Raw genomic sequence first — 57,671 nt, 5'->3', positions numbered from 1 at the left:
CTCATCTGACCACTTAAATATAAAATAAATTAACTTTTTGGCTTAGTTTCGTTGCTTTATTACGAAATGTAGCCAGATATCGTATAAAACAAACAAATAAATCACATTCCATTAACAAACTATACTTAGATAATTCCTCAATCATCACGAGGCGATTTTAATTGGGCATTTTTATACTATTTTTACACCCCACCTTGTTTTTTTATCAGCTTCTTTACAAGCAAATGCCTAACCTAGCGCAATGGAAATAATAAGGAGATAACAATGTCACTACTTTCCATTTCTGGGGCAGTTCTTGTTGTTGTACTGCTGGTTTATCTGATTTATGCCCTGCTCAACGCGGAGAATTTCTGATATGGCCACCAATGCGTTTTTATTGATCGCCAGTTTTTTACTGGTTCTGATGCTGTTAGCAAAACCACTCGGCAACTTCATTGCGTATCTTATCGATGGAGATATGCCACGTACGATTGCCAAAAGTGAATCCGTATTTTGGCGATTAAGCGGCATCAAACAAGTGGGGCGCGATCTCCCTGAGATGAATTACTGGCAATATGCCATCGCCATTTTGCTGTTTAACCTGCTAGGTTTTGGCTTACTTTTCGTCATTTTAATGTGCCAAGGCTCGTTACCGCTCAACCCTCAACATTATCCGGGAATGAGCTGGGACTTAGCCTTCAACACAGCAATTAGTTTTGTGGCCAATACCAACTGGCAATCTTATAGCGGGGAAAATACCCTGAGCTATCTGAGCCAAATGGTCGGGTTAACCGTACAAAACTTCCTTTCGGCAGCGACAGGGATAGCCGTCGTGTTTGCACTTATTCGTGCATTCTCACGCCACGGCAGCAAAACGATTGGTAATGCTTGGGTTGATTTAGCGCGTATCACGCTGTATCTCCTGCTGCCATTAGCCATTATCTTTGCGTTATTCTTTGTCAGCCAAGGGGTTATTCAAAACTTCTCCCCTTATGTTTTGAGTAACAACCTTGATAGTGCGCCGCAACTTTTACCAATGGGCCCTGTTGCATCCCAAGAAGCCATCAAATTATTGGGCACTAATGGCGGCGGATTCTTTGGGGCTAACTCATCCCATCCATTTGAAAACCCAACGGCATTGAGTAACTTTGTACAAATGCTGGCTATCTTCCTTATTCCAACGGCACTTTGCTTTGCTTTTGGTCGTACCGTTTGTGATAACAAGCAAGGTCACGCCCTGTTATGGGCAATGGCGATTATTTTCGTGATTGCCGCCGCCGTTGTGATCCATGAAGAGTATGTTGGAAACCCATTCTTAGGTGAGTTGCACGCAAGCAGTACCGCTAACCTTGAAGGGAAAGAGAACCGCTTTGGCACATTAGGATCTGCGTTATACGCCGTTGTCACCACCGCTGCATCTTGTGGCGCTGTGAACTCAATGCACGATTCTTACACCGCATTAGGTGGCATGGTTCCTATGTGGCTGATGCAAATCGGTGAAGTGGTCTTTGGGGGCGTTGGTTCAGGTTTATACGGTATGTTGCTGTTTGTACTACTTGCCGTGTTCTTAGCGGGGCTGATGATTGGTCGTACTCCTGAATACCTCGGTAAAAAAATCGAAGTGCGTGAAATGAAAATGGTGGCACTGGCAATCCTTGTCACGCCAACTTTAGTGCTACTCGGCACCACAATTTCACTGATGACCGAAGCAGGACGTGCCGGCATTCTTAACCCGGGCGCTCACGGGTTTAGCGAAGTGCTATACGCCTTCTCATCCGCCGCCAACAACAACGGTAGCGCCTTTGCGGGATTAAGCGCTAACACGCCGTATTACAACGTCATGTTGGCACTCGCCATGTTCCTCGGGCGTTTCGGTGTGATTTTCCCTGTATTAGCGATTGCAGGCTCTATGGCAGTGAAAAAACCACAAGCCGCCAGCCTTGCGACATTGCCGACACACGGTCCACTGTTTATCGGTTTATTAATCATGACAGTTCTTCTCATTGGTGCGCTGACTTTTGTCCCTGCGCTTGCGTTAGGGCCAATCGCGGAACATCTGCAAATTTGGTTAGCGGCATAATGAGGGTGAAAAAATGAAAAATCAAAAAACACAATTATTTGATAGCAAACTGGTTCGCCAATCGACAATTGATGCCATTAAAAAGCTGACACCACAAGCACAATGGCGCAACCCAGTCATGTTCGTGGTTTACATCGGCAGTATTATTACGACTTTATTATGGATAGCGATGGTCGCTGGCTATAGTGAAGGCAATGCTTGGTTTAGTGGCATGGTCACTTTATGGCTATGGTTTACGGTGCTGTTTGCCAACTTTGCAGAAGCTTTAGCGGAAGGTCGTAGTAAGGCTCAAGCTCAGAGTTTAAAAGGCGTCAAACAGCAAAGCCGTGCAACTAAACTGGCGACTGCCTCTCTTGATGCGCCGCAAGAAATGGTCAGTTCAGACCAACTGCGCAAAGGCGATATCGTCTTGATCCGCGCAGGGGAAACCATCCCTTGTGATGGTGAAGTGATTGAAGGCGGCGCATCAGTGGATGAAAGTGCCATTACAGGCGAATCCGCGCCGGTGATCCGTGAGTCCGGTGGCGATTTTTCATCAGTCACAGGGGGAACTCGCGTACTTTCTGACTGGCTGATCGTCGAATGTACAGTTAACCCGGGTGAAACATTCTTAGACCGCATGATTTCTATGGTTGAAGGTGCACAGCGCCGCAAAACGCCAAATGAAATCGCGCTCACTATCTTATTAACCGCACTGACCATTATCTTTGTTTTAGTCTGTGCAACATTGTATCCATTCACCTTGTTTGCTACTGAATATGCGGGTGCAGGTGGCGCAGTGTCTATCATTGTACTAATTGCCCTGCTTATCTGTTTGATCCCTACCACCATTGGCGGGCTACTCTCTTCCATTGGGGTAGCTGGCATGAGCCGCATGCTGGGTGCTAACGTGATTGCCACCAGCGGACGTGCTGTGGAAGCCGCGGGAGATGTTGACGTCCTGTTACTGGACAAAACGGGCACCATCACCCTCGGAAACCGTCAAGCTTCTGAGTTTTTACCGTTAAGTGGAGTTTCGGAGCAACAATTAGCGGATGCCGCTCAACTCTCCTCACTGGCGGATGAAACCCCTGAAGGGCGCAGTATTGTGGTACTCGCAAAACAGAAATTCAATTTACGTGAGCGCGATATTCACGCTATGAACGCCACCTTTGTACCCTTCTCTGCGATGACGCGCATGAGCGGTGTAAACGTCGGCGAACGCATGATCCGCAAAGGTTCTGCTGACGCTATTCGCCGTTATGTTGAAGCAAATCACGGAAAATTCCCTGTCGAAGCCGACAAACTTGTTGAACAAGTGGCGCAGACAGGAGGAACACCGTTAGTCGTGGTGGATAGCCAAACGGTGCTCGGCGTAGTGGCGCTCAAAGATATCGTCAAAGGCGGCATGAAAGAGCGGTTTGCACAAATGCGTGCGATGGGGATCAAAACTGTGATGATCACGGGGGATAACCACCTCACCGCGGCGGCAATCGCAGCAGAAGCAGGGGTGGATGATTTCTTAGCTGAAGCCACTCCAGAAGCAAAACTGGCATTAATCCGCCAATATCAATCGGAAGGTCGCTTAGTGGCCATGACTGGAGACGGCACCAATGATGCCCCGGCATTAGCACAAGCGGATGTGGCGGTTGCCATGAACTCAGGCACACAAGCGGCGAAAGAAGCCGGTAACATGGTGGATTTAGATTCCAACCCAACCAAGCTGATTGAAGTGGTGCACATTGGTAAACAGATGCTGATGACTCGCGGCTCATTAACCACATTCAGTATTGCCAACGATATCGCCAAATACTTCGCGATTATTCCAGCTTGTTTTGCGGTCACATGGCCACAGCTCAATGCCTTGAATATTATGCATTTGCACTCACCAGCTTCGGCATTGCTGTCGGCGGTTATTTTTAATGCCTTGATTATCGTGTTCTTAATTCCACTGGCATTAAAAGGGGTAAATTATCGCCCAATGAGTTCTCAATCACTTTTACAGCGTAACTTGAGCCTGTACGGGTTAGGTGGATTGATTGTCCCATTTGTGGGGATCAAACTTATCGATATGTTCATCAGCTTGTTTGGTATTTAAGGAGCCTATTATGAGCATGTTTCGTTCTTCATTGATGATTTTAGTTCTGTTAACGCTGGTGACTGGGATTGCTTATCCGCTACTCGTGACGGGGCTTGCTAATGTCATTTTTCCAACTCAATCGATGGGTTCACTGATCCTACAAGATAATCGCATTATCGGTTCATCGTTGATTGGGCAGTCTTACCAAAATGACAATTACTTTTATGGTCGCCCGTCCGTGACCGTAGAAATGCCCTATAACGCACTGGCTTCCGGTGGCAGTAACCTTGCTATCAGTAATCCACTGTTAACCAAAGAATTGACTGAGCGTTCGGTCGCATTGAAACAGCATGAACCCGATGGTGGTGATATTCTGCCTGTGGATTTACTGACCGCCTCTTCCAGCGGGCTAGATCCCCATATTTCGGTTGCCGCTGCGTTATATCAAGCACCGCGTATTGCTAAAAACAGACAGTTATCGATAGACAAGGTAAAATCGCTTATCTCTGACAATACTCAATCTCCCCTGTTTCGATTCTTAGGTGAGCCCGTTGTCAACGTATTAGAGTTAAACCTTGCCCTTGATACCTATCAACGGGAAGCTAACAGTCAAAATCACTGAGGTCAGTTATGAATAATCAGGAGCCTATCCGCCCAAACCCAGATGACCTGTTGGTAAAGGCAAACGAAAGTGGACGTGGCAAGCTTAAGATTTTCTTCGGTGCTTGTGCTGGTGTCGGGAAAACTTACGCCATGTTGCAAGAAGCGCAACGCCTTCGAGCACAAGGGTTAGATGTGCTGATTGGCGTGGTCGAAACTCATGAACGAGAAGAAACCGCCGCGCTGCTGGATGGGCTCCCGCAACTTCCTCCATTAAAAATCAGTCATCGAGGGCGTCGCCTGCACGCCTTCGATATTGATGCAGCATTGGCAAGGCATCCTGCCATTATCTTGATGGATGAACTTGCCTTCAGTAATCCAAATGGCAGCCGCCACCCTAAACGCTGGCAGGATGTTGAAGAATTACTGGATGCGGGTATTGATGTTCTCACCACCGTTAACGTTCAACATATTGAAAGCTTAAATGACATTGTCGGCAGCATCACCGGTATCCGCGTGCGTGAAACGGTGCCTGACCATATTTTTGATGCCGCCAATGAAGTGGTTTTAGTGGATTTGCCTCCAGATGACCTTCGCCAACGTTTAAAAGAAGGCAAAGTGTATATTCCGGGGCAGGCTGAACGCGCTATCGAGCATTTCTTCCGCAAAGGAAACTTAATTGCTTTACGGGAATTAGCCCTGCGCCGCACGGCTGATCGCGTTGATGATCAAATGCGTGAATTTCGCGATGGTAAAGGTGAAGCCCCCGTTTGGCATACCCGCGATGGGTTACTCCTGTGTATCGGGCATAATACGGGCAATGAAAAACTGGTTCGCGCTGCTGCTCGCCTTGCCGCTAAGTTCGGCAGTGTTTGGCATGCGGTGTATGTAGAGACGCCAACATTACACCAACTTCCTGAAAATCAGCGCCGTGCCATTTTAAAAGCCTTGAGGTTAGCGCAAGATTTAGGTGCGGAAACCACCACGCTTTCTGATCCTAATGAAGAAAAAGCCATTTTGCGCTACGCACGGGAACATAACCTCGGTAAAATTTTGATCGGCCGACGCGATAAACACCGCAAATGGTATAAATTCAATTTACACCAAGGTTTTGCCGATAGACTCGGTAAACTCGGACCTGATTTAGATTTGATCATTGTCGCCCTTGAAGAAAAAAGCGACTGGGATAAAGAGCCTGAAAGAAAGCCGTTTACCGAAAAATGGCGCTCTGATGTCAATGGCTATTTAATGGCGATCGCCATGTGTGCAGCCATTACCCTATTCTCTCGAACCTTTTTATTGGCGCTGGATAAAGCCAACTTAGTCACCCTCTATTTATTGGGCGTAGTATTAGTCGCGCTATTTTACGGTCGTCGCCCTTCTGTTTTCGCCGCGTTAATCAACGTGATCAGTTTCGATTTATTTTTCGTCCAGCCCCATTTTTCGTTAGCCATTATGGATATGCAGTATCTGGTCACGTTCACTGTGATGCTGATTGTGGGGGTGGTTGTCGGGAATCTCACCGCGGGTATGCGCTATCAGGCAAGAATTGCCCGTTATCGAGAACAACGCACGCGCCATTTATATGAAATGACCAAAGAGTTAGGTCAAGCCCTCAGTACGGAAGATATCGGCAAAACAGGCTACCACTTTTTAAACAACGCCTTTCAGGCAAAAACCTGTTTGTTACTCCCTGATGAAAACAACCAACTCACGCCATTACAGTGCGAAGGTTATAGCCAGTTGCAAATCGACAAAGCTATCGCAAAATGGAGCTTCGATAAACGTCAGCCCGCCGGTGCAGGCACGGACACACTTCCCAGCGTGCCGTACCAATTACAGCCCATCACGACGGCGGATGAAACCCTTGCTGTGCTTGCCATTGAGCCGCGTAATATTCGCCAATTATTGATCCCCGAGCAGCAACGTATGTTGCAAACCTTTACCGGATTAATCGCCAGTAGCCTTTCCCGCCTGCAACTGACCAAACAAGCAGAGAGAGCCAAATTGGATGTTGAACGGGAGCAATTACGAAATTCACTGCTGGCAGCCCTATCCCATGATCTCAAAACGCCACTGACTGTTTTATTTGGTCAAAGCGAAATTTTGATGTTGGAGTTATCAGCCGAAAATTCACCGCTCACCGCACAAGTCAGCCAGATGCGCCAACAGGTGTTAAGCACTTCGCGCTTAGTGAACAATTTATTGGATATGGCTCGCTTACAATCTGGGGGGATCCACCCCAATTTGGAATGGGAATCTCTGCAAGAAATTACGAGCAGCGCAGTTCGCATCTTGGACTACACTTTAGATAGTCACCCACTTGATATTGATATTCCAGCCGATTTACTCTTGTATTGTGACGGTAACTTGATTGAGCGCGTTATCATTAACTTGCTCGAAAATGCCATAAAATACAGTGATAGCGATACGCCGATTGGTATTCGTGCGTCTATCGAATCACAAAAAGCCCATATCGAAGTGTGGGATGCCAGCAATGCGATTCCCGACGGGCAAGAAAAAACCATTTTCGATAAATTTTCCCGCGCACAAAAAGAATCGGCAATTCCGGGAGTTGGCTTAGGTTTAGCTATCTGTCGTGCTATTATCCATCTCCATGAAGGGGAAATTTGGGCTGAAAATAATGAAAAAGGTGGCGCCAGCTTCCATTTTATTTTGCCGTTAAAGCCGTTACCCGAGATTGAAAACGAAAGCGAAAACGAAAACAAAATTTAGGAGCACTTAGCAAACTGTGAGTTCCCATCAAATCCTGATCATTGAAGATGAAAAAGAGATCCGCCGCTTTGTTCGATTAGCGCTGGAGGGTGAAGGCTGGAAAATTTTTGAAGCTGAAAATTACCAGCGAGGGCTCATAGAAGCAGGCACTCGTCAGCCTGATTTAGTGATTTTAGATCTCGGATTACCTGATGGTGATGGATTGGATTTGATCCGTGATTTACGCCAATGGAGCAGTATTCCGTTGATTGTACTTTCTGCTCGTGAAGAAGAGTCCCAGAAAGTGGCCGCTCTCGATGCAGGTGCCGATGATTATTTAACAAAACCTTTTGGCATTAGCGAGTTGCTTGCCCGTGTCCGAGTCGCTTTACGTCGCTTTGGTAAAGCGGGTCAAGAAAGCCCGACTTTTCAATTTGGCGATGTCACCGTGGATTTTATTAACCGTATCGTGACTAAAGGCAGTGAAGAGCTGCACCTCACCCCCATTGAGTTTCGGTTACTCAGCGAACTCGTCGCCAATAGCGGAAAAGTGCTCACTCAGCGCCATTTGTTGCTGCAAGTCTGGGGACCGAGTTACGTCGAACATAATCATTATCTACGCATTTATATGGGGCATTTACGCCAGAAGTTGGAAAATGACCCAGCTCGCCCCGCACATCTTTTAACTGAAACGGGAATTGGCTACCGCTTTATGCCTTAACTTATACCTTTAAAACCTAAGTTTGTCTTAAAGCGTGATTCTCAGACTATTACTGATAGTTTATTCATCGCGGCTGCCTATAATCTCTCCAATCTTAACTTATCGGAGCGTTTCCTGTGCAATCGTTACTGACTCAAGCCTCTCGCCGTTTTGCTTCCATCTTATTGATTTTTTTAACTATTTTCGTCACCACCAAAGCCCTTGCGCTAAGCCCTGAAGAGAAAATGCGTACTGAAGCGTTGTTAACAGAGCTGGGTAAGCAGCAGAATTTAACCTTCACGCGTAATGGTTCCGGTCATTCCGCACCAGAAGCTGAATCCCATTTGCGTTTAAAGCTGGGTAAAACCGAAAAGCGTTTGCAGACAACAGAGCAGTTTATTGACAATGTGGCATCAAAATCTTCTATCACCGGAGAAGAGTACCAAGTCACCGATGCCCAAGGTAAAGTCACCAGCGCCAATCAGTATCTGCATGATTTACTGAAAAATAACGTCGATAAACCAACCAAATAACCCGCTCTATCCCCCCTATTAATAAAGCGCCCCCAATAGCTAGCGGGCGCTTTATTTGTCAGTTTTTTTCTGACCCAATATATCCGCCAATCAGAATCCGAATCTTATAACCCTATGTAGACCAAAGCATTAGATGTGCTGATGAAATGAGTTGATAGTTGCCTCATTGTTCAAAAAGCAATTTGATTGAAATACTGACTTTCTAAAACATAAAAAACTGATTAATTACCATATGTTATCCTTAATGATTATTATTATCATATATTATTTAAATGATTATTATTATCATATAGAATATGAAGTTAAAGTTTAAAAAACCATAGGGCATCAATGCATAAAATCGCATATCTCTATGTTTTTAAACTAAAAGCTTTACATTTTCACATTGAGAGTACATTGGTTTAATTCAGATATATTTACGCCAGAGATATCGAAGAATACATCGGTGTAAGTATGAACGGTAAAAGGAAAACTCACTTTTATCCCCTCCTGACCAAATCAAAAAAATATCCATCGTGTGAAAACTTGCACTGCTAGGTTTCCATACCGTCTTAAATTTCACGTTGAAAATAGGGATGAACAGGTATTGCTATGTTAAATAAAAATAAGCTATCAGCGCTATCACTGTTAATAGTTTCGCCATTCGCGGCTTCAGCAACTGATGTTCTGGTTGTGACTACACCAAGCTCAAGTGATTCATATACTGCAACAACGACGTCTTCTGCAACGAAGAATGAAACTCAGATAATGAAAATACCACAGACGGTGAATGTGGTGACCAAAACCCAAATAGAAAACAGAGCGGCAGAAACCGTTGTGGATGCACTGAGATATACACCCGGTGTGGTTACCGAATACCGTGGTGATTCAAATCGTAATGATGAAGTATTCAGTCGCGGTTTTGATTATGCGAACAAAATTCTAGATGGCATTCCTTTTGGCGGAAATGCGTCCTCGTCAATGGGCACAACCGAGCCTTGGTTTCTGGATAGAATTGAGATGATTAAAGGACCGGCATCTGTGCAGTATGGGCAAATAAGCCCAGGTGGGGTTATTGCCATGACAAGCAAAAAACCAACCGCGCAGAGCATCAATAAAATTCAGTTACGTGTCGGTAATCGAAATAAAACAGAAGGATTTTTTGATCTCGGTGGCAAGCTAACGGATGATGGAAATATCCTCTACCGTTTAAATGGCTTAGCAAAAAAGAAAGATACTCAGGTTCGAGACTATGAAGAAGAAAAATATGCCATCGCTCCCGCCATATCATTCCTAAATGAAGACACAACTTTCACTCTTCTGGCTTACTTACAAAACTCACCAAAAAATGGTTATCGAAACTTTCTTCCTAAAGTTGGCACGCTTGAATCAACCCCAGAAGGAAAAATTCCGCAAGACTTCAATATAAGCAATCCTGACTATAATATTTCCAAACAAAAACAACATAGTATCGGGTATGAATTTGAACACAATTTTAGTGATAAAATTTCATTGGTACAAAAAGCACGCTACGCAGAAATTGATGAAAAATATAATTACTTAGTATTTAACACCTTAGCAAGTGAAGCTAAAAACTATCCTTATGTACTAAAACGAATGGCTCAGCACGAAAAAACGAAACTCAATACATTTGGCGTTGATACCCATTTAAATTTCGACATTGATAATGGGAGGCTTTATCAAACACTATTAGTCGGCGTCGATTACAAATGGACTAAAGAGGACAAACAGTTTTGGCGTGACAGAAACGGCAATTATGATATTGATTGGCGTAACCCCCAATACCAGAAAATTGATGAATCCAAGCAGACACTATTCACCGACCAGCTGCAAAAAAGCGATCAAATCGGTATTTATATTCAAGACCAAATCGAATGGAATAACTGGAACTTATTAGCTAGCACTCGGTATGACTGGATTGAAGTCAAAACGATAGACAGAACGATCAGTGACAGGTCACAACAAAATGATGGCAAATTAACAGGCTTAGTCGGATTGTTATACTCATTTGATAACGGTATTTCCCCTTATATTAGCTACAGCACTTCTTTTGAGCCAAATCTTGCAACCAACAGAAAGCCAGAAAGTAAGCCGTTTGATCCTAAAACAGCAAAACAAACAGAAATCGGTATCAAGTACCTCACTCCTGACCAAAAAACGCTGGCGACCTTATCTCTCTATCATATCGAGCAAAAAAATATTCCTAAATACGATTCTGAATTAGGTTATATGACGCTAATCGGCAAGGGTGAAAGTAAAGGTGTGGAAGCCCAGATAAACAGTAAGCTTACCGACAAATTTGCCGTTACAGCAGCATATTCATATACCAAAACCAAAGTGCTTGAAACGTCAAACAGTGCTGAAAAAGGAAAAGAATTTCCTCGAATCCCTAAAAATATGGCCTCCGTCTGGGGACAATATGAAGAAAACTCAGGAATGCTGAATGGACTGAAAGCGGGAGCGGGAGTGCGCTATATCGGTTCCAGCAAAGCAGGAGCGGATAATAGCTTTTCTGTGCCTGGGGTAACGCTTTACGATGCGATGATTGGCTATGAACTTTCCAATATTTCGCCCTCTTTGAAAGGCGCAACGATACAGTTAAACGTGAATAACTTAATGGATAAACATTATGTTTCATCCTGTGGTATGAGTGATGCCTGCTTTTATGGCATAGGCCGAACTGGTACTATCACGTTTGATTACGCTTGGTAAAACAAAGAGTAAGAACAAAGACTATATCAAATTGAGATGTAGTCTTTGTTATCTCATTAATAATAACGATTAACTTGAAAGTGAGGGCTCATGAAGTCTGTTTTACTTTACGTAATGGTCGCTTTGAGTGCAGCACCCGCAATAGCTGCTCCTTGCAACGAACTGCCTCTCCAGGGGGTTCAGGAAGGTGTATTCGACACCGAGGGTAAGGTTTGCTTTGTGCTTCCAGCGCTTAATGAAAACTATGTCGTTGCCACACTAAAGGGGGCAACAGGAGCACAATTGCTCGACCAGCAAAACCATCATTTACGCACATTATTGGAAGCAGGACCTGCTGATGGAGAAAAATCGCTACTTTTTTCATCCCCGGCAGGGCAAGTTTCATCATTAATGTTATATGGAAGTAACGGTAGTAAATGGCAGTTTAACTGGCAAATGACAGAAACTCAGCCACTCAATCGCATGCGAAAACTTAATCCAGTCAGTCCTACTTTACAGCAACTCGCAAAGGAGCTGGCAGCAGGAGGAACAACAGATGCATTTTGGAAAAAACAGCAACTCATCGGTACGCCTTTAATTGAACCCGTAGATACATCTCATAAACGAGTCACTTTTTTGTGGCGTGCAGCACGCGGTAATGTGTTTATTTTAGGGTCTCCGGCAGGCGATCATGATCCCATGTTTAAACTGGGTGACTCCGATGTTTGGTTTCGCAGCTATGTGGTACCCGCTGATACGCGTATGCAATATCAATTGGCACCTGACGTTCCTAAAGTAGATGGCAATGCGCGTGAACAACGCCGTGCGATTTTGGTCACTGCACAAGCCGATCCTTTAAATCCCACGACTATGAGTATAGAAAATGATGATAAGTGGAACACTTCATCTTTACTTGATTTAAAACCCTCACGGTATTTTACCCGCGATACAATGAAACAGCCTATACGCCATGGCTCTTTGACTCGACATACATTAAAAAGTAATTTCCTTGGAAATAGTCGGGAAATCATTCTTTATCGCCCAAAAGCGACAACGCCTGTTAGTTGGACATTATTTTTGTTTGATGGTCAAATTTGGCAGGATAAATATCACACCGCCAATGTAATTGATGGTTTGATTGCTAATCATCAATTACCCCCGATTAATATTGTCTTTATAGATAGTTTGGATAGTAAACGTCGCTCCAAGGAACTCCCTCCAAATCAAGCTTTTGCTGATTTTATGGCACTAGAACTACTACCTTGGGTGAGCAAAAATGGTATTGAAATAAATAATGAAAAGACGATTGTGGCTGGCGCAAGTTATGGAGGATTGGCATCATCCTGGGTCGCATTGCGATATCCAAACCAATTTCGTCATGTGCTGAGCCTATCAGGCTCATACTGGTGGGCGCCTGAAGGTGAAAAGCCAGGATGGTTAACTCGTCAATATCAGCAATCGCCGCATTATCCGATCAGTTTCTGGATACAAGCAGGGTTATTTGAAAACCAAGGTGCTGATGGCGGCATTTGGCTTAATAGCCAAGAGCTTGAATATGTTTTGCGAGATAAACACTACAAAACCAGCTTCCATTCATGGTCAAGTGGTCATGATTATGCAGCTTGGGTAGAAGCATTGGTCTACGGATTGAAAGACTTCACAAACCAACGTTGAATCTTCTGTGGGTGTTCTACTACGCCCACAACGGTATTTTGATATAAAAAGACCCCCAGTAATTGGAGGTCTGTTTTTAGGCTGTTTTTAAACCTATCTCAGCAATCCTCTAAATAATTCGCGTTGTAGCAAGGCGGCAAATGAGCTAATCCCTAGGAGCATACATAAGTATGTGACTAGGGTTAGTGAGTGCAGCCAACGCCGCTACAGCGCGAAGTATGACGAGGATTCAGCTAATCCCTAGGAACATACATAAGTTATGTGACTAGGATTAGTGAGTGCAGCCAACGCCACTACAGCGCGAAGTATGACGAGGATTTTAAGCGTTTTCTTGCTTAGCCCACGTATCACGCAACCCAACCGTACGGTTAAACACCAGCTTATCCGCACTGCTCAGTTTGTTATCTGCGCAGAAGTAACCTTCACGCTCAAACTGGTACGCTTTTTCTGCTGGCGCATCACGCAGGCTTGGTTCAACAAAACCTTGGCGAATGACCAGAGATTCTGGGTTCAGCACGGATAAGAAATCATCTTCAGCTGCTGGGTTTGGCACCGTAAACAGGCGGTCATACAGACGAATCTCCGCTGGCAGTGCATGTGCTGCACTTACCCAGTGGATAACACCTTTGACTTTACGACCGTCAGCTGGATCTTTGTTTAATGTGCCTGCATCGTAAGTACAGAAGATAGTGGTAATATTGCCTTCTGCATCTTTTTCTACGCGCTCTGCTTTGATGATGTAAGCATTACGCAGACGCACTTCTTTGCCTAATACCAGGCGCTTATATTGGCGGTTAGCTTCTTCGCGGAAGTCTGCACGGTCAATATACAGCTCATTGCTAAATGGCACTTCACGCGTTCCCATTTCTGGGTTGTTCGGGTGATTTGGTGCCTTCAGAATTTCTTCACCTGCGGGCATGTTTTCAATCACTAAGCGAACTGGATCGATAACCGCCATTGCGCGTGGTGCTGAGTCATTCAGGTCATCACGGATGCAAGATTCTAATGCCGCCATTTCGACGTTGTTATCTTGCTTAGTGACACCGATACGACGGCAGAATTCACGAATTGATGCCGCAGTATAACCACGACGACGTAAACCAGAGATAGTCAGCATGCGTGGGTCATCCCAACCAGCAACGTGTTTTTCCGTCACTAATTGGTTCAGTTTACGTTTTGACATTACCGTGTATTCGAGGTTCAGACGAGAGAACTCGTACTGACGCGGGTGGCAGTCAATCGTGATGTTGTCCAGTACCCAGTCATACAGGCGGCGGTTGTCTTGGAATTCTAATGTACACAGTGAGTGTGTAATGCCTTCCAGCGCATCAGAAATACAGTGAGTGAAGTCGTACATCGGGTAGATGCACCACTTGTTACCGGATTGGTGATGTTCCGCAAACTTAATGCGGTATAGCACAGGGTCACGCATAACCATAAATGGCGATGCCATGTCGATTTTCGCACGCAGACACGCTTTACCTTCTTCGAAGCCACCCTCGCGCATTTTTTCAAATAACGCTAAGTTGTCTTCAATCAGGCGCTCACGATAAGGGCTGTTTTTACCCGGCTCTTTTAATGTGCCACGGTATTCACGAATTTCATCCGCACTTAATTCATCAACGTAGGCAAGGCCTTTTTTGATAAGCTCAATCGCGTATTGATATAAAATATCAAAATAATCAGATGAGTAGCGAATGTTGCCGCTCCACTGGAAACCTAACCATTGGACGTCATTTTGAATGGAGTTCACATACTCAACATCTTCTTTGACCGGGTTAGTATCATCAAAGCGTAAGTTACACTGGCCTTGATAATCCTTCGCGATACCAAAGTTCAAGCAAATTGATTTCGCATGGCCAATGTGTAAGTAGCCATTCGGTTCAGGTGGAAAACGGGTATGTACTGATGTGTGTTTCCCAGTCGCCAGATCTTCATCTATGATCTGACGGATAAAGTTAGTTGGGCGAGCATCTGCCTCATTCATTGTCATCGTTCCTCAGTGCCAAAAGCGCGCTAAATTCGTATAGTAACCGAGTATATTCTACCATAATACGTCCAGAAACAACCGTTTGATTAAGGTTAGTCGGCAAAAGCAATGGCAAAGGGGGATTTTTATCAAAAAATAGGCTATTTATACGAATAGCATGACCCCAAGAACTACCATCAGTAAAATGGGATAGCTTTGAGCATGGCGTTTATCACTCAAGTAGGGCATCAAAAACGAAGCAAAGCGAATACCTAGCCACGAGGTAGCAATCAAAATTAAGGCACCTTTAATATAAATCATACCTAAGAAGCCGGAGCCTAATTCAAGGTGCTTTTCCATCGCAAAATAGAAGTAAATCAAAGAGCCCGTGATTGCCATCGGTAACGTCAGCGGGTTAGCAAATGCCGCCGCTTGCAACATGCTCGCTCCACGGCGACGCATCAAAGGTACCGTCATCACACTGCCCCCTACGCCTAAAAATGCCGCGACGGTACCGATCACTGTACCGATGAGCGTGTCCTCAATGCATTTGCCTCTTATTAACGTATTACCTTCTGATTGGGTTTGCATAAATCCGGGGCGAATAAAGCAATCGAGAATAGTGATAATGAGATAACCGATAAATATCCAGCGGATCCATTCACTGTCTACCGATAGCGCGATGAGCGCACCTAAAATGCCGCCAATTGAAATAGGTAGCATAAAAGGTTTGATAATTTGCCAGTTGAAATTCCCTTTCAGGTAGTGTGCTCGGCTCGACAAGCTTGATGAGAAAATCATCACAAATGTGGACGTAGCGACAGCGATTTGCATCGCGACTTCACTGGCATCATGGCGAGGTCCCCAAACAAGGGTAATTAAGGCATATAACAGGGGTACTGTAATAAAGCCGCCCCCGAAACCGAACAGCGCTGTTGTGATCCCTGAAATGAAACCAAATAAACAAAGTAGTAAATCCACAGGATGATCCTCAAAGATGGTTGAGTTTTTATCTTATCCTTGAGAACCGTCCCGTGCTTATGCAGATTTGACAACTCGCTTTGAGATTTCGCCAAATTAATTAACAAACATAACCTTTGAGTTACAAGCCTCAATATATTCAATCAATTAACTTTTTCGCCATACATCAAAATCCTCTGCAAATTTCCCAACAGATTCCCCTTTCGGCGCTTTGGGCATCTGCTTAATCGCTTGAGCGACACTGATAATCAAACGCATAAATTCATCAGCAAATCGCTCTTCGTTCTCATTAGGTATGTCTGTTATGTTTCGGCCTGCTTTGGGTTTCCACTGCTCCCTTAACGCATCAAAGAGATTAAACAGTTGCTGCTTGGTGCTATACAGTAGGCAGCCATCTTTAAAGACGTCCTGAAAACCCAATTCATCAATATAATAGTCAAGAAGATCTTCGTTAGCCGGGTTGTTAATATAGACCCCCTCTCCCCCTACCTTGATGAGAAAAAATAAAATACTCAGCAATGAGTAAACCATCATTTTTCCATCTAATGCTTTATTGTTTTTCTCAAAATTTTGCAGTATTTCGATTGTCGCTCGACGGCTATGAGGGTCATAGCTACAAACACAACCTCCCGCTGCTTTATCGGGTATTCGGACTAAAATTCGGTTACGGCTAATAAGTTTAAAACAGAAACTAAAGCTCTCTTTGGTCATAACAATTTCTTGATACTCAAGCCAATCTAAAGTCTCTTCCATTGCTAACGAGCTGATATTGCAATACTTTAAATTCTCTTTGTTCATTCTACGAATGCGAATCGGATTCCCTGAACATTGAAAAAAATGGTTCATTTTTTGAAACACATATTCGCTAGCTTCACTCACGAGCGTTATTTTTGACATCATCTTATTTATTCCTTTAAAAACAGCTTCCTTTAACCAACCGATTTCCTTAAATGATTTTTCGCCTCGCCAACAAGGGTAATTTACTTCAAAGAAAATAAGCCATAAGAGAAATAAAATAGTAATAAGTACCAAAAAATTAAATTCGGTTATACCGAATACATGCTTGATTAATATAGGAATTAATACCTTAGAAGTTAATATTTGTTGAATTAATGCTATGGATATTAATTACGGATAATTTAGATAAAAAAATGCCAGCTGATTAAGCTGGCATTTCCTAGGTACTGCTCGGTATTTTTTATCTATACGTAGATTATTTTAATACTTGATAAATAACGGTTTCACCGGCAGTAACCTGACCTTTCGCTAAAATCTCAACACCCGCGAAGTCATCAATATTACTGATGATAACAGGGCTGATCATTGATTTTGCATTCGCTTCAAGGAATGGCAGGTCGAGTTTCAGAATCGGTGTACCCGCTTCAACTTCAGCACCCTCTTCAACTAAACGCTCACAGCCTTCACCATTTAATGCAACGGTATCAATCCCCATATGCACAATCAGTTCAACGCCATTCGCGGTTTCGAGGCAGAATGCATGGTTAGTAGGGAAAATTTTCACAATTGTCCCTGCGGCAGGCGCCACGACTTCGCTGCTTGTTGGTTTGATAGCAATACCATCACCAACGATGCGGCTAGAGAACGCTTCATCCGGAACCTGATCCAGTGAGTAAACTTCACCACTAACTGGTGCGATTAATGACAGTACCGCGTTACCTTTTGCTTTTTCTGGTGCCGCTTGCTGGCTTTTTTCTGGAGCAGCAACTGGCGCAGATGCCGCAATAGGGCCTTTTGCCATCACTTCCGTCATCGCTTTAGCGATTAGTTCAGCACGAGTTCCCACAATGACTTGCACGTTTTGCTTGTTCAGGCGGATTACACCGGATGCACCAATACGTTTAGCTAGTGGGTCGTTGACTACCGCTGAATCTTTTACGCCTAAACGTAAACGCGTGATACAAGCGTCGATGTTAACGATGTTGTCGCTACCACCTACTGCTGCAATATACTGGCGAGCTTCTTTTTGAATTTCGCTTTCATCACTGTGTGCATCGCTGACGTTTTCGTCATAGCCATCAACCGTTTCATCACCCGCGCTGACTTCACGGCCTGGCGTTAACAGGTTGAATTTGCGGATCATGAATCGGAAAATCACGTAGTAGATGCAGAAGAAGACTAAGCCTTGAACAATCAGCATATACCAGTGAGTTGCGAGTGGGTTACGTGTCTGTAAGAACATATCCACCAGCCCTGCACTGAAGCCGAAGCCTGAAATCCATTCCATTGTTGCCGCGATATAGACAGAAATACCGGTCAATAATGCGTGGATCACATACAGTACTGGCGCAACGAACATAAATGAGAATTCAAGTGGTTCAGTAATACCAGTAAAGAATGCAGCAAACGCACCTGCAATCATGATACCAGCCACTTTGGCTTTATTTTCTGGACGTGCACAGTGATAGATAGCCAGAGCCGCACCTGGCAGACCGAACATCATGATAGGGAAGAAGCCCGCTTGGTAGCGACCCGTAATCCCAACTGTTGCCAGACCTGCTTCGATGGACTTCGCGCCACCTAAGAAGTTAGGAATATCGTTAATACCCGCCACATCGAACCAGAATACAGAGTTCAGTGCGTGGTGTAAGCCAACAGGAATTAATAGACGGTTAAAGAAAGCGTAGATACCCGCGCCAACAGAACCTAAGTCTTTGATGCTTTCACCGAACGCAACTAATCCGTTATACACCACCGGCCAAACATACATCAGAATGAATGCCAGGATGATCATCAGGAATGAGGTTAAAATCGGGACGAGGCGACGACCACTGAAGAATGACAACGCTTTTGGCAGCTCAACGCCACTGTAGCGGTTGTAAAGTTCAGCAGAGAGAACCCCAACAAGGATACCCACGAACTGGTTATTGATTTTATTGAATGCAGCAGGGACGGATTCCACTGGCACACTCATAATCATTGAGTAGGACGCAGGCGAACACAGTGTTGTCACCACTAAGAAGCCGACAAAACCAGTTAATGCAGCTGCACCATCTTTATCTTTAGACATTCCGTACGCAACACCAATCGCAAACAACACGGACATGTTGTCGATGATGGCTGCACCGGATTTGATCAGTAACGCAGCGATTGCGCTATTGGCGCCCCAACCATCTGGGTCAATCCAATAACCAATCCCCATAAGGATTGCGGCGGCTGGTAATACGGCGACAGGCACCATAAGCGCCCTACCAATCCGCTGTAAGTAGCTAAGAATATTCACAAACTCCCCCTTTGTATCGCTCTATTTTTGTCCCATTTCAGGATCTTATTTTCACGCATCGGAAATATATCCGAAGTCGCTTAATTATAGCAATTCATAGAATAGATGAATTTTTTCGCGATACAAAATAAATAGCTGGAAACTGTGATAAATGTCAACGAAAGAAACCTAATATTGACTAAATTAGTAGCTATTCTCGAAAACTTATTTTATTATTAAAAATAAGTTTTTTATATGATTTGCTGTATATACTCCAAGTACCTCAGTCATAAGAAAATGTTGAAAATGTTCAACACAATTGAGATTTGGGGTCCTACAAGTATAAATTTAAAGAAACACTAGAGGTAAAAGTACATGAGGCTTATCCCATTAAATAATGCTCATGATGTTGGCGTATGGTCCGCACAGTACATCGCTGATAAAATCAACGCATTTAATCCGACAGCTGAACGCCCTTTCGTTCTAGGCTTACCAACTGGCGGAACACCGCTTGCCACCTACAAAGAATTAATTGCCTTATATAAAGCAGGTAAAGTCAGCTTTAAGCATGTCGTGACATTTAATATGGATGAATACATTGGTATTCCAAAAGATCATCCACAAAGTTACCACACGTTCATGCACCAAAACTTTTTCAATCACATTGATATCCAAGCTGAAAACATCAATTTACTCAATGGTAATGCACCTGATGTCGACGCTGAATGTCAACGCTATGAAGACAAAATCAAATCCTACGGTCAAATCAACCTGTTTATGGGTGGTGTAGGTAATGATGGTCATATCGCGTTTAATGAGCCAGGTTCTTCTTTAAGTTCGAGAACGCGTATCAAAACGCTGACGCCAGAAACTCGCCAGGCTAACTCCCGTTTCTTTGATAACGATATCAATCAAGTTCCTAAATATGCATTAACTGTGGGTGTTGCGACTTTATTAGATGCGAAAGAACTGATGGTATTAGCGACAGGTGCAAACAAAGCGGATGCCGTTCACGCTGCGGTAGAAGGTTCTGTTAACCACTTATGGACTATCAGCTGTGTGCAGCTACATCCTAAAGCATTGATTGTCTGTGATGAGCCAGCAACATTAGAATTGAAAGTCAAAACGCTCAAATATTTCAAACAATTAGAATGTTCAAATATCGAGCAGTTTGATTAATTTATACTCAACTCTATTTTAGAGCCTCTAAAAGTGACTAAAATAGATAGAGTATCGAACACCCGACCCGCCATACTGATGCGGGTCGGTGACCCATTTTACTCGCGGTCAGGAGTTTTACGCTATGTACGCATTAACTAATTGCATTATTTTTACAGGTCACGAAAGACTGGATAACCACGCAGTCATTATTGATGGCGAAATCATCAAAGCGGTGTGCCCAGAATCCGAACTCGCTCACGATATCGAACGTAGAGATTTGAAAGGTGCCATTCTATCGGCTGGCTTTATCGATCTCCAAGTGAATGGCTGTGGCGGCGTGCAATTCAATGACAACGAAGAAAATGTCACATTGAAAAACCTCGAAATCATGCAAAAAGCCAATGAGCGTGCGGGGTGTACTAGCTTTATGCCAACTCTCATTACCTGTTCAGATGAACTGATGAAGCATGGCGTTGATGTCATGACTGAATATCTGAAACAGAATAAGAACCAAGCGCTTGGTTTACATATTGAAGGCCCTTACATTAATTTGATTAAAAAAGGGACTCATAACCCAGAATTTATCCGTAAGCCATCAATTGAAATGATGGATTACTTAGCAGCACATGCTGACGCAATTAGCATGATCACGCTCGCACCTGAAGTCGTTGAGCAACACTTTATCCACCAGCTCACCGAAGCTGGCATTGTGGTTTCAGCAGGTCACTCCAATGCAACCTATGAAGAAGCGCGTCAAGGCTTCCGCTCAGGTATTCGCGCATCAACCCACCTATTCAACGCCATGCCATATATTTCGGGTCGTGGTCCTGGTCTGGTTGGCGCAATTTACGATACCCCTGAAGTCTATGCGGGCATTATCGCGGATGGTTTACATGTTCAATGGGCCAATATTCGCAATAGTAAACAACTCAAAGGGGATAAGCTGGTTTTAGTCACCGATGCGACAGCACCAGCGGGAATTGATCCCCAAACAGGTGAAATGGATCATTTTATCTTCGCAGGTAAAACCATATACTACCGCAATGGATTATGTGTCGATGAAAATGGCACACTGAGCGGCTCTTCCCTGACCATGATTAATGCGGTGAAAAACAGTGTTGAACATGTTGGCATTCCTCTTGATGAAACATTAAGAATGGCCACCCTTTACCCAGCAAGAGCCATTGGGGTAGAGGCAACATTAGGTTCCATCGAAGCCGGCAAAACGGCTAACTTGACTGCCTTTAACCAAGACTTCCAAGTCCTTTCAACTTATGTAAACGGAGAGGAAGTCTATAAAAATGAGTAACTAGCTGATGAATCAAAGCCACTCGCTAAAGCAAATTGGTAATATTGATCTCGTAAAACAACTCAACAGTGCTGTCGTTTACAGCCTGATTGATCAACAAGGACCGATATCTAGAATTCAGATAGCGGAACAAAGCCAGCTTGCGCCAGCGAGTGTCACTAAGATCACCCGCCAATTACTCGAACGTGGTTTAATCAAAGAAGTAGACCAGCAGGCCTCCACCGGAGGCCGTCGCGCTATCTCTATCGTCTCCGAATACAAACATTTCCACACCATCGGCGTACGCTTGGGGCGTTACGATGCCACAATCGCCCTGTATGATCTTAGCGGCAAAATGCTGGCAGACGGTCACTACCCTATTACAGAACCCACCCAGCAAATCGTCGAAGAGAAACTGATTGCGGCACTTGAAGATTTTATCTCGCTGCACCAGCGACGCATCCGTGAGCTGATTGCTATTTCGGTGATATTGCCAGGACTTGTCAATCCGCATTCGGGTATTGTCCACTACATGCCACACATTAAAGTGGATAACTGGAAGCTGATTGATAACCTACAGCAGCATTTCAATCTCACCTGTTATGTTGGGCACGATATTCGCAGCCTAGCTCTCGCTGAGAGTTATTTCGGTGCTACCCAAGATTGTGAGGACTCGCTTCTTGTACGCATTCATAGAGGCGCTGGAGCCGGTTTAGTCGTTAATAAAGAGATCCTTCTTAATCATCGAGGTAATCTTGGGGAGATTGGGCACATCCAAGTAGACCCACTAGGCGACCTGTGCCATTGCGGTAATTTTGGTTGTTTAGAAACCATCGCCTCCAACCAAGCCATTGAAGCTCGCGTGAAACAGCGCTTAGAACAAGGCTATGCGAGCCAATTAACCCCTGAAACCAGTTCAATTACCCATATTTGCCAAGCAGCCAATAAAGGTGACCCACTGGCAACCGAGGTTATCCAACACGTCGGACGCCAAATTGGTAAAGCCATCGCTATCACTATTAACTTGTTTAATCCTGAAAAAGTGGTGATCGCCGGAGACATTACTGAAGCTGAGCAGGTTCTATTACCCGCCATTCAAAGCTGCATTGATACCCAAGCATTAAAAGGTTTCCGTGAAAACTTACCGATTGTTACCTCGCAACTGGTTCATAATTCAGCAATTGGTGCATTTGCGCTGACAAAACGCGCCATGTTAAATGGGGAATTGCTCCAAAGATTATTAGAAAGTTAACTTTGTGCTCTCTCTTATCGGTAAACAGCAAAATAGCGCAATAAATTCCAGTGTGATTTTTAACCATCTTAATAATAACAAATCACATTTTTTCAAATTCGGGGTTGTTTTTTGCTGGCTTTATCGACAAAATGATTATTCATCAAACAAACAGACGCATTTTCTAAAAAATAGTGCAAAAAGCTGTTGACTGTCTTGCCTGTAATTAGCATAATGCGCCCCGCAACGCCGATGAAGGTTAAGCAAAAAAGATGGCTATGTAGCTCAGCTGGTTAGAGCACAACACTCATAATGTTGGGGTCACAGGTTCGAATCCCGTCATAGCCACCATTTATTTGCGGGAGTGGCGAAATTGGTAGACGCACCAGATTTAGGTTCTGGCGCCGCAAGGTGTGCAAGTTCAAGTCTTGTCTCCCGCACCATTTTCCTTCTCGGTTAAAATTGAATTTAAGATTGGGGTATCGCCAAGCGGTAAGGCACCAGGTTTTGATCCTGGCATTCCCAGGTTCGAATCCTGGTACCCCAGCCATCTTAAAGGAAATTAATTTTCGTAGTGAAAATAAATAATAGATATTCTCGGATGGGGTATCGCCAAGCGGTAAGGCACCAGGTTTTGATCCTGGCATCCCCAGGTTCGAATCCTGGTACCCCAGCCATCTATTATCCTACCACGTAGTAAAATCACACAGTAAAGAAAATACAATGGCTATGTAGCTCAGTTGGTTAGAGCACAACACTCATAATGTTGGGGTCACAGGTTCGAATCCCGTCGTAGCTACCATTTCTTTTTTGTTGGGGTATCGCCAAGCGGTAAGGCACCAGGTTTTGATCCTGGCATCCCCAGGTTCGAATCCTGGTACCCCAGCCATCCTCTCTTGTATCCATCATCAAAAAATACTCTCAAAACAATTTAAAAATTTAAGTAAATAAACTTAATGCGTTATTTATTTAATGCTTTTTAAAACTATCATTCTGCCTTTAAATTTTCTTTTAACCTTTTAAAAAACATTTAACACATCCCATTTACCTTTACGCAACCTTTGTGTCGGAAGTGTGATGTCAGTCATTTTCACATAACCAAATAAAGTGGTAATCTTGCGGCGAATTGTAGTTAGATTAGATTAGTAATACGTAAGCCCCCTTTCGTCTTAAATTATCAGTCCAACTTTCCAATCCATCTCAACTCAGTTGTAAAAAAAACCAATAATTATAATTGCTATAACACAATATTTTTACAGAGAAAACTTATGCGAAACATAATAAAACAACCACTATATAAAATTTTATATGTGCAGGTCATCGTCGCCATCACTCTTGGTATTGCCCTTGGGCATTTTTTCCCAGACATCGGAGAGTCATTAAAACCGTTAGGTGATGCGTTTATTAAAATCGTGAAAATGATTATTGCCCCAGTCATTTTCTTAACGGTTGTGACTGGTATTTCAGGCATGACCAACATGAGAGCCGTTGGTAGCGTTGCAGGTAAAGCAATGCTGTACTTCATCACATTCTCAACTATCGCACTGATTATTGGTTTAATCGTCGCTAACGTCATTCAGCCAGGCTCTGGACTGAATATTGACCCTGCAACCTTAGATAATGCCAAAGTGGCGGGTTATGTTGAAAAAGCACACGAATCTACCATCGTTGGCTTCTTCATGAATATTATTCCAGACACCGTTATTAGCCCATTGGTGAACGGAAACATTCTGCAAGTCCTGTTTATTTCGGTGATTTTTGGTTTAGCACTAGCAGCAACCGGTAAACACGGTGAGCCTATTGTTAAACTGCTGCAAAACTTCTCTGAACCTGTGTTCAAGATGGTTGCGATGTTGATGAAGCTGGCACCTATCGGCGCATTTGGTGCGATGGCATTTACCATTGGTAAATACGGTATTTCGTCTATCGGCAACTTAATGATGCTGATCATGACGTTCTACATCACCTCGCTACTATTTGTTCTAGTTGTACTGGGTGCGGTGGCTAAATATAACGGCTTCTCGATTATTGAGCTTATTAAATACATCAAAGATGAATTATGGTTAGTTCTAGGTACCTCTTCCTCTGAAGCGGCATTACCAAGCTTAATGAGAAAAATGGAACACGCGGGTTGTGAAAAATCCGTCGTAGGCTTAGTGATCCCTACCGGTTATTCATTTAACCTCGATGGCACCAACATCTACATGACGATGGCAGCGCTGTTTATTGCTCAAGCGACCAATATTGAACTGACTCTCTGGCAGCAAATTTCCCTGCTGTTAGTTGCGATGATCAGCTCTAAAGGTGCAGCAGGTGTAACGGGTGCAGGTTTCATTACCTTAGCGGCAACGCTGATGGTCGTACCAAGCATTCCAGTTGCAGGTATGGCACTGATTCTGGGTATCGACCGCTTTATGTCTGAGTGCCGTGCGCTGACCAACTTAGTCGGTAACGCTTGTGCATGTATCGTGGTTGCGCGTTGGGAAAAAGAGTTAGATACCGAAAAACTGGCGCATGCATTCTCATCCAAAGGTGAATCTTTAGATTCAATCATCACCGAAGAAGATGTAGTACAACCAACGAGTTCTGTCGATATCGCAAATAATAAATAATTTATTACTGCCATAACGAAAATAAGCCGCAATCGCGGCTTATTTTTTATCTAACAAATTAAAGTTCAGTCACGACTTCATTCAATGGAAGACGCACTTTCGGTAAGGCAGAATTAAAATCGTCTTCAGTTTTATAACCCAGCGCAACTACCGTCACCGCACTTAGCCCTTTCTCATTTAAATCGAATTCGTCATTAAGAATTGAAAAATCGAGACCTTCCATTGGCAACGCATCAACCCCTAACACCGCTGCGCCCAATAATAATGCCCCCATATTCAAGTAAACTTGTTTTTCTATCCAATGCGGTAAATCCTTCAATTCATTCTTATGTAAATTCACAAAAAATGAACGAGCCATATGATTTTGCTCTTTAAACTCGCTTTTCTGATATCGCCCTTCTTCATCTTCGAGCTCTAAAAGATGCAGTAAATAATCCTCAGGCAACTCTGTTTTTGCGCACATCACTACCACATGGGATGCATTGCGAATTTTTTCCTCATTGAATGAGTATCCACCTGCCGTCGCATTGATAATTTTTTGTTTTGCTTCAGGGCTACTTACCATCAAGAAATGCCAAGGTTGCACATTGACACTCGAAGGACTTAATTGAAGTAACGCTTTTATCTCACTCAGCGTTTCATCAGAAATCGTTTTATTTGGGTCAAAACTTTTCGTTGCATAACGGGTATTTAAAACATTAATTAAGTTCATTGGATCCTCTAAGTTAAATAAACTGTATTGAATTTTGAACATCCTAATGTTAAAAGTACAAACAGACAAGTACGCACATTAATGGCATATACTATACAAATGGATACTATCAAAAAAAGACGTTATACAAACTACACCTACGATGGATGCCCTGTTGAAGCCTCATTAGAGCTAATGGGCGGAAAAGGGAAGGGCGTGATCCTGTATCATTTACAGGGAAAAACACTGCGATTTAATGAAATAAAAAGGAAACTAGTTTTCATTACGCCGCGTATGCTGACCAAGCAATTACGAGAACTCGAAAGCGATGGGCTAATTACTCGACATGTCTATCCTGAAGTACCGCCTAAAGTCGAGTACTCAATGACCCCCGCAGGGGAATCTTTAAGTACGGTGATTAATGCTCTGCAAGAATGGGGAGAAAAATACGGGATCCCGCTATTAAATATGCAAGAGCAAGATGTAAATACAGAAGAGTCATCATGAGGAAGTTACCCAGAAACTTATCTGGGTAACAAATAACAATAAATAGGTTCAATACCATCAATGGGTTAGATTACAGCCCCAGCGCATATTTTAGCGCTAATTTCTTCGCTTCGCCTGCACGCTGCGCGGTCATCAAGCCAAAGTTTCTCAGCATTTTCAGGCCTGGCAAATTCTCGCTGAAAGCCATATAGAAAATATCCATCCCCGCCTGCATAACAAGATTATCGGGTAAACGGCGGCGCTGATAGCGCTTAAGCACATCCAAAGACTCCCATGCCTCAACACACTCACGCGCTTGGTAAATGACCTTCAATAGCACATCCACATCGCGATAACCGAGGTTTACCCCCTGACCCGCTAACGGATTGATAGTATGCGCCGCATCACCAATCAGCACCAAGCCATCCATCACATAACGGCTTGCATGGTGACGTGTTAACGGAAATGCGCCCGATGCGATGGCTTTTACTGCACCAAGCCGCTCAGGGAACGCTTCCGAGATAGCACCTGTGAGCTGCTCCATAGACATGCTTTGCAAACGGCGAATTTTGGCGGGGCTGTCATACCACACGAGGGACGCCCAGTTATCATACAGCGGTAAAAATGCCCTTGGGCCTGATGGGAAAAACTGTTGCCATGTACGGTCTTGCTGCGGCGCATCCGTTTGGATAGTGATCAGCATACAAGATTGACGATATTGCCAACCTCGGCTTCCAATACCTGCCATTTTACGCACTTGGGAATTAGCGCCATCTGCGCCAACCACCAGTTTAGTTTCCAGAACGCGTCCATCTTCCAGCTCAACCATCCAGTGTTTTTGCCCATGAGGTTGATGTAAATTCACCAACGTGGCTGGGCAAACTAACTCTAGGTTGCTGTACTGTTCGCACTCTCGCCACAATGCCAACTGTAAAACACGATTTTCCACCATAAAGCCAAGCTCTGGTAAGCCTAAACTTTTGGCATCAAAAATCACATTACTGCCCGGCTCTTCCCAGGTTTCTAATTCGCGATAAGGTGCACTGCGCATTGCTTCTACATGCTTCCATGCCCCTAATTGCTTTAATAATTCAATCGAGGCACTGCTGATGGCAGAAATACGCACATCTGGCGTACTGCTCCCATCAAACTCGGTCAGCTGGGCTTTCTCAAGTAAAGCCACTTTCATCCCTTCTTGGGCGAAGCCTAATGCCGCTGCGGCGCCGGTCATTCCCGCACCAACCACAACAACATCATAAAATTCAGTTAGTTTATTCATCATGATAGCTACTATTAACTGTTTGATTTATTTAGTATACCAAAAAATTCTTACCCCCGCAGGCAATATCTACGCTCGGGCTCTGGTCACTGATGCCTCAAATGAATACAATACTCGTCAATCTTTAAAACAATAGGCAAATAGCCTGCCCTTAAGTATTTGGTGATGATATTATTTTAGCATGTTATTACTGGGTGATTTTTGCATTTAATCCAATACAGAACGCTGTTCTTAATCAAAATGCGGTGAATTTCCCCATCATCATAGGGTAGGACTTTGGATTTACAACGCGTTTCGAAGTCCCTATTTTAGACCTCGAAAACACCGGATACACGACATGTCGACAAATAAAAAGTTATATATGAAAACTTGGGGCTGCCAGATGAACGAATACGATTCATCTAAAATGGTCTCTTTATTGGAAAGCACCCACGGCTATCAACTGACTGAAATTGCTGAAGAAGCAGATCTGTTGTTATTAAACACTTGTTCGATCCGCGAAAAAGCCCAAGAAAAGGTGTTCCACCAACTTGGTCGTTGGAAATTCTTCAAAGACAAAAATCCTGACATCATCATTGGTGTTGGTGGCTGTGTCGCATCACAAGAAGGTGATTTTATTCGCCAGCGCGCACCTTGCGTTGATATCGTTTTCGGCCCGCAAACTCTGCACCGTTTACCGGAAATGATTAACCAAATTCAAGGTAACCGCAGTCCAATTATTGATATCAGCTTCCCTGAAATTGAAAAATTCGACCGCTTACCTGAGCCTCGTGCTGAAGGTCCAACGGCGTTCGTTTCTATCATGGAAGGCTGCAACAAATACTGTACGTTCTGCGTTGTGCCGTACACTCGCGGCGAAGAAGTTAGCCGCCCATGTGATGACATTCTGTTTGAAATTGCCCAACTGGCTGCGCAAGGCGTGCGTGAAGTTAACTTACTGGGTCAAAACGTTAACGCCTACCGTGGTGAGACATTCGACGGTGAAATTTGTTCATTCGCAGAATTATTACGTTTAGTGGCCTCTATCGATGGTATTGACCGCGTACGCTTCACCACCAGCCACCCAATCGAATTTACCGATGACATCATCGAAGTGTATCGCGATACACCTGAGCTAGTGAGTTTCCTACACTTACCAGTACAAAGTGGCTCTGACCGCGTACTCACCATGATGAAACGCGCGCATACCGCCTTAGAATATAAAGCGATTATTCGTAAATTACGCGAAGCGCGCCCAGGCATTCTGATCAGCTCCGACTTTATTGTTGGCTTCCCTGGCGAAACCACCGATGATTTCGAAAAAACCATGAAGCTGATTGCTGATGTGAATTTTGATATGAGCTACAGCTTCGTCTACTCCGCGCGTCCGGGCACGCCAGCCGCTGATTTACCGGATGATGTTAGCGAAGACGAGAAAAAACAGCGCCTGTATCTGCTGCAACAGCGCATTAATCAGCAAGCAATGAGCTTCAGCCGTGCCATGCTGGGAACAGTACAACGTATTTTAGTGGAAGGCACTTCACGTAAAAATGTGATGGAGCTTTCAGGTCGTACCGAAAATAACCGCGTAGTGAACTTTGAAGGCACTCCGGACATGATCGGTAAATTTGTTGATGTCGAAATCGTCGATGTTTATACCAACTCTTTACGCGGTAAAGTGATTCGTACCGAAGATCAAATGGATCTGCGTGTTCATGAATCCCCAGAATCCGTGATTGCACGTACCCGTAAAGAAGATGAACTTGGCGTTGGTAACTTCCAACCCTAAAGATAGGATACTCAGTGACCGATAACAAACCTTTGCAAATCGCAACACAAGAGATTTTTTTAGAGCCCGCAGATAATCAGCGTTTAATGAGCCTTTGCGGGCCATTTGACGACAACATTAAGCAATTAGAGCGTCGTCTTGGCATTGAAATCAATCGCCGAGACAACCGTTTTAAGCTTTCAGGTAAAGCGCTTAATATCCAAGCGGCCAGTAAGATTTTACGCCAGCTGTACGTTGATACCGCGCCAATCCGCGGTGTGATCCCTGACATTGATCCTGAAAATATTCACCTTGCCATTGTTGATAGCCGAGTGCTTGAGCAATCCGCAGAAAGCGTGCCTGATTATGGTAAAGCCGTGAATATCAAGACCAAGCGTGGCGTGATCAAACCTCGAACCCCAAATCAGGCGCAGTACATTGCCAATATCTTAGATCACGATATTACATTTGGGATTGGTCCTGCGGGAACGGGTAAAACTTACCTCGCTGTTGCAGCCGCCGTCGATGCATTAGAACGCCAAGAAGTACGCCGTATTCTGCTCACCCGCCCTGCGGTTGAAGCTGGCGAAAAATTGGGGTTCTTACCGGGTGATTTAAGCCAGAAAGTGGATCCTTATCTACGCCCTCTGTATGACGCACTGTTTGAAATGCTCGGTTTTGAAAAAGTGGAAAAACTGATTGAGCGTAATGTGATTGAAGTGGCTCCGCTGGCTTACATGCGGGGTCGCACACTGAACGATGCGTTTATCATTTTAGATGAGAGCCAAAACACCACCATCGAACAGATGAAAATGTTTTTAACCCGTATTGGTTTTAACTCTAAAGCTGTCGTCACTGGGGATATCACTCAAGTCGACTTGCCAAGAGGTAGCAAATCCGGCTTAAGACACGCCATCGAAGTGTTGTCGAACGTGGATGATTTAAGCTTTAATTTCTTCCATAGCGAAGACGTGGTGCGTCACCCTGTCGTAGCGAAAGTTGTCATGGCTTATGAAGCATGGGAAGAGCAAGACAGCAAACGTCGCCAGCAACTGAAAGAAGAAAAAGAGCAACAACGTGAGTTTGAAAAGCAGGAAAATCACTAAATGAGCGATGTTATTCTCGATTTACAAATAGCGAGCGAAAATACCGACGGCTTACCCTCTGAAGAGATGTTCCAGCGCTGGGTCAATGCGGTATTACCCAAGTTTCAAGCTGAAAGTGAAGTCACTATTCGTATTGTTGATGAAGCCGAAAGCCATGAATTAAATCTGACTTATCGTGGAAAAGATAAGCCGACTAACGTGCTGTCATTTCCATTTGAAGCGCCACCTGAAGTGGAACTTCCGCTGTTAGGGGATTTAATTATTTGCCGCCAAGTGGTGGAGCAAGAAGCTGCCGAGCAGCAAAAAAGTGAAGAAGAACATTGGGCGCACATGGTGGTTCACGGTTGCCTGCATTTACTTGGCTATGATCATATTGAAGATGATGAAGCTGAAGAAATGGAAGGATTAGAAACCGAGATCCTCGCAGAGATGGGTTATGCCGATCCGTATCTTGCGGAAAAAGAGTGAGCTCACTATAATTTTTAACGTTAACAAGCATTTTTAGACGTAAAACGATGTCTGTAAACGTAAAGAATATGCTTCGACGCTAACCCATAAATTGTTTCGCTAAACAAAATGTTTTAAGCTAAACAATTCATACCTAACTCTATGGGTTAGCAATTTTTCTAATTAACTGAGGAATAATAAATTAAACGCCATGAGCGACGATAACTCTTCGAGTAGTGACACCCCTGGGCCTAAGAAAGGTTTTTTTGCATTGTTAAACCAACTTTTCCATGGTGAACCTAAAAACCGTGATGATTTGGTCGAATTAATTCGTGATTCTGAACAAAACGATTTAATTGACCCGGATACCCGTGAAATGCTGGAAGGCGTCATGGATATTGCCGATCAGCGGGTACGTGACATCATGATCCCTCGCTCTCAAATTGTTACCTTAAAACGTAACCAAAGCCTTGATGAGTGCCTCGATGTCATCATCGATTCTGCCCACTCTCGCTTCCCTGTTATCAGCGAAGATAAAGATCATATTGAAGGGCTATTAATGGCAAAAGATTTACTGCCATTTATGCGTACCGATGCAGAACCATTCAGTATTGATAAAGTGTTACGTCAGGCCGTTGTTGTTCCTGAAAGCAAACGAGTAGACCGCTTACTCAAAGAATTCCGTTCCCAGCGTTACCACATGGCCATCGTTATTGATGAGTTTGGTGGTGTCTCTGGTTTAGTGACTATTGAAGATATTTTAGAGCTGATCGTCGGTGAGATTGAAGACGAGTATGACGACCAAGATGATGTGGATATCCGCCAGCTGAGCCGTCATTCGTACTCTGTTCGCGCCTTGACTCAAATTGAAGACTTTAATGACGCCTTTGGCACACATTTTAGTGATGATGAGGTAGATACCGTTGGGGGCTTAGTGATGCAAGCCTTTGGTCACTTACCATCCCGTGGTGAAACCATTACCATCGATAACTACCAATTTAAAGTTTCCATGGCGGATAGCCGTCGAATTTTACTGCTTCAAGTGAAAATTCCTGACGATGCCCCAGTGCCTACTTTGGATGAAGAACAGAGTTAATGAACTTATCCTCTACTTATCAAAGCCAGTGGCTACGCCTGCTGCTGGCTTTACTATTCGGAGCCAGTGGTACACTGGCTTTTTCGCCTTTTGACTTCTGGCCCGCCGCTCTCCTTTCCATTTTCTTTCTCCAGCTATTAACCCTACACAGAACCGCCAAGCAAGCTTTTGCTATCGCGTTCGCATGGGGATTTGGCTTATTTGGCAGCGGCGTCAACTGGGTGTATGTCAGTATCGCCGATTTTGGTGGGATGCCGGATGCCGTTAACGTATTTATCGTTATCTTGCTGGCTGCCTATCTGTCGCTGTATCCTGGTCTATTTGGCCTGCTGCTCAATAAACTCACTCCTAATGCCAATATTTGGCGCTTAGTGTTGATGGCACCCGCGCTATGGCAAGTGACAGAGTTTCTGCGTGGCTGGGTTCTGACTGGCTTCCCATGGCTGCAATTTGGTTATACCCAGATTGATGGACCGATGAAATCATTAGCGCCGATTTTTGGTGTTGAGATGATAACCCTGCTGCTATTTAGCATCAGCGGCTTGCTCGTCTTAACAGTCATTCGTCGCAGTTTTATTCCTCTAGCCTGTGCGGCTGCGCTGTTACTGGTTCCTCTGCTAGCCAAAAACGTCCAGTGGTTCACGCCGCTGAATGATAAGACTATGGAAGTGGCATTGGTGCAGGGCAATATCCCTCAATCCATGAAATGGGAAGCAGGCTTTTTGCAGCAAACCAAAGATCGCTATATCAAGCTTTCCAGCCCTTATATTGGCAAAGCCGATATGATTATTTGGCCTGAGTCAGCCATTCCTGTGGTGGAACTGGAAAATCAGCCGTGGCTTAAAGCGCTGGACACGTTGCTGAATGAAACCAAAACGCGGTTAATTACCGGAACTGTCGATGCCAAACCCGTCAATGGTGATTCGGTATTCTATAACTCCATCATTGTGCTAGGCGATAGAAAACCCTATCTCTACCCGACTAAGAATCGTTATAACAAGCATCACTTAGTCCCATTTGGTGAGTTCGTCCCGTTGGAAGATTTACTTCGCCCGCTTGCGCCATTCTTTAATTTACCAATGTCGGGCTTTAGCCGTGGAGATTATCAACAGGCTCAATTAGCAATTGGTAATATTCATCTAACAGCAACCATTTGCTATGAAATTATTCTGGGTACTCAAGTTAGAGATAACTTCAAACCTGACAGTGACTACTTACTGACAATTTCAAATGATGCATGGTTTGGCGAATCGATTGGTCCTTGGCAGCATTTCCAAATGGCAAGAATGCGCTCATTAGAACTCGGTCGCCCACTATTACGCGCTACCAACAATGGCGTAACGGCAGTCATCAGTGCGGATGGTTCCATTCAAGGTATTCTGCCACAGTTCCAAGATGCGGTTCTGGCTGAGAAAGTCACACCAACAACGGGATTAACCCCTTATGCTCGTTGGAGTAACTGGTCGATGTGGGGTATGGTCGCTATATTCGGCATTGTCGGATTTACCCTTAACCGTCGTCAAAAACGTCACTAATTGACGCTTTAAACCGATTAAAAATCCCCGACATCTCGATTGATGATTCGGGGATTTTTTAACCTAACCAATTAATAACCCCTGCGTTTCTGCTATCCCAATTGAAGCAATACAGCCTGCGTTGAAATTCAAATAATCATCTTCAATACCATCGGAAAAAATTACGCCATTTTCAGGCATTAAAGACTCTAATTGTAATGGCGTGGTTTGCTCAATGGTGCCAAACACTAATTCCGTTCCTGTGGTTCGGCTGCGAAAAGGCTCCCTTACGCTGAACTGTAACCGTTTTTCATCCCAACCAAATCCCTGTGATAATGGATGAGAGTGAGTCCCTGCTATCGCCTGAGCCCCTGCAATAATAGATTGAAACCATCCCGTTGATCCTAACCCTGTGGAGACAATAATTCCTGATGATGATTGGAATTCTTGCTGCCCTTGCCATTTCACCCGATAGCGAGCAGATGTATGGCTTTTAGGACCTATAAATAGGTCGTTAACGGCTAATAGTGTTTGCCCATCGTTGGTTGTTGCTTGTGCAAAGGTAACGGATTTTTGATTCACTTTTCCAGTTAATGTACGCGTCACCACATCAAGTAACTGCCCAATTTCAAAGGGCAGTAATTTACCATCCCAGCGTGTCGGTTCCGGGTTTATGGCGATCACAGGCTGCCCATTAAGGTATTTAAGGGTATTTGCCACTAAACCATCTTGCCCTATGACCACCACGATATCTCGCGCCGAAAACTGATAACTAGGTAACAGTTTTCTTTCCAGTAATTGAAAGCGTCCCATCGTTTTAAGAATCGACTCAGCTTGGATTAACTGCCGCTGATACACATCATGTTCAAGTAGGTAATCACTCACTTCAACATCATTATGTTCAAGGTAAAATTTTGCTTGCGACCAGGTATTGAAACGCTCAATTAATTCCTGCATACGGGTTTTACGCATCACTAACACAAAGCGAACATCATCATACTGACTCATTGTTTAGCTCCTTTTTTCATTAGCTGACCAAATAAATCTGGTGAGAAATTAATTTCACCAATTTTGCCTGCGTTTTGAGCCAAGGATTCAAATGCCATCGCCATCAATTGCTCTGGGTTCATTTTCGCCAATGCCATCGCCTTCAAATTCTCCACTGGCAATTGGCTATACGCTTTCATTTTAGCTTCGATGGCATAAGCATCCGCTTCTGATTGAGTACGTTGGTTTTCAACACTCAGCGCCACCAGCTCATTACGCTTAGCTTCCAAATTAACCTGAGCTATTAACTCTTCTTGTTCAATTTCAGCACGCTCACGCAGCAATGTACGTTCATTATCCAACCGAGCTTCTTCAATTTGCTGCTGCTTGGCTTGTACTGATAAATCCGTTTCTAATTCCGCCTCTTTTATAGTTCTTTCCTGCTCAACGGAGAATTTGCGTCTCGCATAAATCGCATCGTCAGCCTCTTTCAAAATTGATTCCCGTGCTTGAGCTTCCAGCGCTTTGAGCGTTTCAGGAGACGGTGTAATAGCAGAAATTGCCACATCCAAAATTTCTATGCCTAACGATTCAAGTGCAGGATGCTCAGACAGTTGCTGAGAAACCAACAGCACCAATGGTTGCCCCATGAGTAATGCATCTCGCAAATCGGTACTTTGCGTTTTTGCTTGGATGACAGTTTGGGCACTACGAACCACCCTATCACTCAGCTTTAACGGGTCTTCTGACGCATAAGATTTACCATCTTGGGCAAGGTTAAAATTCAAGACATCCGCTGTTTTTTCTGGGTATTTCACTTGAAACGAAATTTGCCCTTGAATACGCAAGCTTTGGAAATCCGCTGTCTGTAGATTAAAAATAAATGGCGCTTCTTGAGCGTTCAAAGGTAATGCCGCAATGGACGTTTTATCTGCGTTATACCAAAAACTTAATCCTTTACCTTGCTTACGTACTGCACCATTAATGGATTGAATAATGAATGTCGATGAATCTGATTTGAAATATTTAAAATTTAACATGGTCTACCCCACTTAGTGTCTTTGTGAAATCAATTAGTGTCTTTATGACCTTAAATAATTATTGTCCTATAGACACAAACAAGTCAACAATTAAATGTCTTAATGACACTAAATAAATTTTCGCGTATGATTTAACGCAAGACTAAAAACGGGGGAAAGGATCTTAATCACATGACAGAAAAAGAGTTTTTATCTAATTATGATCGACGAGATTATTTAACTCCTTTGCTCACGGTGGATACCGTATTATTCACTTATCATGAAAACACCTTAAAAGTGCTGCTCGTGGAGCGCGCTAATTACCCGCAGAAAGGTCAATGGGGGTTACCAGGTGGGTTCGTTGATGAAAATTGTGATGCTACGTTAGACGATACGGTATATCGCAAATTAAAAGAGAAAACGGGGGTTGTTCCTCCTTATATCGAGCAGTTATATACCGTAGGAAATTCAGAGCGAGATCCTCGAGGCTGGTCAGTGACAGTCTGCTATACCGCACTCATTGCTCACCAAGCCTGCGAAGCGCACATTGAAAGTGTACATTCTGTTAAATGGGTTTCAATTGAAGAAATTGAGGGCATGACACTGGCTTTCGATCACTATCAGCTTTATTTACAAGCCCGTGAACGTTTACGCCAGAAATCCCTTTATTCCATTGTGCCGGGATTTGCGCTACCGGAAGTATTCACCTTAGCCGAGCTGCAACATGTTCATGAGGTTTTAATCGGAAAATCCATACAGAATAAGTCTTTCCGCCGCCGTTTAGACCAAGCTGATTTATTGATTGATACAGGGGAAAAACGCCAAGAACGCGGGCGCCCAGCGAATTTATATCGCTTAAAATCCCAATCGGCTGACTATCGGTTTATTCGCAATCTCGAATTTTGATGAAAGAGTTTGAGATTAGAGTTTGATAAGAAAAATGCCCTTGGTGCTGATACCAAGGGCATTTAATTAAAACGAAGCGAGCCATAAACGGCTTTTCAGCCCCAGATAACTCGTCCAGCCAGAAGTAAAACTCACCATTTCGCCTTTATCGATAATCATAAAGGTCGGTGTTGCTGTCACGCCAACCTGCGCAGCCAGCTGACCGTTGGTATCATTCACCACAGGAAAATCTAATTCCTTTTTTTCCATTCCAGCTAACAGTCGAGAAGATTCCCCCGAACGCAGTGCTACCGTCACCACCGGAACCCCTGATTGTGCTAAATCAGAAACGGTTGGCGATGTGAAGCGGCAAACACCGCACCATGTTGCCCAGAAATAGACTAAAACTGGCTGTTTTTGGCTGAGTTCAGCAATAGAAACCACCTCACCCGTTGCAAGGGTGAGTGGCTCTAATAACACGGGGGCAAGGCTTTGCGGTTTACGCCAAAAGTCCATCACCGTAAAAGCGATCGCCAAAATAATCGCTAATACGAGAAGCTCTTTTGACCACTTTTTGAGTCTCCCCATCACGCCATTATTTCGCTTTGCTGAGCTGTTCTTTCACGATGCGTTCAAATTCTTGTGCATCAACAGCCCCTGGGATCATTTCATCACCCACTAACGTTGCTGGCGTACCATTCACGCCTAGCATATTAGCCAGCTCAAGGTTTTTACGGATAGCCGCACGGCTCTTATCACTCGCTTTTAACTTACCATTGCCGGTTGCTTGCAGCGCTTCTTTGATGTTTGAATCAGATAACATACCCTGTTTCGCCATCAGTTTTTGGTGCAGCGCTAAGAACGCTTTTGGGTTTTCCTGCCATAAAGTCATCGCTAGTTGCGAAGATTCCAGCGAGGTTTCCCCTTTAAATGGCAGGTACTTGATAACAACTGCAACATCCGGGTTTTTCTTCACAATATCTTCTAACAGTGGGTCAAAACGTTTGCAGTATGGGCAGTTAAAGTCAGTAAAGTTCACCAAGACTAATTTCGCATCTTTCGAGCCAATACGTGGGCTAGTCGGGTCATTAAACAGGGCATCATGCTGATCTTTTAATACCTGTTTCATTTGCGCTTGTTGTTTTTCACCTTGTTTCGCTTGTAAAGCCACAATCGCTTCTTCCAGGATCTCTGGATTCTCAACTAATGTATCGCGTACCAGCTTACGAACTTGTGCTTCTTGGTCAGCAGTCAGTGGCGCTGCATGTGCTGTGGCCCCTAATACTAGTGAGGAAAATAAAACAGCTAATATCGTCTTTTTCATTTTTCGGCTCCTTTGGCCTCAGTCATAATTGATAATACAGATTCACGATCAAGTATTGTTGACAGTATTTTCCCCTCTGTCAGATTAGGGCCATAAATCTGGTTAAACGGCACAGCCACTTGCCCTCGACGTTGCAAAAACGCCGAGATTTCAGGTGAAGGTTTTGTCCAATCACCCCGTAGCGCGACGACATCCGGTTCACTCAGTAAGTGCTGAATTTCGTCATTAAGTAGGACGTTATATTTATTCGCCTTACACGTCACACACCAGTCTGCAGTCACATCAATAAACACACGTTTATTATCTGCCAGCGCTCGCGTGATTGCGTCTTCAGACAGTGTTTGCCATTGAACCTTATCGGAAACTAGCGTTTGGTGGCCTTGTTGTTGGTCTATCGCCATCCAAGCAAATCCAGCACCCAGTACCGAGAATAATAGGAATGGGAAAATTGCCGCACGTACCCCTCGGTTCTTAAGAATAAATAACACTAAGATTAATAAAAACAGTACGGCGATAACGGTAGCGGTCATTGCACCAAAATGGGGAATTAATAAGCTGATTAACCATAAGCAGGAAACCAACATCATTAAGCCCAGTACTGCGCGCAATTTCAGCATCCATGTTCCTGGCTTTGGTAACGCTTTCGCAATCACAGGGAATGCCGCAATCAATAACCACGGAAGGCTCATCCCGATACCTAGTGCAGTGAAAATCAGCCACAGTTGCGACATCGGTGCCGCTAATGCGAAAGCGACCGCCGTGCCCAAAAAGGGTGCAGAACAAGGTGTCGCTAAGAGTGTCGCGAAAACCCCTTGCCAGAAATGCCCGCTATTACCCTGCCCACCTGCGGTGGCTAAACGCGTATTTGCTTTACTGCCTAGGTTAATTTCAAACAACCCAAATAAATTCGCAGTAAACAGCGCCGTAATCAGCACCATAAAGCCGATAAACCACGGGCTTTGGAACTGAATACCCCAACCAACAACTTCCTGTCCCCATCGCAAGAATGTCATCAATAAGGCTAATAACCAGAATGAGACCAGAATCCCCGATGAAGAGAGCAAGAATTGCCGACGAATGGTATTTTGTTCACCTTGAGGAACCAATAAGACAGAGCCGAGTTTCATTGCCAGTACAGGCAAAACACACGGCATTAAGTTCAGGATCAGACCGCCAAGTAGCGCAAATAGAACTATCTGCCATAAACCCAGCGCGTGTCCACTGTCATCCCCAGATACGGAACCAGTATAAGGCACGACATTGCCATGTATTTGTTGAGATAACTCACCGTCCGCCACAACAAATGAAACTGTTTTACCCACAAGATTAGGTGCTTCACCGCCCCAGTCATCGCTAACATCAATAGTGGCGATTAACTTGTTGCCAGAATATTTTAGGGATGGAACACCAAGGCTCGCGCCATCTACAACATCAGTAAACAGATGCGGGTCAATCCAGGTATTATCGGCGGCTTTTTGTAACTCTACCGTCAATTTATTGCCAGCAAAGCCAAATTGCGCCTGTTCAACAAGCCCACTAGCCGCAGGCACACTGCCTTTTGCTTGATTAAATGCCCAGCTAAAATCCGCAGGAGCCGGTTCAGTGAGATCCAATTCAAAAGGGTAGTCAGTTAGAATACAAACATTGCTACACGTTGATAATGTCAGTGTGCCTGACAATTTATCGAGATGCTCACTACTAGTGACTGTAATAGGGAAAACCACGTCTCCCATATAACCTTGTGTCGACACGCCAGCGACATCAAAGCGCCCCGGCGTTGGCCATAGCCACTCCACCGTTTTGACGGGTGAAGACCAACTTATTTCCGGTGCAACGCCCCCTTCTCCCGGTGAACGCCAATAGGTCTTCCAGCCATCATCGAGTTTTACATCCAGTAAAATATCGACCTTGCCCTCATTTTGTGCAGAGCTCAGCAAGCGAACCTGTACATGGCTCGGTGTGTTTGCGGCCATAAACCCCGTGTTTGCAGGTTGTAACCAGCCTGTATCCGCAGCCTGTAAGCTGCTAGAAAATACAGTAAATAAAACAATTAACGCATTAATAAAAAAACGCATGATCCCTCCAGAATAAATAACAGCGACGAACAATAAGCCGCGGCTTTCTAATCCCGAAGATTACAGAATTGTAGATGACGCCGAACGCCAGGTGGGGAATGGCTCTCTTCACGGTTTGCTCTATATATAAATAGCCTAGTGCAAAAGATAGCGAATGCCGCTAAAGAAAGAAATATAAAAAAGAGAGGTTCTATCACAGCAGGAACAAGAGTAAGGAGTGATTTGGAACTTAATTCACACGTTGAAAGCTTCACGGGCTTGCTATTTTGTTCATTTATATCAGAAAGATAATGCTCTGAAGAAAGCTGGATTTGATTCGCTACCGCAGAAGTCTGTATTGAAGCTGATGTAAACATTGAGGCGAATAGGCGCTCCCCGACGGCTCTTTGATTCATACAAATCAACACCATCAGACAGGCAAACAGCACTAATCCTTTACCTAGCTTTATCGACCTCGTCATGTCTGTCTCAGATTATCTTCCTGAATTCACAATAATTAGCTAATTAAGTTAATAACAGGTTACATCTTACACAGGCAAATAAGCAACACAAGCACCATCATCTAACTTTACAAACAACTCTCATTTATAAAATTAACTATTTTTTGCACTTTATCCGAAAAGCGGCACGGAACTTGCTACTTACTTAATAAATGGCAAAACGAAACTATTTTGCACGATTTCGGTGCACGATAGTCGAGTTTCGGCAGTTTGTCTCTTTATTGGTGTCGCAGTTCACAACTGCCTAAATAATATGCGAGACAGCTCCCGAATTTAAAACAATTCATTTTCAAAACTCATATTTTTTAATTACTTTTTAACAATAATAAAACATACAGCCGATGATCGTGTCATGATGAAAACCTCACGAAACATCTGCAAACACAACACCACAAAACCAAAATAAATCGAGTAATGTATCGTTAAAACACACACCTCGAAATATGGCGGATTGACACCGATGTTCTAAAGGAGCTGTAATTATGCGTATTAGCAAGCTTGTTTTAACAATGATGCTTTTGGGTGCAACCTGCGCAGTTCAAGCAGAAGAATTAAACGGTACTCTGAAAAAAATCAAAGATAATGGTGTGATAGTCGTGGGTCACCGCGAATCATCAGTGCCATTCTCTTACTATGATAATAATCAGAAAGTTGTTGGCTACTCACAAGACTACTCCAACCTCATTGTTGATGCAGTGAAAAAGAAACTCAATATGCCTGATTTACAGGTGAAATTGATCCCTATCACCTCGCAAAACCGTATTCCATTACTGCAAAACGGCACATTTGATTTCGAATGTGGCTCCACAACGAATAACCTAGAGAGACAAAAACAAGCAGCCTTCTCTAATACCATTTTCGTGGTTGGTACTCGACTGCTGGCGAAAAAAGACTCCGGTATCAAAGACTTTGCTGATTTAGCTGGCAAAAACGTGGTTGTCACTTCAGGGACAACGTCAGAAGTGATCCTGAATAAGTTAAATGATGAGAAAAACATGAAGATGCGCATTATCAGTGCTAAAGACCACGGGGACTCATTCCGTACTTTAGAATCTGGTCGTGCGGTTGCCTTTATGATGGACGATGCCCTGTTAGCGGGTGAGCGCGCAAAAGCGAAACAACCAGATATCTGGGAAATCGTAGCAAAACCGCAAACTGAAGAAGCATACGGCTGTATGCTGCGTAAAGATGACCCACAATTCAAAGCATTAGTCGATGAAACTATCTCAACTGCACAAAAATCTGGCGCAGCGGAAAAATCATTCGACCGCTGGTTTAATCAACCAATCCCACCGAAGAACCTGAATCTGAAGTTTACGTTATCTGATGAAATGAAGGCGCTGTTCAAATCACCAAACGATAAAGCATTAAACTAATAAAAAAGACAAACAGGGTGTTACTGAAGTAGGAGTCGCAAGGCGGTCGTTCCCGCCTTGCTTTCTCTTATTGCGGTATTCGGGACAATCAAATTGCCCACAGGAAGTCATATTATGTCAATTAATTGGAACTGGGGGATATTCCTTGAGAATGCCCCATTTGGGAATACCACCTATTTAGGGTGGTTAATATCTGGCTTAGAAGTCACTGTCACGCTATCCATCTGCGCTTGGATCATCGCTTTTCTGGTTGGCTCATTTTTCGGTATTTTACGCACAGTACCTAACCGCTTTTTAGCCTTTTTAGGGACTGCTTACGTTGAATTCTTCCGTAACGTTCCGCTGATTGTTCAGTTCTTCACTTGGTATCTAGTGATCCCTGAACTGCTGCCACAATCTATCGGCGACTGGTTTAAAATGGAGTTAGATCCTAACTACCAGTTCTTCCTCTCTTCCATGCTATGCCTTGGCTTGTTTACGGCTGCGCGAATGACTGAGCAAGTTCGTGCTGCTATTCAATCCCTGCCTAGAGGGCAACGTAATGCAGCGCTCGCGATGGGGCTAACACTGCCACAAACCTATCGCTATGTACTGCTACCGAATGCTTATCGCGTCATTTTACCGCCGATGACCTCGGAAATGCTGAACTTGGTGAAAAACTCAGCTATCGCATCCACTATCGGGTTAGTGGATATGGCGGCACAAGCAGGAAAATTACTCGATTACTCCGCCCATGCTTGGGAATCTTTCACAGCAATCACTCTGGCATATGTCGGTATCAACTTGATTATTATGCTACTAATGAGCTTGCTTGAGCGCAAAGTGCGCTTACCCGGCACACTAGGAGGACGCTAAGATGGCTTATCAGTTTGATTGGAGCTCCATTGAGCCAAGCATCCCATTCTTAGTGGATGGTTTTATTATCACTGCCAAAATTACGGCGGCGGCCATTGTGGTTGGGATCCTCTGGGGAACCGTGTTAGCCGTTATGCGTTTATCGCGCTTTAAACTACTGCGTTGGCTGGCGGCCTTTTACGTCAACACCTTCCGATCAGTTCCATTAGTTATGGTACTGTTTTGGTTCTATTTAGTTGTGCCTAACATATTACAAAATGTTCTAGGCTTATCACCAAAAAATGATATTCGTTTAATATCCGCAGTGGTAGCCTTCTGTCTTTTTGAAGCGGCTTACTACTCTGAAATTATCCGTGCAGGTATTCAAAGCATCTCGAAAGGTCAGGCAAGCGCCTCCCTCGCTTTAGGTATGACCCAAATGCAAACCATGCGTTTAGTCGTATTACCGCAAGCGTTTAGAGCGATGGTGCCATTATTGCTGACCCAAGGTATTGTATTATTCCAAGATACCTCTTTAGTATATGTTCTTGGGTTAACCGACTTCTTCAGAACCGCTACCAATATTGGGGAGCGTGACGGTACGCAAGTCGAAATGATACTCTTTGCGGGACTCATCTACTTTATATTCAGTTTCGGCGCTTCAATGCTGGTGAATTATCTTAAGAAAAGGACTGTTTCATGATTACCCTGAAAAATGTATCGAAATGGTATGGCCAATTTCAGGTGCTCACAGATTGCACAACTGAAGTCAAAAAAGGCGAAGTTGTGGTTGTATGCGGGCCATCTGGTTCTGGTAAATCCACATTAATAAAAACAGTAAATGGGTTGGAGCCAATTCAACAGGGTGAAATTTTCGTTAACGATATCCAAGTTAATAGCAAAAAAACTGACCTTGCGAAGCTGCGCTCAAAAGTCGGTATGGTGTTCCAACACTTTGAACTGTTCCCTCACCTTTCCATTATTGAAAACCTAACATTAGCGCAAGTTAAAGTGTTAAACCGCGATAAAAAAGCCGCTGAAGCGAAAGGCTTAAAATTACTGGAGCGTGTGGGATTGGCGAGCCATGCTAATAAATTCCCTGCGCAGCTCTCTGGTGGTCAACAGCAACGTGTCGCCATCGCCCGCGCGCTATGTATGGACCCGATTGCCATGTTGTTTGATGAGCCAACTTCCGCCCTAGACCCAGAAATGATCAACGAAGTGCTGGATGTTATGGTGGAGTTAGCGAATGAAGGCATGACCATGATGGTGGTAACGCACGAAATGGGCTTTGCGAAAAAAGTGGCTAACCGCGTGATTTTCATGGATGAAGGTAAAATTATCGAAGACAGTAAAAAAGAGGATTTCTTCGCTAATCCGAAGTCAGACCGCGCGAAAGATTTTCTGGCAAAAATCTTACATTAATCTCGCTTTAGGTTGCAGAAAGTCCGACAGGGCTTTTTGCAACTTTTCCCTCAACTTTTCTTACCCGCACAAAATTCACCTCGTTTTCTTGATTGTCACTTTTCTGCGCTTGAAATCTCTTAAAAAATTCTCTAACGTGTTCTAAGTTCAAATAAAATTGCGAACAAAGCAAATTCCCCCTGAAATAGTTCAAGTTTTAGGTAGTAAATTGAATTATGATAGGCGATACGCTTATTATTTTGTGCGCGTTCTTAGTTTCATCAACGTATGGCAATATCAACGTATCGCCAACCACTATGTAGCACAAAATATAACAAACAGCTGAAACAGCAAGACCAAGTCCCTGTAAATTCATCTAATCGACGATTCATCGTTTTTTACAGACACAATGGCTTTCGGCATTGTTGTTTTCATGTGTGATCCGCTATGCTATGCGGATCCATTTTATAGAAAAGACATTCACCTGCTACAGACTAAACTGTAGCGATTATTCACCATAGGATTATCGGTGCCATGCAAGAACAATATCGTCCAGAAGATATAGAGCCTAAAGTACAGCGTCACTGGGATGAACAACAAACGTTCAAGGTGACAGAAGACAACAGCAAAGAGAAATACTACTGCCTGTCCATGCTACCTTACCCTTCTGGTCGACTACACATGGGCCACGTTCGTAACTACACCATTGGTGACGTGATCTCCCGCTACCAGCGTATGCTGGGCAAAAACGTTCTGCAACCAATTGGTTGGGATGCGTTTGGTCTGCCAGCTGAAGGTGCCGCGGTTAAAAATAACACTGCGCCTGCACCATGGACTTACGCCAATATCGATTACATGAAAGGTCAGCTGAAAATGCTGGGCTTCGGTTACGATTGGAACCGCGAAGTGACCACCTGTACGCCAGAATATTACCGTTGGGAACAGTGGTTCTTCACTAAGCTGTATGAAAAAGGCTTAGTATACAAAAAAACCTCCGCCGTTAACTGGTGTCCACACGACTTAACCGTTCTAGCAAACGAACAAGTTATCGACGGCTGCTGCTGGCGCTGTGATAGCCAAGTTGAGCGTAAAGAGATCCCTCAGTGGTTTATCAAAATTACCGACTACGCTGAAGAACTGCTCAATGACTTGGACAAACTGGAAGATTGGCCAGAACAAGTTAAAACCATGCAGCGCAACTGGATTGGTCGCTCTGAAGGTGTGGAAATCACCTTTGATGTTGCTGATCGCGCAGACAAATTAACTGTCTACACCACCCGCCCAGATACCTTTATGGGTGCGACATATGTGGCGGTTGCTGCAGGTCACCCATTAGCGCAAGAAGCTGCCAAAGCGAATAGCGAATTAGCCGACTTTATCGATGAGTGCCGTAATACCAAAACTGCGGAAGCGGATATGGCAACCATGGAGAAAAAAGGTCTGGCAACAGGTTTGTATGTCGTTCATCCATTAACCCAAGAAAAATTACCAATTTGGGTCGCGAACTTTGTTCTGATGGAATACGGTACAGGTGCAGTGATGGCAGTTCCAGCTCACGACCAACGTGACTGGGAATTTGCTCATAAATACAATCTGCCAATCAAAGCGGTAATTGCAGATGCTGAAGGCAACACGCCTGACTTATCTCAAGAAGCGATGACTGAGAAAAATGCTCTGATCAACTCAGGTGAATTTACTGGTTTAAGCAATGAAGCTGGCTTCAACGCGATCGCAGATAAACTGGTTTCCCTTGGTGCAGGTCAACGCAAAGTCAATTATCGCTTACGTGACTGGGGTGTTTCCCGTCAACGTTACTGGGGCGCGCCAATTCCAATGGCAACCTTAGAAGATGGTACTGTGGTTCCTGTTCCTGAAGACCAGTTACCGGTTATTTTACCGGAAGATGTCACCATGAACGGCATCACTAGCCCAATTAAAGCGGATCCTGAATGGGCAAAAACCACCATCAATGGTCAGCCAGCGCTGCGTGAAACCGATACCTTCGATACCTTTATGGAATCATCTTGGTACTACGCACGTTACACTTGCCCACAATATGACGATGGCATGTTGAACCCAGAAGCCGCAAACTACTGGCTGCCTGTGGATCAATACATCGGTGGTATTGAGCACGCCATCATGCACTTAATGTATTTCCGTTTCTTCCACAAATTAATGCGTGATGCCGGTCTGGTGAACTCTGATGAACCAGCAAAACGTTTACTGTGCCAAGGTATGGTTCTGGCCGATGCCTTCTACTACACCGGTAGCGATGGTCAGCGTGTATGGGTTTCTCCTGCGGATGCAATTGTTGAACGTGATGACAAAAACCGTATTACTAAAGCGGTAGACAGCGAAGGTCATGAACTGGTTTATACTGGTATGAGCAAGATGTCTAAATCTAAGAACAACGGTATTGATCCACAATTAATGGTCGAAAAATACGGTGCTGACACCGTCCGTCTGTTCATGATGTTCGCCGCGCCACCAGAATTAACACTGGAATGGCAAGAGTCTAGCGTTGAAGGGGCTAACCGTTTCGTTCGTCGTGTATGGCGTTTAGTTCACGAACACGCACAAAAAGGCGCAACTCAACCATTAGATATCAGCGCATTAACTGCGGAACAAAAAGATTTACGTCGCGACTTACATAAAACCATCGCGAAAGTGACTGACGATGTGGGTCGTCGTTACGCATTCAACACCGCTATCGCAGCGGTCATGGAATTTATGAACAAGTTAGTTCGCGCTCCGCAAGAAACTGAGCAAGACCGCGCTTTAGTTCAAGAATCTTTAGATGCTATCACGCTGATGTTATCGCCAATCATTCCACACGCTTGTTTCGAAATGTGGAAAGCATTAGGTCACAATGACGATATCGATTTTGCAAGCTGGCCTGTGGCTGACGAACAAGCCATGATCGATGATACTAAGCTGGTTGTTGTTCAAGTTAACGGTAAAGTCCGCGGTCGTATCACGGTCCCTGCTGATGCTAACCAAGAATTCGTTCTGGAAATGGCATCACAAGAAGGCAGCGTCGCGAAATACCTCGAAGGCGTTAGCATCCGTAAAGTCATTTACGTACCAGGTAAATTACTGAACTTAGTTGTTGGCTGATAAGGAGCCCAAGTGCGCTATCTGATAACTCTATTTCTCAGCCTGTCGGTGCTCGTCACCGCAGGTTGCGGTTTTCGCCTTCAAGGAACCACGCAACTTCCTGAAGAATTGAAAACATTACAGTTAAGTTCTGGCGACCCATACAGTTACCAAACTCGTGCGGTCAGGGAACAGCTGCGACTCAATAACGTGACTCTGCTAGATTCTGGTCGCGCTGACGTACCTATTTTGAAAATTGTAGGTTCAACAGAAAGCACCGATACCGTTTCGATTTATCAAGATGGTAAAGCAGCAGAGAAACAACTGACACTGGTCATGAAGGCGCAAGTGTTAATGCCGGATGGCGCTATTTATCCGCTGGAAACAAAAGTTGTGCGGACTTTCTTTGATAACCCGTTAGAAGCGCTCGCAAAAGATGCTGAGAACGAGATTGTGAAGCAAGAGATGCAACAACAAGCGGCACGTAACATCGTGCGCAAACTGCTTCTGGTTCACAGTGCTGAGTTAGAAAAGGCGAAAGCTCAAGCGGCTGAGAAACCTGTTGCCGAATAATGATACGCATTTATCCTGAACAGCTGGCCTCTTCGTTACAAGAGTCTCTAAGAGGCCGCTATCTCATTTGGGGCTCCGAGCCCCTTCTTATTCAAGAAAGCCAAGATGCTATTCGCCAAGTTGCACGTCAGCAAGGTTTTGAAGAGCATTTTACTTTCGCTTTAGAGCAAAATACGGATTGGGATGAAATTTTTAGTCTCTGCCAAGCGCTGAGTCTATTTGCCAGTCGCCAAATGCTCACCTTATTTTTGCCTGAAAATGGCCCTAATGCCGCGATGGCAGACAAGCTCACACAGCTCGCCGGTTTACTTCACCCCGACCTGCTATTAGTTCTACGCGGGCATAAACTCACTAAAGCGCAAGAAAACAGTGCTTGGTTCAAAGCCATCAGCCAAGATGGTATCTATGTCAGTTGCCTAACGCCTGAATATCAACGTTTGCCCCAGTGGGTCTCTAAGCGTGCTAGCCAAATGCGGCTTTCATTAGAAACTGAAGCAAACCAATTACTTTGCTATTGCTATGAAGGTAATTTATTGGGATTAGCGCAAGCGCTGGAAAGGCTTTCCTTGCTCTATCCGGATGGAAAGCTCACTTACCCTCGTGTCGAAAGTGCGGTGAATGATTCAGCCCATTTTACTCCCTACCATTGGGTTGATGCGATCCTAGCGGGTAAGCCTCGCCGTTCATGGCATATCCTTGAGCAGCTCAAGCAAGAAGATGTTGAACCTGTGATTTTACTACGGGCTATCCAACGAGAATTAATGTTGCTGATCACGTTAAAGCGTCAATCTGCGACCACCTCATTAAAAACGCTATTTGACCAACATAAAGTTTGGCAAAACCGTCGAGGATTGCTAGGCGAGGCGCTACAACGTTTAAGCTTACATCAATTACAATCGGCGTTGATGCTACTCACCCAAGCTGAAATTCACACTAAGCAGGATTTTTCCCACTCTTCATGGCCGGATTTGCAGTCTCTTTCCATGGTGTTATGTGGTAAAACCGATGCAGAACATTTTATTCTGCCACGATAATAACTGATAGCTAATCACCTAATATCAATGGTAATGAATGATGAACGCTAAACCACAAGGTCTACAAGCGCTATTTGGGGGGACTTTTGACCCTATTCATTATGGGCATCTACGCCCTGTTGAAGCATTAGCTAATCAGGTGGGGCTGCAAAAAGTCATTTTGCTGCCGAACCACGTTCCACCTCATCGACCTCAGCCGGAAGCTAGCCCTACCCAGCGATTAGAAATGGTAAAATTGGCCATTCAAAATAACCCACTGTTTACTGTTGATACCCGAGAACTCCAGCGAAATACGCCCTCTTTTACAATTGAAACGCTCAGTGAATTGCGCCAAGAACTTGGTCATGAACAACCTCTTGCGTTCATCATTGGTCAAGATTCCCTGTTATCCATTAATACATGGCATGGCTGGACTCAGCTATTAGATAAATGCCATTTACTGGTCTGTGCGAGACCCGGTTACGCCACGCATTTTACCGATCCAGATATGCAACAGTGGCTGCAACAGCATCAAGTGCAAGACCCTCAAGTATTGAGCCAAACGCCCTGTGGTTCGATTTTTATTGGCGATACACCACTGGTTAATATTTCAGCGACTGAAATACGTGAACAACTCAGCGAAGGTCAGGCTTGTGAAGATTTACTCCCTCGCGCAGTTTATCACTATATTCAACAGCAACATTTGTATCAAAAATAAGCAATTTTATTTCTATTAACCAAATAGGAATGTCAGCAAATAATTTATTCTCTTTTATTCACTTAATTTCGATTTAATTAATTGCACAACTCAGCGCTTATTCTAGAATATTGATACGTAAGAGATAGGGATATTTTATTTGTAAAGTTACGATAATTATCTTGCCCAATGGATAAGATATCCCTATAAATTGCCCACTTACGCCAATAAAAAATAATTTAGCCGATTTTTGTGAAAATCTGGGGTAAAATGGCGGCACTTTGCTAGGGGGATCCCCCTAGAAAGCACAATGATGAATAGTCTTTAACAAGAATAGTGTTTAACAAGAGATTCTCTCAATTTGAATGAAAGGTGAACCTTTTGCAAGGAACTGAACTCCAACAATTTATTATCGATCAACTTGAAGATGCGAAAGCGGAAGATATCATTTCGATCGATGTCCATGGGAAATCAAGTGTTACTGACCAAATGATCATCTGCACAGGGACGTCAACTCGTCACCTGATGTCTGTGGCTGATCGTTTAATTGATGCGTGCCGTAAAAACGGTTTAATGCCTCTCGGTGTTGAAGGTCAAGGCATTTCAGACTGGATTGTTGTCGACCTTGGTGATGCCATCGTCCATATCATGCAAGATGAAAGCCGCCGCATGTACGAACTAGAAAAGCTCTGGAGCTGAGTTTGAAATTACAACTCATCGCTGTCGGAACTAAAATGCCGGACTGGGTACAGACCGGCTTTATGGATTACCTTCACCGTTTTCCCAAAGATATGCCTTTCGAATTAACCGAAATCCCCGCAGGAAAACGTGGAAAAAATGCAGACATCAAACGCATTCTCGAAAAAGAAGGTGAATTGATGCTTGCCGCTGTCGGCAAAGGCAACCGTATCGTCACGCTGGATATTCCAGGAGATCGTTGGGATACACCCAAATTAGCCGTGCAGTTAGACAAGTGGAAACAAGATGGTCGTAATGTCAGTCTGTTAATTGGTGGACCAGAAGGACTTGCTCCGGCGTGTAAAGATGCCGCAGAACAAAGTTGGTCTCTATCGCCACTAACACTACCCCATCCGCTAGTTCGCGTCCTTGTTGCCGAAAGTCTTTATCGGGCATGGAGTATTACGACTAATCACCCATATCATCGGGAATAGTTAGGAATTAATTTGTACACAATGGCAATGGGATGAAACAACAACGCACCCCTTTTCGCGACCACACCGCAGAATCAGTTTTGTTTATTCGCCGAGCATTAATTGCTTTCGGCGTCATTGTCATACTTACTTCTATCCTCGTGACCAATTTGTATCATCTACAAGTAGTCCGTCATGACGATTACCAAACACGCTCAAATGATAACCGCATTAAATTGGTGCCTATTGCGCCTAGCCGCGGCATTATTTATGACCGAAAAGGCACCCAGTTAGCTCTCAATAGCACGTTTTATCAGCTAGAAATTGTTCCTGAAAAAGTAGATAACTTACAGGAAACACTCGATAAGCTACGGGATGTTGTTGACCTTACTGACGAAGATATCACCAACTTTGAAAAAGAGCGTAAACGCTCTCGCCGCTTTACGTCTATCGCGCTGAAAACCCAGCTAAATGAAGTTCAAGTTGCCCGCTTTGCCGTTAATCAATATCGCTTTCCTGGCTTAGAAGTGAAAAGTTATCAGCGTCGCTCATACCCTTATGGCTCCGCATTAACCCATGTCATCGGCTACGTCGCAAAAATTAATGATAAAGACGTCGAACGCCTTGATAAAGAAGGTTTATTACCTAACTACGCCGCCAGCCATGATATCGGTAAATTAGGTATTGAACGTTACTATGAAGATGTCTTACATGGTAAAACAGGCTACGAAGAAGTTGAAGTGAATAGCCGTGGTCGAGTGATCCGCCAATTACACGAGCAGCCACCGCAAGCAGGTCGCGATGTCTATTTAACTATCGACCTTGAATTACAAACTTATATTGAGAAAATCCTCACGACAAGTCGTGCTGCTGTCGTCGTTACAGACCCGCGTAATGGTGAGATCCTCGCCTTGGTTTCCACACCAAGTTACGATTCAAACTTGTTTGTGAACGGAATTTCCAACAAAGATTACCAAGAGCTGTTAAATAACCCTAACAGGCCGTTGATCAACCGCGCTACTCAGGGCTTATATCCACCCGCATCGACGGTGAAACCTTTTATCTCTGTCGCAGCATTAAGCGAAAAAGTCATTACGCCAAACACCACAATCTACGATCCAGGCTGGTGGCAACTCCCTGGCTCAGAAAAACGCTATCGTGACTGGAAACGCTGGGGACACGGTAAGCTGAATGTGGTCAAGTCTATCATTGAATCTGCGGATACCTTCTTCTACCAAGTCGCTTATGACATGGGGATTGACCGTCTTTCCGAATGGATGACCCGATTTGGTTACGGTGAATATACAGGTATTGACCTTTCCGAAGAGCGCCAAGGGATCATGCCAACCCGCGAATGGAAACAAAAACGCTATAAAAAACCTTGGTACCAAGGGGACACCATCCCTGTCGGGATTGGTCAAGGTTATTGGACATCAACGCCAATTCAAATGTCTAAGGCTTTGATGACGTTGATTAATGACGGAAAAGTCAAAACGCCTCATTTACTGTATGGAACCAAACTTGGCGATGCCATGGTACCTTATGAAGATAAAGAAACCCGACAAATTGGCGATATCCATTCTGGATATTGGGAGCTGGCCAAAACCGGTATGTACGGTGTGGCCAATGCGCCAAATGGTACTGGTAAGCGTAGTTTCGTAGGAACACCTTATAAAGTAGCTGCAAAATCAGGAACGGCGCAGGTATTTAGTTATGAAACCTATAACGCCAGCAAATTAGCCGAGCATTTACGTGACCATAAACTAATGATTGCTTATGCACCTTATGATAACCCCACTATTTCCGTTGCTATTATTTTAGAAAACGGGGGTGCAGGCCCAGCAGTTGGTGATATTGTTCGCCAAATCTTTGACCATGTCCTGTTAGGTGATAACAAAACCCAAGTCGAAAGTACGGGTGCCAGTGCAGAGGAAGATCGTTAATCATGACTGACGATAAGAGAAAATTATCACTATCAACACGTCTGCACATTGATGTGCCTATGTTATTAATCATCATCGCCTTACTCGCTTATAGCGCCTTTATTATGTGGAGCGCTAGCGGGTTAGATCCCGAGATGATGGAACGAAAACTAGGACAAATTTTTTCTGGTTTTATCGTGATGATCGTGATGGCGCAAATTCCACCTCGCATGTATGAAAGCCTCGCGCCACACCTGTTTATTTTCTGCGTTATTCTCTTAGTCTTCGTTGATGTTTTTGGGCAAATCAGTAAAGGGGCTCAGCGCTGGCTAGATTTGGGCTTTGTACGGTTCCAGCCATCCGAAATTGCGAAAATCGCGGTACCGCTCATGGTCGCTCGTTTCATGAACCGTGACTCATGCCCGCCGTCATTTAAAAATACCTGTATTGCCCTCGTATTTATTTTTGTCCCAACATTGCTGGTCGCAGCTCAGCCAGACTTGGGGACCTCGATCCTCGTCGCCGCATCAGGGCTATTTGTCCTATTTTTAGCAGGAATGAGCTGGCGTTTAATTGCCGTTGCCGCCGTCGCGCTTGCCGCCTTTATTCCGATGCTCTGGTTCTTCTTAATGCATGACTACCAGAGAGCCCGAGTCATGATGCTACTTGACCCAGAAAGTGATCCTCTAGGTAAAGGCTATCACATCATCCAATCTAAAATTGCGATTGGTTCTGGCGGTTTAATGGGTAAAGGCTGGTTGGAAGGCACTCAGTCTCAACTAGAATTCTTACCTGAACGTCACACCGACTTTATTTTCGCTGTATTAGCTGAAGAACTTGGATTGATTGGTGTCTTGATCTTATTGGGTCTTTATATCCTATTGATTATTCGTGGGCTATACATTGCTGCAAATGCGCAGAACACCTTCGGGCGAGTGATGGTCGGCGGATTAATCCTAATCCTATTTGTGTATGTGTTTGTTAATATTGGTATGGTGAGTGGTATTCTACCTGTTGTGGGGGTTCCCCTCCCCTTAGTGAGTTATGGGGGCTCCGCCTTAATTGTTTTAATGGCTGGATTCGGTATTATCATGTCTATCCATACCCACAGAAAATTTTTATCTAAGAGTTTATAAAATGAGGCTTAGTATGCGTTTACAATGGATTATGCTCGCCATGGCAACCACATTACTCAGTGGGTGTATTAACGAAGACGTTAAGCAGCAGCCAACAGTTCCAACTAATGTCCCTACACAAGATGTGTTGGGTGCTGAGCCACATTATGAGCCTTATCATCCAACGGCAAATAATGATTACCAGCGTAATGGCAAGCAATACCAAATTGTCCGTGAACCCGCACAGTTCTCCCAAGTTGGCTATGCGTCAATTTATGGTCAAGAAGCTTCCGGTCAATTGACTGCCATTGGTGAACGCGCTAACCCAGTAGAGTTAACTGCAGCTCACCCTACATTACCTATTCCAAGTTATGCTCGTATTACCAACATGATGAACGGGCGCATGATGGTGGTTCGTATCAATGACCGTGGCCCTTATACTCCTGGCAAAAGTATTGCCGTATCCCGTGCAGTCGCTGATCGCTTAAATCTGATGACGACCACAAAAATTAAAATTGATGCAATCCAAGTTGCACCAGATGGAAGCTTATCAGGGCCAGGAACTGTTGGTTCAAACTTTGTTAAACAAAGTTATGCCCTGCCGGATCGTCCACAATTAGGTTCAGGTCCATTAGGTACACCGGTGATGCAAGAATCCCCAGCGCCAAGCAACGTATTACCAGTAAAACAGCCTGCGGAACCTATGCAACCAACGATGCCAGATATGAACATCAAGCAGCCAGAACCACAAGTTGCACCGAAAGCCACTGAGACAGAATCCGTTCCTGAACGTGGTTTCTTAGTTCAAGCTGGCGCTATCAGTAGCAAAGCAAACGCACAAAGTATGTTAGATAACTTAAAAAATCAGTTTAACGTACCGGGTCGCCTACAGCCTTACAATGGCATCTACCGCGTTCAATTAGGACCTTTTACAACGAGACAGCAAGCGGTAGAGATACAATCTCGTTTACAGTCTGAGCGCAATCAACAATCCATGGTTGTTGCCCCTTAATCACTCAATAACCGAATAATTTACGTTGCTGGGGGAAATTATTGATAGCTCCCCCTGCAACTTAAAGTACAACGGGTATAAACTAGCGTAAATTTACCTGCACAGCGCAAGAGCTTCTTTTATCTGCCTTCGAACTTTTGCTAAACTGCGCTTTCTTGTGTTAACCGAATGTTGGATGTAATGATACAACCATGAAAAATGTCTCCTCATCACGCAATGTCTTTCTGCCACAAATCGTGCGTCAGACTGCGCTGGCTTCTGCACTGATCGTTTCTACTGTCACTTTTGCAAATGCGAATGAAGCTTTTCCAAATACTTCAGTTCCTGCTGCTCCAGCTATCGATGCTGAAGCGTATATCTTGATTGATTACAATTCAGGTAAAGTGCTTGCCGAAAGTAATGCAGATCAGCGCCGCGACCCTGCTAGCTTGACCAAAATGATGACGAGCTATGTCATCGGTCAAGCCATTAAATCAGGCAAAATTGGCGCGAATGACATGGTCACCGTGGGTGAAGATGCATGGGCGACAGGTAACCCAATTTTCAAAGGCTCTTCATTAATGTTCTTAAAACCCGGAGATCGCGTGAGTGTTTCTCAGCTAACCCGTGGTATTAACTTACAATCAGGTAATGATGCCTGTGTTGCTATGGCAGACTATGTCGCAGGTGATCAAGCTAACTTTGTTAACTTGATGAACACCTACGTGAATAAACTGGGTCTGCAAAATACGCACTTCCAAACAGTACATGGTCTCGATGCTGCGGGTCAGTACAGCTCTGCTCGTGATATGGCATTGATTGGTCAAGCGCTGATCCGTGATGTACCGGAAGAATACGAAATTTATAAAGAAAAAGAATTCACGTTTAACAATATCCGCCAAACTAACCGTAATGGTCTGTTATGGGATAAGAGCCTTGCAGTTGATGGGATCAAAACCGGTCACACTGACGCTGCAGGTTATAACTTAGTTGCCTCTGCAAAAGATGGCGATATGCGTCTTATTTCCGTCGTTATGGGTGGAAAAAGCAGTAAAGGGCGTGATGCAGAAAGCAAAAAATTGCTGACTTACGGCTTCCGTTTCTATGAAACAGTAAAACCTCTGCAAGCTGGCGTCGAATTTGCCACCGCTCCAGTTTGGTTTGGTGATGACAGCGAAGTTAAATTAGGCGTGGTTGAAGACCTGTACCTCACTATCCCTCGCGGCCGTTTAAAAGACTTAAAAGCAAGCTACGAATTAACCACCACTGAAATCGAAGCGCCGCTGAAAAAAGGCCAACAAGTGGGAATGATTAGCTTCCAATTAGACGGTAAAACCATCGAACAGCGTCCTTTAGCGGTATTAAAAGATGTTGAAGAAGGCGGATTCTTCAGCCGTTTAATCGACTACATCAAATTATTATTCCATCGTTGGTTTGGTTAATACTTGAAATTGAAATCAGTTAGCCCCATATAGTTTGTATCTGAAAGCCTGTAGTGAAATACAAACCCTGATGGGCTAGTGAATTGGCTGGCGAAATCAATTTTCTTCCAGCCAATTTTTATGCAGGCGCTAATCAATCTTTTAGGAGTGCCCATGAAAACGAAATTAGGTGAACTGCTTGAGTTCCCATGTCCATTGACCTACAAAGTGATGGGCCTAGCGCAGCCAGAATTAGTTGACCAAGTCATTGAAGTGGTTCAACGCCATGCTCCAGGTGATTATGCACCAGACGTTAAACCGAGCAGCAAAGGTAACTACCATTCTGTCTCTATTACGATTAACGCCACTCATATTGAGCAAGTTGAAACGCTCTACACTGAGTTAGGTGCATTAGAGTTAGTCAAAGTTGTGCTGTAATTAGTAACAAGAAAACCGAGCCACAAGCTCGGTTTTTTATTATCCGCAATATCAGCTGAAAAATAACAAGTTAATAACAAGACAAACTGGTGGTAACGCGTTCACAGCGTTATACTGCCATTCATCTTTACAGCCTGTGGACACCGTATTTTGTCGAAGAATAGCATCATCATCCGCGACTTAGGTCTGGCTCCCTACGAGAGCACATCTGAGGCAATGCACCAATTTACAGAATCCCGCACCCCTGATACCTGCGATGAGATTTGGCTGGTACAGCACCCATCCGTATTTACCCAAGGGCAAGCTGGCAAAGCCGAACACCTTCTCGCGCCAGGAAATATCCCCGTGATCCAAAGTGATCGTGGTGGGCAAGTGACTTACCATGGTCCCGGTCAGCAAGTCATGTATGTGATGATAGATCTAAAACGCAGCCACATTGGTGTCCGTGAGCTTGTTAGCGCCCTAGAAACTTGCGTGGTCAATACCCTTGCCCATTTTAATATCAGTGCGTATCCACGCCCTGATGCCCCCGGCGTTTATGTCAACGGAGACAAAATTTGCTCCCTTGGCTTACGTATTCGAAAAGGCTGTTCATTCCATGGATTGGCGTTGAATGTGGATATGGATCTCGAGCCTTTTAATCGCATTAACCCTTGTGGTTATAGTGAATTGAAAATGACACAAGTGAGAGCGCTGTCGCCAAACATTACATTAAACGATGTTCAGCCAGTGCTTATTAGTCAGTTCTGTGACACACTTGGATTTCATATTGTTCAATAATAATGCTATAATTTTTTAACATTTTTCAAAAAAATTTTAATGGCAAACAGATAACTGGAACCGGCACATTATGAGTAAACCAATTCAGATCGAGCGTGGAATTAAATACCGTGACGCCGATAAAATGGCACTGATCCCTGTTAAAAACGTGGTGACGGAACGTGAAGAAATTCTGCGTAAACCTGACTGGATGAAAATCAGATTGCCAGCT

Annotated in this window: 49 protein-coding genes and 6 tRNA genes (1 of these 55 cut by a window edge); 43 read left to right on the top strand and 12 right to left on the bottom strand. The window is 44.1% G+C overall.

The window, feature by feature from the left end; genetic code table 11:
• Positions 1-264: 264 nt before the first annotated feature.
• The 9 genes from kdpF to ACY3ZI_RS05700 all read left to right on the top strand — a co-directional run bounded on the left by kdpF (position 265) and on the right by ACY3ZI_RS05700 (position 13,031).
• Positions 265-354 (top strand): K(+)-transporting ATPase subunit F, encoded by a 90-nt coding sequence (kdpF, locus tag ACY3ZI_RS05740; RefSeq protein WP_071524944.1) that lies wholly within the window; start codon positions 265-267, stop codon positions 352-354.
• A gap of 1 nt (position 355) precedes the next feature.
• Entirely contained in the window at positions 356-2,059 is a 1,704-nt protein-coding gene (gene kdpA / locus ACY3ZI_RS05735; protein WP_211887952.1) for a potassium-transporting ATPase subunit KdpA, read from the top strand.
• Positions 2,060-2,072: 13 nt separating this feature from the next.
• Positions 2,073-4,136: a potassium-transporting ATPase subunit KdpB gene (gene kdpB, locus ACY3ZI_RS05730; protein ID WP_036947835.1), complete on the top strand. Its 2,064-nt coding sequence runs from the start codon at positions 2,073-2,075 to the stop codon at positions 4,134-4,136.
• Positions 4,137-4,146: 10 nt separating this feature from the next.
• On the top strand, positions 4,147-4,740 hold the full coding sequence (gene kdpC / locus ACY3ZI_RS05725) for a potassium-transporting ATPase subunit KdpC (protein WP_211887951.1): 594 nt from the start codon (positions 4,147-4,149) through the stop codon (positions 4,738-4,740).
• An 8-nt stretch (positions 4,741-4,748) separates the two neighbouring features.
• Positions 4,749-7,454, top strand: a complete 2,706-nt coding sequence (gene kdpD, locus ACY3ZI_RS05720; protein ID WP_487376399.1) for a two-component system sensor histidine kinase KdpD — start codon at positions 4,749-4,751, stop codon at positions 7,452-7,454.
• Between the two features lie 16 nt (positions 7,455-7,470).
• Complete coding sequence (kdpE, locus tag ACY3ZI_RS05715) at positions 7,471-8,154, top strand: two-component system response regulator KdpE (RefSeq protein ID WP_132494258.1); 684 nt, start codon at positions 7,471-7,473, stop codon at positions 8,152-8,154.
• A 116-nt stretch (positions 8,155-8,270) separates the two neighbouring features.
• Positions 8,271-8,666, top strand: a complete 396-nt coding sequence (locus tag ACY3ZI_RS05710) for a DUF5329 family protein (protein WP_487376396.1) — start codon at positions 8,271-8,273, stop codon at positions 8,664-8,666.
• A 591-nt stretch (positions 8,667-9,257) separates the two neighbouring features.
• Positions 9,258-11,378, top strand: a complete 2,121-nt coding sequence (locus tag ACY3ZI_RS05705; protein WP_487376394.1) for a TonB-dependent siderophore receptor — start codon at positions 9,258-9,260, stop codon at positions 11,376-11,378.
• Positions 11,379-11,468: 90 nt separating this feature from the next.
• Positions 11,469-13,031, top strand: a complete 1,563-nt coding sequence (locus ACY3ZI_RS05700) for an esterase family protein (protein ID WP_487376392.1) — start codon at positions 11,469-11,471, stop codon at positions 13,029-13,031.
• A 319-nt stretch (positions 13,032-13,350) separates the two neighbouring features.
• Here ACY3ZI_RS05700 and glnS read toward each other — a convergent pair whose 3' ends face one another.
• The 4 genes from glnS to nagE all read right to left on the bottom strand — a co-directional run bounded on the left by glnS (position 13,351) and on the right by nagE (position 19,222).
• Complete coding sequence (gene glnS, locus ACY3ZI_RS05695) at positions 13,351-15,018, bottom strand: glutamine--tRNA ligase (RefSeq protein WP_487376390.1); 1,668 nt, start codon at positions 15,016-15,018, stop codon at positions 13,351-13,353.
• Between the two features lie 147 nt (positions 15,019-15,165).
• A complete protein-coding gene (locus ACY3ZI_RS05690) occupies positions 15,166-15,981 on the bottom strand; it encodes a sulfite exporter TauE/SafE family protein (RefSeq protein ID WP_108479373.1) in 816 nt (271 codons plus the stop codon).
• Positions 15,982-16,128: 147 nt separating this feature from the next.
• Positions 16,129-16,881: a hypothetical protein gene (locus ACY3ZI_RS05685; RefSeq protein ID WP_487376388.1), complete on the bottom strand. Its 753-nt coding sequence runs from the start codon at positions 16,879-16,881 to the stop codon at positions 16,129-16,131.
• A gap of 313 nt (positions 16,882-17,194) precedes the next feature.
• A complete protein-coding gene (nagE, locus tag ACY3ZI_RS05680) occupies positions 17,195-19,222 on the bottom strand; it encodes an N-acetylglucosamine-specific PTS transporter subunit IIBC (protein ID WP_487376386.1) in 2,028 nt (675 codons plus the stop codon).
• Positions 19,223-19,576: 354 nt separating this feature from the next.
• On the opposite strand from nagE, the gene nagB reads away from it, so the two are divergent.
• The 10 genes from nagB (at position 19,577) to ACY3ZI_RS05630 (ending at position 25,493) form a co-directional block, all read left to right on the top strand.
• Positions 19,577-20,380, top strand: a complete 804-nt coding sequence (gene nagB, locus ACY3ZI_RS05675; protein WP_108479370.1) for a glucosamine-6-phosphate deaminase — start codon at positions 19,577-19,579, stop codon at positions 20,378-20,380.
• 124 nt (positions 20,381-20,504) lie between these two features.
• A complete protein-coding gene (gene nagA, locus ACY3ZI_RS05670; protein ID WP_487376384.1) occupies positions 20,505-21,671 on the top strand; it encodes an N-acetylglucosamine-6-phosphate deacetylase in 1,167 nt (388 codons plus the stop codon).
• A gap of 7 nt (positions 21,672-21,678) precedes the next feature.
• Positions 21,679-22,902: a DNA-binding transcriptional regulator NagC gene (gene nagC, locus ACY3ZI_RS05665; RefSeq protein ID WP_036947633.1), complete on the top strand. Its 1,224-nt coding sequence runs from the start codon at positions 21,679-21,681 to the stop codon at positions 22,900-22,902.
• Between the two features lie 253 nt (positions 22,903-23,155).
• Positions 23,156-23,232, top strand: a tRNA-Met gene (locus ACY3ZI_RS05660).
• A 7-nt stretch (positions 23,233-23,239) separates the two neighbouring features.
• Positions 23,240-23,324, top strand: a tRNA-Leu gene (locus ACY3ZI_RS05655).
• Between the two features lie 32 nt (positions 23,325-23,356).
• A tRNA-Gln gene (locus ACY3ZI_RS05650) sits at positions 23,357-23,431 on the top strand.
• Positions 23,432-23,483: 52 nt separating this feature from the next.
• A tRNA-Gln gene (locus tag ACY3ZI_RS05645) sits at positions 23,484-23,558 on the top strand.
• 48 nt (positions 23,559-23,606) lie between these two features.
• A tRNA-Met gene (locus ACY3ZI_RS05640) sits at positions 23,607-23,683 on the top strand.
• Positions 23,684-23,695: 12 nt separating this feature from the next.
• Positions 23,696-23,770, top strand: a tRNA-Gln gene (locus ACY3ZI_RS05635).
• A gap of 379 nt (positions 23,771-24,149) precedes the next feature.
• Positions 24,150-25,493 (top strand): dicarboxylate/amino acid:cation symporter, encoded by a 1,344-nt coding sequence (locus tag ACY3ZI_RS05630; RefSeq protein WP_108479367.1) that lies wholly within the window; start codon positions 24,150-24,152, stop codon positions 25,491-25,493.
• 58 nt (positions 25,494-25,551) lie between these two features.
• Here ACY3ZI_RS05630 and nfsB read toward each other — a convergent pair whose 3' ends face one another.
• Entirely contained in the window at positions 25,552-26,205 is a 654-nt protein-coding gene (gene nfsB, locus ACY3ZI_RS05625) for an oxygen-insensitive NAD(P)H nitroreductase (RefSeq protein ID WP_036947735.1), read from the bottom strand.
• A gap of 99 nt (positions 26,206-26,304) precedes the next feature.
• On the opposite strand from nfsB, the gene ACY3ZI_RS05620 reads away from it, so the two are divergent.
• Entirely contained in the window at positions 26,305-26,691 is a 387-nt protein-coding gene (locus ACY3ZI_RS05620) for a winged helix-turn-helix transcriptional regulator (RefSeq protein ID WP_187128847.1), read from the top strand.
• 70 nt (positions 26,692-26,761) lie between these two features.
• Here the strand turns inward: ACY3ZI_RS05620 and ubiF are convergent, their stop codons facing one another.
• Positions 26,762-27,949, bottom strand: coding sequence for a 3-demethoxyubiquinol 3-hydroxylase (gene ubiF, locus ACY3ZI_RS05615; RefSeq protein ID WP_487377452.1), 1,188 nt, complete (start codon positions 27,947-27,949; stop codon positions 26,762-26,764).
• Between the two features lie 337 nt (positions 27,950-28,286).
• Between ubiF and miaB the strand changes: the two genes are divergently transcribed.
• The 5 genes from miaB (at position 28,287) to lnt (ending at position 33,880) form a co-directional block, all read left to right on the top strand.
• Positions 28,287-29,717 carry a tRNA (N6-isopentenyl adenosine(37)-C2)-methylthiotransferase MiaB gene (gene miaB, locus ACY3ZI_RS05610; protein ID WP_036947639.1) on the top strand — a complete coding sequence of 477 codons (1,431 nt, stop codon included), beginning with the start codon at positions 28,287-28,289 and terminating at the stop codon, positions 29,715-29,717.
• A gap of 86 nt (positions 29,718-29,803) precedes the next feature.
• Positions 29,804-30,802: a PhoH family protein gene (locus ACY3ZI_RS05605; protein ID WP_249215415.1), complete on the top strand. Its 999-nt coding sequence runs from the start codon at positions 29,804-29,806 to the stop codon at positions 30,800-30,802.
• On the top strand, positions 30,803-31,270 hold the full coding sequence (gene ybeY / locus ACY3ZI_RS05600; RefSeq protein ID WP_211887943.1) for an rRNA maturation RNase YbeY: 468 nt from the start codon (positions 30,803-30,805) through the stop codon (positions 31,268-31,270).
• Positions 31,271-31,460: 190 nt separating this feature from the next.
• On the top strand, positions 31,461-32,345 hold the full coding sequence (gene corC / locus ACY3ZI_RS05595) for a CNNM family magnesium/cobalt transport protein CorC (protein WP_036947644.1): 885 nt from the start codon (positions 31,461-31,463) through the stop codon (positions 32,343-32,345).
• Positions 32,345-33,880: an apolipoprotein N-acyltransferase gene (gene lnt / locus ACY3ZI_RS05590; RefSeq protein WP_487376377.1), complete on the top strand. Its 1,536-nt coding sequence runs from the start codon at positions 32,345-32,347 to the stop codon at positions 33,878-33,880. The genes corC and lnt overlap by 1 nt, the downstream gene beginning before the upstream one ends.
• A gap of 63 nt (positions 33,881-33,943) precedes the next feature.
• On the opposite strand, the gene ACY3ZI_RS05585 is transcribed toward lnt, so the two are convergent.
• Together ACY3ZI_RS05585 and ACY3ZI_RS05580 are read right to left on the bottom strand one after the other, a co-directional pair.
• Positions 33,944-34,867 (bottom strand): diacylglycerol kinase catalytic domain-containing protein, encoded by a 924-nt coding sequence (locus ACY3ZI_RS05585; RefSeq protein WP_108479364.1) that lies wholly within the window; start codon positions 34,865-34,867, stop codon positions 33,944-33,946.
• The gene (locus ACY3ZI_RS05580) at positions 34,864-35,886 is read right to left on the bottom strand and encodes an SPFH domain-containing protein (RefSeq protein ID WP_036947650.1); all 1,023 of its coding nucleotides are present in this window, start codon (positions 35,884-35,886) and stop codon (positions 34,864-34,866) included. Before ACY3ZI_RS05580 ends, ACY3ZI_RS05585 begins: the two co-directional genes overlap by 4 nt.
• A 171-nt stretch (positions 35,887-36,057) precedes the next feature.
• Between ACY3ZI_RS05580 and ACY3ZI_RS05575 the strand changes: the two genes are divergently transcribed.
• The gene (locus tag ACY3ZI_RS05575; RefSeq protein WP_211887941.1) at positions 36,058-36,771 is read left to right on the top strand and encodes an NUDIX hydrolase; all 714 of its coding nucleotides are present in this window, start codon (positions 36,058-36,060) and stop codon (positions 36,769-36,771) included.
• 66 nt (positions 36,772-36,837) lie between these two features.
• On the opposite strand, the gene ACY3ZI_RS05570 is transcribed toward ACY3ZI_RS05575, so the two are convergent.
• Genes ACY3ZI_RS05570 through ACY3ZI_RS05555 form a run of 4 tightly spaced genes read right to left on the bottom strand, consistent with a single transcriptional unit; the run spans position 36,838 to position 40,610 of the window.
• Positions 36,838-37,338: a protein disulfide oxidoreductase gene (locus ACY3ZI_RS05570; protein WP_211887940.1), complete on the bottom strand. Its 501-nt coding sequence runs from the start codon at positions 37,336-37,338 to the stop codon at positions 36,838-36,840.
• 7 nt (positions 37,339-37,345) lie between these two features.
• Positions 37,346-38,074 carry a DsbA family protein gene (locus tag ACY3ZI_RS05565; RefSeq protein WP_154604619.1) on the bottom strand — a complete coding sequence of 243 codons (729 nt, stop codon included), beginning with the start codon at positions 38,072-38,074 and terminating at the stop codon, positions 37,346-37,348.
• The gene (locus ACY3ZI_RS05560) at positions 38,071-40,149 is read right to left on the bottom strand and encodes a protein-disulfide reductase DsbD family protein (protein WP_487376372.1); all 2,079 of its coding nucleotides are present in this window, start codon (positions 40,147-40,149) and stop codon (positions 38,071-38,073) included. The genes ACY3ZI_RS05565 and ACY3ZI_RS05560 overlap by 4 nt, the downstream gene beginning before the upstream one ends.
• A 47-nt stretch (positions 40,150-40,196) precedes the next feature.
• Positions 40,197-40,610 carry a hypothetical protein gene (locus tag ACY3ZI_RS05555; protein WP_036947662.1) on the bottom strand — a complete coding sequence of 138 codons (414 nt, stop codon included), beginning with the start codon at positions 40,608-40,610 and terminating at the stop codon, positions 40,197-40,199.
• 521 nt (positions 40,611-41,131) lie between these two features.
• On the opposite strand from ACY3ZI_RS05555, the gene ACY3ZI_RS05550 reads away from it, so the two are divergent.
• From ACY3ZI_RS05550 to lipA, 17 genes are all read left to right on the top strand, one after another.
• Positions 41,132-42,025 (top strand): amino acid ABC transporter substrate-binding protein, encoded by an 894-nt coding sequence (locus ACY3ZI_RS05550; protein ID WP_154604617.1) that lies wholly within the window; start codon positions 41,132-41,134, stop codon positions 42,023-42,025.
• A 114-nt stretch (positions 42,026-42,139) separates the two neighbouring features.
• Positions 42,140-42,880: an amino acid ABC transporter permease gene (locus ACY3ZI_RS05545; RefSeq protein ID WP_487376369.1), complete on the top strand. Its 741-nt coding sequence runs from the start codon at positions 42,140-42,142 to the stop codon at positions 42,878-42,880.
• A 1-nt stretch (position 42,881) separates the two neighbouring features.
• Positions 42,882-43,562, top strand: coding sequence for a glutamate/aspartate ABC transporter permease GltK (gene gltK, locus ACY3ZI_RS05540; RefSeq protein ID WP_487376367.1), 681 nt, complete (start codon positions 42,882-42,884; stop codon positions 43,560-43,562).
• On the top strand, positions 43,559-44,284 hold the full coding sequence (locus ACY3ZI_RS05535; RefSeq protein ID WP_036947670.1) for an amino acid ABC transporter ATP-binding protein: 726 nt from the start codon (positions 43,559-43,561) through the stop codon (positions 44,282-44,284). Before gltK ends, ACY3ZI_RS05535 begins: the two co-directional genes overlap by 4 nt.
• Positions 44,285-44,797: 513 nt before the next feature.
• Positions 44,798-47,380, top strand: coding sequence for a leucine--tRNA ligase (gene leuS, locus ACY3ZI_RS05530; protein WP_487376365.1), 2,583 nt, complete (start codon positions 44,798-44,800; stop codon positions 47,378-47,380).
• 12 nt (positions 47,381-47,392) lie between these two features.
• Positions 47,393-47,932 carry an LPS assembly lipoprotein LptE gene (gene lptE / locus ACY3ZI_RS05525; protein WP_036947677.1) on the top strand — a complete coding sequence of 180 codons (540 nt, stop codon included), beginning with the start codon at positions 47,393-47,395 and terminating at the stop codon, positions 47,930-47,932.
• On the top strand, positions 47,932-48,966 hold the full coding sequence (gene holA / locus ACY3ZI_RS05520; RefSeq protein ID WP_036947680.1) for a DNA polymerase III subunit delta: 1,035 nt from the start codon (positions 47,932-47,934) through the stop codon (positions 48,964-48,966). The genes lptE and holA overlap by 1 nt, the downstream gene beginning before the upstream one ends.
• 40 nt (positions 48,967-49,006) lie before the next feature.
• Positions 49,007-49,663 (top strand): nicotinate-nucleotide adenylyltransferase, encoded by a 657-nt coding sequence (gene nadD, locus ACY3ZI_RS05515; protein WP_187129818.1) that lies wholly within the window; start codon positions 49,007-49,009, stop codon positions 49,661-49,663.
• Positions 49,664-50,014: 351 nt separating this feature from the next.
• Complete coding sequence (gene rsfS, locus ACY3ZI_RS05510; protein ID WP_080675589.1) at positions 50,015-50,341, top strand: ribosome silencing factor; 327 nt, start codon at positions 50,015-50,017, stop codon at positions 50,339-50,341.
• Between the two features lie 2 nt (positions 50,342-50,343).
• A complete protein-coding gene (gene rlmH / locus ACY3ZI_RS05505; RefSeq protein ID WP_006660942.1) occupies positions 50,344-50,814 on the top strand; it encodes a 23S rRNA (pseudouridine(1915)-N(3))-methyltransferase RlmH in 471 nt (156 codons plus the stop codon).
• Between the two features lie 32 nt (positions 50,815-50,846).
• Entirely contained in the window at positions 50,847-52,736 is a 1,890-nt protein-coding gene (gene mrdA / locus ACY3ZI_RS05500; RefSeq protein WP_036947689.1) for a peptidoglycan DD-transpeptidase MrdA, read from the top strand.
• A 2-nt stretch (positions 52,737-52,738) separates the two neighbouring features.
• Positions 52,739-53,851 carry a peptidoglycan glycosyltransferase MrdB gene (gene mrdB / locus ACY3ZI_RS05495; protein WP_036947691.1) on the top strand — a complete coding sequence of 371 codons (1,113 nt, stop codon included), beginning with the start codon at positions 52,739-52,741 and terminating at the stop codon, positions 53,849-53,851.
• Positions 53,852-53,864: 13 nt separating this feature from the next.
• Entirely contained in the window at positions 53,865-54,842 is a 978-nt protein-coding gene (rlpA, locus tag ACY3ZI_RS05490; protein ID WP_211887934.1) for an endolytic peptidoglycan transglycosylase RlpA, read from the top strand.
• A 191-nt stretch (positions 54,843-55,033) separates the two neighbouring features.
• Positions 55,034-56,263, top strand: coding sequence for a D-alanyl-D-alanine carboxypeptidase DacA (dacA, locus tag ACY3ZI_RS05485; RefSeq protein WP_487376360.1), 1,230 nt, complete (start codon positions 55,034-55,036; stop codon positions 56,261-56,263).
• 153 nt (positions 56,264-56,416) lie between these two features.
• A complete protein-coding gene (gene ybeD, locus ACY3ZI_RS05480) occupies positions 56,417-56,680 on the top strand; it encodes a DUF493 family protein YbeD (RefSeq protein WP_006662335.1) in 264 nt (87 codons plus the stop codon).
• A 216-nt stretch (positions 56,681-56,896) separates the two neighbouring features.
• Positions 56,897-57,460: a lipoyl(octanoyl) transferase LipB gene (gene lipB / locus ACY3ZI_RS05475; protein WP_230082517.1), complete on the top strand. Its 564-nt coding sequence runs from the start codon at positions 56,897-56,899 to the stop codon at positions 57,458-57,460.
• A gap of 70 nt (positions 57,461-57,530) precedes the next feature.
• Positions 57,531-57,671 carry the 5' end (the start) of a lipoyl synthase gene (lipA, locus tag ACY3ZI_RS05470; protein WP_036947707.1) on the top strand. It continues 825 nt past the right edge of the window, so 141 of the gene's 966 nt are visible here — the first part of the coding sequence; the start codon lies at positions 57,531-57,533; the stop codon falls past the right edge of the window.

It is taken from the genome of Providencia sp. LY12, assembly GCF_057621555.1.
The sequence above is the reverse complement of the archived record's forward strand: the minus strand, read 5'-3'. Positions and strand labels throughout refer to the sequence as shown.

Coding starts and splice junctions, on each gene's coding strand:
- kdpF (WP_071524944.1), top strand. CDS start 265: ATGTCACTACTTTCCATTTCTGGGGCAGTTCTTGTTGTTGTACTGCTG.
- kdpA (WP_211887952.1), top strand. CDS start 356: ATGGCCACCAATGCGTTTTTATTGATCGCCAGTTTTTTACTGGTTCTG.
- kdpB (WP_036947835.1), top strand. CDS start 2,073: ATGAAAAATCAAAAAACACAATTATTTGATAGCAAACTGGTTCGCCAA.
- kdpC (WP_211887951.1), top strand. CDS start 4,147: ATGAGCATGTTTCGTTCTTCATTGATGATTTTAGTTCTGTTAACGCTG.
- kdpD (WP_487376399.1), top strand. CDS start 4,749: ATGAATAATCAGGAGCCTATCCGCCCAAACCCAGATGACCTGTTGGTA.
- ACY3ZI_RS05705 (WP_487376394.1), top strand. CDS start 9,258: ATGTTAAATAAAAATAAGCTATCAGCGCTATCACTGTTAATAGTTTCG.
- ACY3ZI_RS05700 (WP_487376392.1), top strand. CDS start 11,469: ATGAAGTCTGTTTTACTTTACGTAATGGTCGCTTTGAGTGCAGCACCC.
- glnS (WP_487376390.1), bottom strand. CDS start 15,018: ATGAATGAGGCAGATGCTCGCCCAACTAACTTTATCCGTCAGATCATA.
- ACY3ZI_RS05685 (WP_487376388.1), bottom strand. CDS start 16,881: ATGATGTCAAAAATAACGCTCGTGAGTGAAGCTAGCGAATATGTGTTT.
- nagB (WP_108479370.1), top strand. CDS start 19,577: ATGAGGCTTATCCCATTAAATAATGCTCATGATGTTGGCGTATGGTCC.
- nagA (WP_487376384.1), top strand. CDS start 20,505: ATGTACGCATTAACTAATTGCATTATTTTTACAGGTCACGAAAGACTG.
- nagC (WP_036947633.1), top strand. CDS start 21,679: ATGAATCAAAGCCACTCGCTAAAGCAAATTGGTAATATTGATCTCGTA.
- ACY3ZI_RS05630 (WP_108479367.1), top strand. CDS start 24,150: ATGCGAAACATAATAAAACAACCACTATATAAAATTTTATATGTGCAG.
- nfsB (WP_036947735.1), bottom strand. CDS start 26,205: ATGAACTTAATTAATGTTTTAAATACCCGTTATGCAACGAAAAGTTTT.
- ACY3ZI_RS05620 (WP_187128847.1), top strand. CDS start 26,305: ATGGATACTATCAAAAAAAGACGTTATACAAACTACACCTACGATGGA.
- ubiF (WP_487377452.1), bottom strand. CDS start 27,949: ATGAATAAACTAACTGAATTTTATGATGTTGTTGTGGTTGGTGCGGGA.
- miaB (WP_036947639.1), top strand. CDS start 28,287: ATGTCGACAAATAAAAAGTTATATATGAAAACTTGGGGCTGCCAGATG.
- ACY3ZI_RS05605 (WP_249215415.1), top strand. CDS start 29,804: ATGAGCCTTTGCGGGCCATTTGACGACAACATTAAGCAATTAGAGCGT.
- ybeY (WP_211887943.1), top strand. CDS start 30,803: ATGAGCGATGTTATTCTCGATTTACAAATAGCGAGCGAAAATACCGAC.
- corC (WP_036947644.1), top strand. CDS start 31,461: ATGAGCGACGATAACTCTTCGAGTAGTGACACCCCTGGGCCTAAGAAA.
- lnt (WP_487376377.1), top strand. CDS start 32,345: ATGAACTTATCCTCTACTTATCAAAGCCAGTGGCTACGCCTGCTGCTG.
- ACY3ZI_RS05585 (WP_108479364.1), bottom strand. CDS start 34,867: ATGAGTCAGTATGATGATGTTCGCTTTGTGTTAGTGATGCGTAAAACC.
- ACY3ZI_RS05580 (WP_036947650.1), bottom strand. CDS start 35,886: ATGTTAAATTTTAAATATTTCAAATCAGATTCATCGACATTCATTATT.
- ACY3ZI_RS05575 (WP_211887941.1), top strand. CDS start 36,058: ATGACAGAAAAAGAGTTTTTATCTAATTATGATCGACGAGATTATTTA.
- ACY3ZI_RS05570 (WP_211887940.1), bottom strand. CDS start 37,338: ATGGGGAGACTCAAAAAGTGGTCAAAAGAGCTTCTCGTATTAGCGATT.
- ACY3ZI_RS05565 (WP_154604619.1), bottom strand. CDS start 38,074: ATGAAAAAGACGATATTAGCTGTTTTATTTTCCTCACTAGTATTAGGG.
- ACY3ZI_RS05560 (WP_487376372.1), bottom strand. CDS start 40,149: ATGCGTTTTTTTATTAATGCGTTAATTGTTTTATTTACTGTATTTTCT.
- ACY3ZI_RS05555 (WP_036947662.1), bottom strand. CDS start 40,610: ATGACGAGGTCGATAAAGCTAGGTAAAGGATTAGTGCTGTTTGCCTGT.
- ACY3ZI_RS05550 (WP_154604617.1), top strand. CDS start 41,132: ATGCGTATTAGCAAGCTTGTTTTAACAATGATGCTTTTGGGTGCAACC.
- ACY3ZI_RS05545 (WP_487376369.1), top strand. CDS start 42,140: ATGTCAATTAATTGGAACTGGGGGATATTCCTTGAGAATGCCCCATTT.
- gltK (WP_487376367.1), top strand. CDS start 42,882: ATGGCTTATCAGTTTGATTGGAGCTCCATTGAGCCAAGCATCCCATTC.
- ACY3ZI_RS05535 (WP_036947670.1), top strand. CDS start 43,559: ATGATTACCCTGAAAAATGTATCGAAATGGTATGGCCAATTTCAGGTG.
- leuS (WP_487376365.1), top strand. CDS start 44,798: ATGCAAGAACAATATCGTCCAGAAGATATAGAGCCTAAAGTACAGCGT.
- holA (WP_036947680.1), top strand. CDS start 47,932: ATGATACGCATTTATCCTGAACAGCTGGCCTCTTCGTTACAAGAGTCT.
- nadD (WP_187129818.1), top strand. CDS start 49,007: ATGAACGCTAAACCACAAGGTCTACAAGCGCTATTTGGGGGGACTTTT.
- mrdA (WP_036947689.1), top strand. CDS start 50,847: ATGAAACAACAACGCACCCCTTTTCGCGACCACACCGCAGAATCAGTT.
- mrdB (WP_036947691.1), top strand. CDS start 52,739: ATGACTGACGATAAGAGAAAATTATCACTATCAACACGTCTGCACATT.
- rlpA (WP_211887934.1), top strand. CDS start 53,865: ATGCGTTTACAATGGATTATGCTCGCCATGGCAACCACATTACTCAGT.
- dacA (WP_487376360.1), top strand. CDS start 55,034: ATGAAAAATGTCTCCTCATCACGCAATGTCTTTCTGCCACAAATCGTG.
- ybeD (WP_006662335.1), top strand. CDS start 56,417: ATGAAAACGAAATTAGGTGAACTGCTTGAGTTCCCATGTCCATTGACC.
- lipB (WP_230082517.1), top strand. CDS start 56,897: ATGCACCAATTTACAGAATCCCGCACCCCTGATACCTGCGATGAGATT.